Here is a 51,728-nt window from a genome sequence, read left to right as displayed (position 1 = left end):
GTGGCGCCTAAACGCCGAAAAGTCCCCGGCGCCTTTATGCCGAAAACGGTTTGGCTCCTTAGCGGCGAAAGTTCACAGGAGGGGCAATGATCTTATCGCTTGCGACCATGGCACACCACATGATTCTCCCGCGCAGAGGAGGCGGCAGCCCGCGGTCATACATTTGTTGGTATCGCAGTTCCCATCGGCTGAGGTGCGACCGCCTAGGAATCGGACGTCAACTTAGCGCCGCGGCGCTCCCGACTATGAGTCACAGTATGCTATTTCTTCAAATGCTTTGAAATCCTTGCCAACAGCGGGCGCGCCGGACGAGCCGTAGCTTAGCGCGGTGACCCTGCTACTGGCCTGAGACAGGGAAAAAGACCTCGGAAGCTCGCGGAAAAGGACACCATACGAAGCTGATCCAGCCGCGAACAAACACGGCAAGCGCGCACGCGGAGTTGACACCGCATTCCGATGCAACAGCCCATTGAGGACGTTTCCCGTCAGCGGACTATCAGGCTAGCCGCACTACGCCGGATCATCATGGACCGCCCACCGCATCGCCCGAAAGCGATAGCGACATTGGATCGTTGCTTGCTGAACCAAGAACCCAATCACCTCAAGGAGAGTTGTCATGCACGACTATACGGCTTGCATCGAGGCATGTAACGACTGTGCAGACGCGTGCGATCGATGCGCCGCCGCATGCCTTAGCGAAGGCAGCGCCAGTGAAATGGCCAGTTGCATTGCGCTAGACATTGACTGTGCGGCTATCTGCCGTCTTGGTGCCTCGATGATGTCGCGCTCGAGCGAGCTGAGTCATGAGTGTTGCGAGCTATGCGCCAAGGCTTGCGACGCATGCGCCGCCGAATGCGAAAGACACGAAGCGGCCCATTGCCAGCAGTGCGCACAGGCATGCCGAGCGTGCGCCGAGGAATGCCGCAGTATGACGCGCTGAGGGCGCCTGCTCCGAGGGCTTAACGACCGAGCGCTTTGCCCCTCAGACGCGAGCGCCCGCTTGTCCATGCGGGAGCGACTGGCCCGTTCAACGTCGAGCCCCGGAACGATCGGCCATTCATAGCTATCTGTCCGTGCTTGCGGCCGCGTTGAGCGCGAGATCAAATGCAATCACCGCCCAGCCTCTTTGTTTACTGCCGGGCGAGTCGCTTCAATGCCGTTGGCCCTCGACCCGACTACAAGATCTGAGTCCGGCGGTCTGTTACGAATCGGTCTATGTCGATAGCCCCTTCTTGCTATGAACAGACTGCTCCTGCCCCTCACGGCGTTCAGAAATCGTGGCGTCGCAGGGCGCGCGTCGAATCTGCGATGGCCGCGAAGCACGCCAGATGCCCTAGGCATCGGCGGGAACAATGACCTCGCGCTTTCTCCGCGTTCTGCCATCGTTGGCGTGGTCTCGCTTGCGATCCAACAGCGAGAGTTCGGATTAAGGGTCCCTTTCCGCTCCGAGTCAGCGATGTTGGCATGTGAAATGCGCGAGGTGCAAGGCCTAAGAAATTGCGCCGATATCTTACCGATTTGGCTAACCGATTGGGCTACGCCACTTGACGGGTGCGGCGGAGAAACGCCGTTGCTTGCCATTCGGTCCAGGAGTGCTGATTAGCGTAGCACGTACATGCAGAAAGAAGTCGTGCTTTCCATCTACACGCAGCACTGCTTTACCTCGAGGACGCTGAGATGCAGCGCGATGACCATGACGTACAGGCCGCTTTCCTGGAATCGATAATCGGGGAGCAGAGGACGGTTTGGGTGTATTTAATCAACGGCGTAAAGCTCTCCGGCTACATTGAGTCTTTCGACGAGTACGCTCTCTCGATGAGGTCGGCTTTCGGGATGCAGGTGATCTATAAAAGCGGCGTCTCGACGGTCCGCGAGGCCCAGGAAGTCGCGCTACCAATGGATGATAGCCCTTCCCTTCGGACCGTCGAGCGGGGAGAGCGGCGACGGCTCAAGCCCTGACGTATCGTCATGTTCGACCAGGCGTTCATTTCTGGCCGACAACTGTGTAGCCAGACCTCGCGCGCAGGGAGCTGCGTTTGTCGCTTTGCGGGCGCTCAGCCATCTTGCTGGCGTTGCATCGTGCTCAGAATTTCCGGGGGCCGGCGAGCAAGCGAGGCGTGAGAGACCCCTGACAGTTTGCCGGGCCAAGTTTGAGGGTGCCAATCATGCAGATCAGCCAGCGATCGCGACTTTCTGAAGCCACGCCTGATTCTCGAGCGGGTGCCCCGTGACGACCATCGGCTGCCCGGAATGCGGGACGCTCGGCGAGGTGCCGCCGCTAACGTCGCGCATGATCGCCCGTTGCCGCGTCTGCCGCTATCCGCTCGCGCGCCGCAGCGGCCGAAGCATCGTCGCCGCGCTCGGCTGTGCCTCGGCGACGTTCGTCCTGCTGTTTCCCGCCAATCTCTCTACGCTCATGTCTGTGGAGATCCTTGGCAGCACGCGCTCGTCGCTGCTCGTCTCGGGCATCGTCGCAATGTGGCGCGAGGGATGGCTCGTTCTCGCATTGCTGCTCGGCGCGTTCGGCATTGTGCTGCCGTTCATCCGCTTTGGTACGCTGGTTATCGTACTCGGCGCCCTGTGTCTCGGCCGCCCCTCGCCGCGCATCGGTGCCCTGTTTCGCTGGTCGCTTTGGCTTGATGTTTGGGCGATGCCGGATGTCTACCTGGTCGGCTGCTTCATCGGCTACGCGCGCGTGGCGCAAAACCTCGATGCGTCCATCGGCGCTGGCGGCTACTGCTTCGTCGCGGCCGCGATTATTTCTATGGTCACGCGCGCGACCCTCGACCGGCGCACAGTTTGGCGCGCCATCGCACCCGATGGCGAGATACCCGACGATCAGCCGGTGCTCGCGTGCACGTCCTGCGATCGCATCGCGCCGCTCGACAGCGAAGGACAACGGTGCGCGCGGTGCGCTGCGCGGTTGCACGCCCGAACGCCCAACGCCGTGCAAAGCGCCGCCGCACTTTCTCTCGCGGCGCTCGTACTTACCGCCCCCGCAAATCTATTTCCCATGACATTTTCCGTGCAGATCGGCACGAACGTGTCGCACCGCATCGTCGACGGCGTGTACGAGCTCTTTCATGCTGGGTTATGGCCGTTAGGGTGTCTGATCGTCGTCACGAGCATCGTCATTCCGCTCGCGAAGCTGGCCGGCATGGCTTGGTTCATTGCTTCCATCCATTCGCGTTCCCGCAGGCACCTGCGAATGAAGACGCATGTGTTCCGATGGATCGACGAACTCGGGCGCTGGTCGAACGTCGATGTGTTCACGATCGCCGCGTTTCTGCCGCTTATCCGCTTCGGCAGTGTAGCGTCGACGCATGCGGCGCCGGGTGCGACGGCGTTCGCACTTGTTGTTTTCCTGACGATGCTCGCGTCCCGCGCCTTCGACCCGCGGCTAATCTGGGACGCGCGAGACAGGAGCCAGCCATGAGCGGCACGCGGCTGCGGCGCACATATGCGGCCGTGCGCCGCAGTGTATGGCCGGGTTGGATCTGGGCTGTGCCAATCGCGGCCATCGGCGTGGCCGGATGGCTCGGCATCCGTGCGCTCGTGCACGGCGGTGAAACGATCACGATCGTCTTCGACGACGCCTACGGCATGAAGGCCGGGGAAACCGACGTGACCCTCCATGGCGTTGTCGTCGGAGCGGTGTCGGGTGTGGCGCTCACTTCTGACGGCAAGCATGTCGATGTCGAGGCCAGCATCGATCGCACGAGAAAGGACGATCTGCGCAGCGGCACGAAGTTCTATTTGCGTGGCGCGGTACCGCAGCTGAGCGATCCGTCGTCGCTCAAGGCGCTCGTATCGGGACCGGAGATCGTCATGGAACCTGGCGCGGGCGCGCCGACGCGGAGTTTCGCGGGCGTGGACCGGCGTCCCGCGCTTGCGCCGAAGCATTCGCCGACGGTCAGCTATGCCGTCGGCTTCCCAGGGGCGGTCGGCGGTCTCAAGAGCGGCGCGGAGGTCGAGCTGCGCGGCTTTCGCGTCGGCACGGTCACGAGCGTGCGTCTGCGCTACGACGTGGCAACGGGCGCGCTCACCAGCCCCGTTCAGATTGCCCTCGATCCCGCGCAACTGGGCATCGCCGGCGCGCAGCCCGCGAACGGCGACTGGCGACCGGTGGTCGACGCCATGTTGCGGCGACTCATCCGCGATGGACTGCGTGCGCGTCTCGCGCAAGATCCGCCGCTCATCGGGGCCGCCAAGGTCAAGCTCGATTTCGTGCGCGGCGCGCCTGCCGCGACGCTTACAAGCGGCGACGGTGCGCCCGAGATTCCCGGCGTCGAATCGGCCGATATCGACGACATGACCTCGAAAGCCGGCCAGATCATTACCAAGCTGGATGCGCTGCCGATCAAGGAAACGGGTGATGCGGTTCGCAGCACCGCCGAGCGAGTCAATGCGCTCGTGAAGTCGCCACGCATACAGGACAGTGTGAATCACATCGATCGAGCGGTGACACAGATCGACCGCACGATTGCGCAAGTGTCGCCGAAGATCGCGCCACTCATCGCGCAACTGCGCGAGACGGCCAGCGCCGCCGACGAGGCCGCCACCGCCGCGAGTCACATGCTCGACAGCAACTCGACGAACCAAAACGACGTCTCGGGCGCGCTGCGCGAACTGACGGATGCCGCGCGTTCCATCCGAACACTGGCCGACTATCTGGATCGTCATCCCGAAGCCTTGATTCGCGGCAAACAGGAGGCGCGGCAATGAGAACGCCATCTTTGGCCACTTTGCTGACGGCTACGGTACTCGCTCTTCCGTTTCTTACTGGATGCGCACATAGCCCGCCCACGCGCTATCTCGCGCTCAACAGCGTGCCCGCCGAGGCCTCGTCGAACGCGGTGGACGTCAGCATCGCGCCCATCCAGTTGACGGCGCTGCGCATTCCCGCTCAGTTAGACCGCCCGGAGCTCGTGACGCGGACCGCTCCGAATCGCTATGCGGTCTCGGAAACGGAACGCTGGGCTGCGCCGCTCGCGGAACTGATGTGGGACACGCTGGCGCGCGATCTGCAAACGAGGCTACCCGATGGCGCGATGATCTTTCCGGACACACCGGCACCCAAAGGAACGCGTGCGCTCGTCGTTACAGTGATTGATGTCGATGCTCCTGCGGAGGGTAAGGTGACGCTGCAGGCGGCATGGGCCGTGACGCAGCGCAGGTCGGATGCTGTTGAGACCTCCGGCCAGGCGACGCTGTACGCGCCAATAACGGGCAATGACGGCGCACGCAAAGCCGCCGCGCTGAGTCGCACGTTGGGCGCGCTGGCCGACCGGATTGTGTCCTCTCTGGTGCGACGCTAGGTTAGGACGACGCTGATTATGAGGCCCGAACGACCGGCACATATGACTGACGAATCGAAGCAATCACCTTTCCAATCACGACATACGCGCCCTGGCGGTAAGAATCTGCATCGGGCGTTTGCCGTTACCTTGTGGGCGAAAGCGGCTTTCGCGATTCCAGAACTGATCGCTGGCGCCGCAACCCTTTTCATGTCCCGGCATTCACTCGTCGCATTTGTCGTCCGGTTGACTCGTGACGAATTCGCCGACGATCCTCACGATCTCATTGCCGGCTTTCTTCTTCGCAGCGCCCACCATCTGTCAGTCGGAACACAGACTTTCGCGGCGGCATACCTTCTTGTACATGGCCTTATCAAGCTGTGGCTCGTAGCCGGGTTGTTGCGCAGAAAGCTCTGGTATTTCCCGGTCGCTCTGGCGATCTTCGTCTCGTTCATCGCTTTTCAGCTCTATCGATTCACGGTCAGTCACTCGGTGTGGCTGCTGGTCCTGTCGGCATTGGATATCGTCGTCATTACACTGACGTGGTTCGAATACCGGACGCTACGAACGGGTAACCAACGCAGCCGACTACACTGATCACGTTACGCAAGCGTGGTTTCACGTAGACGCGCTCTTTCTCGCGAACAATCGGTGCATTCACCAAGCGGCCGAGCCCTCGGCGAACCAAGGCGAGTAGTATGAAGCGCTGATGAACTAACGCGGGCGGACTCGCAACCGAACTCGGTTTATAGGGCCCTGCGTGAGTGCAGGGGACAGAGAAGCCGAAACGCACCAGGGCGCAGCGCACGCACAAACCGCCGCAATGGAGCCACGATAGCACGTAAGCCGTCAACCCGGCTCATTGCGGCGGCCATGCCTCGGGGCGCGCGCTAGCGCCATTTTCTAGGATCGGTTTTGAGTGGCTTGTCGGTGAGCGCGCGCCGAAACCCGGATACCGTGCTGGCGTTTAACGCTTGCAATGATCGGTTAAGATTTCGCCCGCTCGACCTTCTAGGAGTGGCTCCGCCGGAACGCGCGGCGGCAAGACGCAGGCCACCTGCGGAACCACCTAGGAGAGGACTTGACGTCCTCCCACGCATGTCGAGGGTCGAGCGCCACGACGAAGTGAGATCCTCGCCGCCGATCATCTTGCTGGAGCAGCGCACACGCAAGCTGCATAAGAGTGTCGAGCGCGGCACAGGGTTTGCGGCTCAGCATGCCCGTCTTCTGCCCAGATCGTCTATGATCACCGTGCCGAACATATACGTGCGGCTCACACGTTTTATGGCCCGCCGGCCGGGCGCAGGCGCCCGAAGCCGAGTATTGGACGACAGACAAGGCCCTGCGCGACACTTTGCGCCTTACCCCCTTCAGCCGCCTTTGTTCGGCTGCAGCCACCGACTTCTTGAATGCTCGATAATCAATCGACCAGCGCTGCGCTGGAGCAAACGCTTAGAAAAAGTGGCATTGATGCAATAGGCCATGCCGGCTGGGGGACACACTTCTGCCATTTCTACGAAACCAAGCAGGACCTCATCGACATGTTGGTCCCCTATTTCGAAGCGGGGCTACGCGATAACGAGAGCTGTCTGTGGGTCGCCTCCGATGCGATCGGGGTGGACGAGGCGGAGACGGCAATGATCGAGGCGCTGCCAGATTTCAAACAGCACCTGACGCGCGGACAGATCGCATTCAGGCCGGCATCTGACTGGTACTACCCAGACGGCTCTTTCCGCTCCGACTCGGTCCTCGCCGAGTGGGTCCGGCAGGAGCGCCAGTCGCGTGCGCGGGGCTTCGAAGGGCTGCGGGTGACGGGCGACACCTTTTGGTAGGAGCGTACCCGCTGGCACGACTTCGCCCAGTACGAGGCCCACCTCAACCGGACGTTGGGACAGTACCGCATCATTTGCGTCTGCTCCTACTGCATGGATCGGTGCACGGCTTCCGACGTGCTTGACGTATGCAACACGCACCAGTTCGCACTGACTCGGCGAAACGGCGTCTGGCAGCTGGTACAGAGTGATTCGCTCGCCGCGGCTCGCGCAGACCTAGCGCGTGCGAACGCAGAGCTTGAAGCTCGCGTCGATGCCCGCACGCACGACCTGGAGGTATTGCTTAGCGAACGCGACGAGTTCCTATCGATGCTTAGCCATGAGCTTCGCAATCCGCTCGCGCCGATCGAAAGTGCGATCGAGGTAATTCGCCGCTCGGTGCCCGAGCAAAGTCCGGCTGCGGCTGCAAGCCATATCGTCACGCGTCAGGTGCGTAACCTCTCGGTGATTCTCAGTGATCTGCTCGATGCAGATAGAACAGTGCGAGGCATGTTCGCGATCGACCCCGTGCCCGTCGAGCTCGCCGCAATCATCGAGGAAGCTGTCGATGCAATGCGCCCGGCGGTCGAGCATAACGGACAGACAGTGGTGACCGAGGGGCTGAACCGGTCGGCAACAATCCTTGGGGACCGCGTGCGCCTTAGTCAGGTGCTCATCAACCTGCTGAACAACGCGACAATCTATGCGCCGACGCACGGCCACGTCTATGTTTCGATGGCGGTGGCTGGAGAAGAAGTACGTGTCTGCGTCAGCGACGACGGCCCCGGCGTGCCCGAGGCCTTGCGTGATCGGGTGTTTGCGCTGTTTGTTCAGGGTCCGCGCGAACTCGACCGTTCGCAGGGAGGCTTCGGCATCGGGCTGGCTGTATCCCGCCAAATCGTCGAGAGGCACGGCGGGTCGCTCACGCTCGAAAGGGCCCGGAGCGGCTGCTGGTCGCGCTTCGTGGTGACGTTGCCGTGCGCGCCGCACGCCCTCGTGCGGCAGCCCGCGTCCGATCATGCACCTGCCTCGTCGCGAACCGAGAGCCAACGCATCCTGGTCGTTGATGACGAGCCAGACATCGTGTCAGCGTTGCTAACGCTGTTCGAAATGGAGGGGCACGAGGTGCGAGCTGCCTACGACGGCGAAGCGGCGCTGCAAGTCGCCGAAACGTTCCAGCCCCAAGTCGTTTTCGCTGACATAGGCATGCCGCGCATCGACGGCTACGAGTTGGCGCGTAGGTTGCGCGCTTTGCCCAAGACCGCCAACAGCATGTTAGTCGCCGTCACTGGCTATGGGACGAAGGCTGACCGGGAGCGTTCGCAGCAGGCCGGCTTCGACGTGCATCGTGTCAAACCGGTAGCCCCGAGTACGCTGCTGGGCCTGTTAGGTAGGACGTCCAGCAACAAAGGTGCACCCTAGCGTCTGGCCGCCCGACGCAAGTTCACACTCTGGACAAGCAGCGTGTCGCGGGCTGCAAAGGCCGCTTCCCACCTCGCATGAACTTATGCATTGCCAGTGCTGCGAAGTCCGGCACGCGCATACGTCAGAGTGCACTGTCGGCGAAGCAAACTGGGCTCGAACGACCGCAGCGCACAGCACGTTGAGGCGGCAATTCGCTCCGGTGCTCGCCAAAAGCAGCGAGCGTTCTACCGGGGGGCCGCTTGTTGCGTCGACTATCTACCCCGGTTGCGCGCGAGGGATGCAGCTGATGACGGCAAAAATGCCGCGGGTTTCAACGGGACGAATTGAGATCGTCACTACGCGACCATGATTAGGCTCAGGCGCTGCTTCGCGCCTAGCCAACGACCAGCTCCCGGACTTAATGGAGACGGATCGTCCCGGTGCCGCCTCTTACGCATGTTGTTTGTCCGGCATAGGCGGTTGCCGGTCATCGACGTCAGCCATGCCGTACTGGACCGCGTAACTTCGGGCCTCCAACACGCTTGCGAATTGACCGATCTCACCGCTCGCGCGCACGGCGCCCGTCGGATCCCGCACAATGACCATCGCCGTGAACAATCCCCCCGCTTCGTGGACCACGACCGGTGTCAACGCGAAACCCTTGTATAACACTTGAGGAGCGCTTTTCATTGCAACTCTTGCAGTTGCCGGTAGGCGATACCGCTATTCCGCCGGCCCGAGTAAGCTTTTATTAGCGACCTTTCTTTGCTACAGAACCGTTGTTGTATGAGGTCGGGGGTACGTGCCGCCGTGGTCGAAGTCATCCATCCGTGCCGCCCTTCGCCGACGGCAACGGTGCAGGGACGGCCACATAGCTACCGCTCAGCACAAGCCATTCGAGCGCCGTATGCCCGTCTTCTCCGGTGCAGGTTTTCGACCGTCGACCGCGTCGACCAATTTTCACCCAGAGTCGCACCGGTATCAAGAGTATCACAACGTGCTGTACCGCCCGCCTACCCGCTACGAGACTGTTCGGTCGGTCGCATGAAGCAACATGACGATGTCTACACGATTTGTTGAGGAGATGTAGGCTACGGCTCCGATGTCCGCACCAGGTTGGTAGCGCGGTATAGAACCGGTGCAGAATGCCACGTCGATTCCTCTCATGGCAGGCACACTAGGCTGAAAAGGTTCCAGTCGCCCCGCAGTACGAGGACGTCCGGCGCCTCGTCGGCGGACGTCGCGACTTTCTATGTAAGTGCATCGAGACTACTGCTGAGCTTTTGAGTCCGGTGGCTGCGACAACACGGTCGTCCATGAGGCGAAAGTTACAAGGAAAGCCCCGCGTTGTCTGGAAAGGTCGTCCGTTCAGGCGAATCACGGTCACAGAGCAAGCGCTTGTAAGCATGTGGCCAACTAGACGCGAGCAGCCGCTCCGGCGATTGCGGCGCGCTTTCAGCACGCACATGCCGCCTTGGGAAAGGTGTTGCGGAGCGACCGCACACATCGGCGGAATGAGCATTGCTGTGTCACGTTGTGACGTATCCAACGAGAGAGAGCCATGTCCAATACGAAAGCCCCTTCATACCCTTTTGCTTCCGGCGGATGGGGATCGCTCAAGGCCGTTGCAACCATCGTGACGCAAGAGAAAGTGCCGCTGAAAGATAGCGCGATTCTTCTCAAACAAAACAAGCCGGACGGTTTCATGTGCGTTAGTTGTTCGTGGGCAAAACCTGCGGATCCGCATGTCTTCGAGTTCTGTGAGAGTGGAGCGAAAGCGACCGCATGGGACACGACGGCCAAACGAATGACGCCGGCATTCTTCGAGCTTCACACAGTGAAGTCGCTTCTGAATTGGCACGACCACGACCTGGAAGAAGCCGGCCGCCTGACTGCGCCAATGCGCTACGACGCCGCAACCGACAAGTACGTCGAGGTCAGTTGGGAAGAGGCGTTCTCGGAAATCGCAAAAGAATTGAACGCGCTAGATCCAGAAAGCGTCGTGTTTTATACGTCAGGGCGAGCTTCGTTGGAGACCGCGTACATGTATCAGCTTTTCGCGCGCATGTATGGCTGTAACAACCTCCCGGATAGCTCCAACATGTGCCACGAGAGCACCAGCGTCGGCTTGAAAGAGGCCATCGGCGTCGGCGTTGGGACGATCACCTTGGAAGATTTCGGCAAAACCGATCTCATGTTCTTTTTCGGGCAGAACGTCGGGCAAAACAGCCCCCGGATGCTCCATCAGTTGCAACATGCGCGCAAGCGAGGTGTCCCTATCATCACGTTCAATCCGCTGCGTGAGCCCGGACTCGTGTCGTTCGCGAATCCTCAATCTCCTGTGGAGATGCTGACCCCGGCTCAAACGCAGATCAGCACTCAATATCACCAATTGAAGGCCGGCGGTGATACGGCGGCAATTCTCGGAATCTGCAAGGCCGTCATCGAAGCCGACGATCGCGCGAAAGCGGAAGGTATGCCAAGAGTACTGGACACTGCGTTTATCGAAGAACATACGACTGGCTTCGAGGAGTTCGCCGCGTGTGCGCGCGCCACCGAATGGACCGAGATTGAACGTTACTGTGGGCTGTCGCGCGCGTCACTGCTCGACGCAGCCAACGAGTACATGCGCGCGAAGGCTGTCATGGCGCACTATGGCATGGGGCTGACGCAGCATCGGCTTGGGGTACAGAACGTCCGAATGCTCGTCAACCTGCTCTTGCTGCGCGGGAACATCGGCAAGCCAGGGGCCGGCCCCTCGCCGATTCGTGGTCACTCGAACGTCCAAGGTCAGCGCACGGTGGGAATCACCGAAAAGCCTGAGCTTGCGCCGCTCGACCAACTTGCGAAGCAGTTCTCTTTTGAGCCGCCACGCAAGAAGGGGCTGAATACCGTTGAAGCGATGGAAGCCGCTGTAAAGGGCACTGTCAAAGCCGTTTTCAACCTTGGGGGCAATCTCGTGCGCTCCGTTCCCGACCGCATCCAGACGGAGCCCGCGTGGGCGCGGCTACGGTTGACCATCAATGTGGCGACGAAGCTTAATCGGAGCCATCTGGTTCATGGAGAGATTTCGTACATTCTTCCGTGCCTGAGTCGGATCGAATACCACCGCACGCCGCTTGGCGATCAAGCGGTGTCTATGGAAGACAGCACGGGTTGCATGCACGGTTCGCGCGGCGTCACTGAACCCGCCAGTGACAAGGCTCGCCCCGAGCAGTACATCGTTGCCCGAATTGCCAAGGCGACTCTCGGAGAGCGCGCGAAGGGCGACTGGGACGCATGGTGCAACGACTATTCGCTCGTTAGGGACGAGATTGCCAAAACGTATCCGGAGATTTTTTGGAACTTCAACGAGCGCATGTGGGAGCCCGGTGGCTTCCATAGACCCCTCCCGGCGTGCCACCGCGAATGGAAAACCAAGTCAGGGAAGGCAGAGTTTCTCACGCCGCAGTCGCTCGACGAGGATCCGGACATGCCCGAGAAGTTTCCCGACGCGCTGCGACTGATCACGCTGCGAAGTGATAGCCAATTTAACACGACTATCTATAACCTGGAGGATCGCTTTCGAGGAGTCAAAGGCAGTCGGATGGTCGTACTGATGAACAAAGCTGACATCGCCAAGCGAAACCTCCGTGAGGGGCAAAAAATCACGTTGCAGACGATCGCCGATGACGGAATCGATCGTCGTCTCGGGAGCCTCGAAGTCAAGGCGTACGAGATTCCGGAAGGCTGCATCGGGGGCTACTATCCCGAGTGCAACGTGCTCTTGCCACTGTGGCACTACGCTGACGATAGCAAAGTGCCGGCGGCTAAGTCGATCCCCGTGCGCGTCGTTTGACAAGCGGACGGCGCTGCGTCCAGCGCGCTGATGAGGGCCCGTCCGAACGGATGCAGTGCATCCTCACGGCGTCGCTAGCAAGAACGTCGTCGAGGGCTTCAGACAGAGTGCGAACGAACCGGGTGGACGTAATACAAGCGACCTTCTTGTTGGTGAGCGGGAAGATAGTCGCGGTGTACGAAACGCCAGCATCGACACGCGAGCTGTTCTCATATGCCCACCGACTGAGGTCGGGCCGCCCACCGGCTTCGACTCTGCGATGCGTGAGTCAAGCAGCGCCCCTGGCCCCGTAACAAAAGGCACGTGCTCCGGATAACAAAGGATGGCTGATGGAAGCAGCAACGGATCTAGCGCGCTCGCAGTTCGCATTCACGATCGGGCTTCACATTATTTTGGCCGCGTTCTCAATCGGCCTTGCCAATTACCTGATGGTCGTTGAAGCACTATGGCTCGCGACGGGCCGACAAGTGTACATCGACGTCTACAACTACTGGCTTAAGCCGTTCGCTTTGACGTTTGCCGTCGGCGCGGTGTCAGGCATCGTCATGGAGTATCAGTTCGGCACCAACTGGTCTCCTTTTGCCGCGCGCACGGGCTCTGTCATCGGGCCGATGATGATGTACGAAATCGTCGTCTCCTTCTTCCTCGAAAGCGGGTTCGTCGGCGTCATGCTGTTCGGCATGAAGAAAGTCGGCCCGAAACTGCACTTCGCGGCAACAACACTAGTCGCAATCGGCTCAATTCTGAGCGCGTTCTGGATTCTGTCCGCCAACTCGTGGATGCAGACCCCAGCGGGATACACGCTTGCGGCCGATGGCCGCTTCATGCCAGTCGATTGGTGGGCGATCGTCTTCAACCCCTCGTTCCCTTTCCGCCTTATCCATATGACTATCGCCGCGTTCCTCGCGACCGCGTTCTTTGTTGGCGGCGTCGGCGCCTGGCACCTTCTGAAGGATCACCGCAGCCACGGCGCACGCACGATGTTGTCTATGGCGCTGTGGATGGCATTGTTCGCCGGTCCTCTGCAACTATATGTTGGCGACAAGCACGGCGAAAACACACTGGAGCACCAGCCCCAAAAGCTGGCCGCAATCGAGGGGGACTGGGAAACGCGGCCACCCGGAAGCGGCGAACCGTTGAAGTTGTTCGCGATCCCCAATATGGATGAGCGCCGCAACCACTATGAAGTTTCGATACCGCGCGCCGCGTCGCTCTACTTACGGCACAATTTGACGGGCACCATACGTGGCCTGAAGGACTTTCCGCCGGACGACATTCCCCCGGTACCGATCGTGTTCTTCGCGTTCCGAGTGATGGTCGGCCTCGGTCTGCTGATGATTGGTGCGGGTATCGCGGGGCTCGTGGTCCGCTGGCGCGGGCGGTTGAACAGTGCAAGATGGTTACACCGCGCAATGGTCGCCATGACGCCTGCGGGTTTTATCGCCATGCTGGCCGGCTGGACTGTCACGGAGGTCGGCCGGCAGCCTTGGACTGTTTATGGCGTCATGCGTACCGCCCAGAGTTCCTCTCCGCAGATCGAATGGTCAGCCGTCGCCTGGTCTTTTGGGATCACGGCAGTAATCTATTTCGGGATGTTCGCAGCCGGACTTTACTTCCTGATCCGGCTGCTGCGCAGGCCGCCGCAAGAGGGCGAAAAGGGCCCCAATCCGTCTCTTGTGGACCGTTTCAGGCCGCGGGGAAAGTCGGCCGAGGCCGGTGGAGATAGCCAATGATCGACGCCGTCTTCATGACGAACTGGCTCTCGATCGCGGCCGCTGCGACGCTCGCCTTCGCCGTTCTGATGTACGTGTTGCTCGACGGTACCGACTTAGGCGTTGGCGTTTTACTAATAGCCGAGCGGGACCCCAAGCGCCGGGAGTTGATGGTGGACACGATCTTGCCCGTGTGGGACGGCAATGAAACGTGGATCGTCCTTGGCGGCGGCGGGCTCATCGCGATGTTCCCCATCGTTTATGGCGCGCTGCTCAGCGCCATGTATCCCGTGATTTTCTGCATGCTGTTTGCGCTTATTTTCCGTGGCGTCGCCATCGAGTTTCGGGGCGAAGCGGGACAAAACGCGAAGACGGGCTGGGAGTGGATCATGCTGGCCGGCTCGTTCGCCGCGGCGTTTTGTCAGGGCGTGCTGGTCGGCTCGCTCGTGCAAGGCATTCGCACGGAAGGCGGCACATATCATGGCGGCATTTGGGACTGGGTTTCGCCATTCACATTGTTTTGTGGCGTTGCGCTGGCGGGCGGCTATGCGTGGCTCGCGACATGCTGGCTCATGTGGCGCACGGAGGGCCGGCTGCAACAGCGCGCACGACGGGCAAGCATTGTCCTTGCAGCCACCACGGCACTGAGCACCGCGTGCGTGTCGATCTGGACGTTGCAGTTGAATGCAATGTATGCGAGCCACTGGGTGAACGAATTCGGTCGGGCGCCGCTGATCACTGCGATTGCTGTCTACGCCTTGCTGGGTGCTTGCTTCTTGCTTGTTGTCCTCGCAAAGCGCCCATTCTTGCCGCTGGTTATCGCGCTGGGCTGGTTCACGTTCTCGCTGTTATGCGTTTTCTTCACCATTTTTCCACTGGTGCTGCCTCCGTCCATCACGATCCAGGCAGGCAGCTCACCACCCCATACTCTAGCGTTTGTGCTAAGCGGGGCCTCCGTGCTGGTTCCGGCGATCTTGATATACAGCACCTTCGCGTTCTGGGTATTCCGCGGCAAGGTCTCATCCGCCAGCGGAGAGGGTCAGTAACCGAGCGTGCAGCGACCAGCGATTTAATCCGCCGGGGTAACCGCATCGTGTGCCGGCCGCGTCAACGCTTTGCTAAGGGACGACCTGCGTCTGATAAAACAATCCGCGATAGGAGAAAACGCCATGTTTGACGCGCTGCCACTTACTGCACTATTTGCCATCTTCGCAGGTGCGGCCGGAGCGGTGTGGGTCTCGGGGATAAAGCTGTCCAATACGACCGACATTCTGGCGACGAGGTTTGGCTTGGGCCAAGCCCTCGGCGGCGTCATCCTCCTGGCGATTGCGACGAACCTTCCCGAAATCGCCATTACTATAAGTGCGGCGGCTTCAAACAATATCGGCGTTGCCGTCGGTAATATTCTGGGCGGCATAGCAATACAGACGGTTGTACTCGTCATCCTGGACGCGTTTGGGATGCGGGAAAACGTTCCGCTTATGTACAAGGCCGCCAGCCTAACGCTCGTCATAGAAGGACTGTTGGTCGTCGCAGTCCTCATCGTCTCCATCATGGGCGCTCAGATGCCAGCATCATTGATTGCGGCGCGGCTAACTCCCGTTGCCGTCCTGATCGCCGTAATCTGGCTCGTAGGTGTCTGGCTCATTGGTGTCGCAAACCGCGGACTGCCCTGGCACGACACGACTGGAGACGCGCCGGATACGCAAGGCAAGCCGAAGGGGCATTCGCGATCCGAGACGAACGATGACGCGAGCCGACGCGGCGTGGGCACTGCCAAGACAGTCTTCGTTTTCGTCGCTGCGGCGGTCGTCACCCTTGTAGCCGGAGTGGTGCTCGAGCGCTGCGGCGACGCGATCGCAAAGCACATCGGGATGACGGGCGTTCTCTTCGGCGCGACCGTGCTCGCGGCAGCGACGTCGCTGCCGGAAGTATCTACCGGACTCGCGTCCGCGAAGGCAGGTGATTACCAGCTTGCGGTGAGCGACATCTTCGGTGGCAACGCGTTCTTGCCCGTCCTGTTCCTACTGGCGACCGTCGTATCGGGAAAGGCCGTCCTCCCCCAGGCGCAGAAAACGGACATATACCTTGCCGGGCTCGGCGTGCTGCTGACAAGCGTGTATCTGGCTGGGCTGATTTTTCGACCGAAGCGGAAAGTCCTGGGTATGGGCGTCGATTCCCTGACAGTGCTTGTCCTTTACCTCGTCGGTACCTGCGGCCTGATCGCCATTGCGTTATCTCATGAAGGCTAGGATGACCCGGTTCCTGGTCGCTTGTGGAGACCGACCGCTTTCTCGCGCTATTTCGCCGCCTCGCCGCTTGCTGCCATTGAGCAACAAACCCTAACGAAATGGCGTGACAACAGCCGACCCTCCCAACGGCTCGATTCTGTTATCCACATGACGAAGACCGACTATCTGGCTGTCACGCTGCTCATCATTGGGGGGCTCGTCCTGGGTTTGGACGGGCTATTGAAGGAAGACGTTCTTCAAACGGCGCTTTCCGCTGCGCCAGCAGTCAGCAACGGCCTAAAGATGATGATAGGGTTGGCTGCAGTCTACGCAGCAGTGTGCCTGGTCTTGCGGCACGCAGGAAAGCGAAATCAGTGAACCGGTCGCGTCGGAACAGGTGCCGGTTCGGTGTTGCGTCTGCGGGCTGGCTGGGGCCACGACGCGGTTGATCATATTCCCGGTGGCTCACGACGCCGTGATTTCTAGGCAAGCAATATTGGCTGCAACCGGGCCCCGTTGGCCCGGGATCAACAGGCGCGTCAACAATCCGAAGCGATAATGCGATCGGCCAAGGCGTCGAGGGTCTGCTCGATGACATCTGGTTGTTCTCCCAACGGTAGCGGTGCATTGCCCGGTCGCATGACTAACGCTGCAGCACATCCGGCAGCCTGCGCACCCATCGTGTCCCAGACGTGCGCCGCAATTAGCCGCAAGCGCGCGTTCTCGGTGCAGAGCCTTGCAGCGGCCTCGTGGTAGACCGACCGCGCCGGTTTGAATTGACCGATTTCATCGACAGAATAGGCGTCCTCGAAGTACTGACGGATGCCGGCTCGGCTTAGCGCTCTCTCGCTTGACTCCTTTGGGGAATTCGACAATGTCACCATTCTGAAGCCGGCGCGCGCGAGCTTTTCGAGCGCCGGAACTACGTCCGCATGCGGAGGCAATGCGTTGAGTGTCGTCGTGAATTCGTCGATGTCATCGCGCGACAATTCGACTTCTCGGGTCTGCGCGACCATCTTTAACACGGCGACGGCGAGGGTGCCGAAGTCGACATAGCGCCCGCTGAGCGTCAGCGCCTGCGAATAAAGGATTTGCTGATCAAACCATTGGCGCATGACGGCGCCAGCTCTGAGGGTACGAGCGAAGTAAGGCGTGAGCACCTCTATGTCCAAGAGCGTCTCGTTAACGTCGAATACGAGAATACGGTCACGCGTGTTACTTAGTGGCATAGCTATCTCCGAGGAAGTCTCGCATCATCGTTCAGCGCTGCACCGTGGGTAGTTACAGCCGGGGTCGCAACGTGAGGAAATGACAATCGCGACTCGGAGAAAGCAACCGCCGAACCAACTGCACAGTCGCTGGCCCATATATCCTGACTATCGGTGTTCGATCGAGCCCGTGCCCAGTGTCATTGCTCCGGACATAACTGGTACGGTCGGGCTATGTCGGAATAAAGCTGCGGCTGTTCACTGCGCAGGTTCCCGGGCACCCCTTAGCGCACGAGGCGTCAGAACAGTGGAGTAAAGAACCGACGCGTTAAATCGGGGCCAGCTTAAGCCGTGCTTAAGTCAGCACGACTAGCCTCTGGCTCTCCACGATTGCGCTGGCCGTGCAGCAATTAAGCGGTCGGCCGCAGGCTCTTTCGCACCGGCCGCGCAGCACCGCCCAACGTTCACCGGCTCGACCACTGCGCGGCAACCCCCCCCCGCCCATCGCTTCATGACGCCTCTACTTAAGTCGCTGGCCTTGCCCGGCAAGGCAGGTCAGATCTTCGCTCTATGCGCGATCAGTTCCGCACTAGCCGCCGCGCTGCTCTGCGCTCGGACGCCGAAATCGGCGGAAGATGTCCCCGTCTCGTACAAGGAAGACCGTGCGCCCTTAGCTGCATCGTCGCCTGTATCGCGCCAGCAACCTCAGCAGGACCAGACCGCAGCGACGCCAGAAAAGCCTTCGCACATCGTCGGTAGCGTCTCCGTCGAGAGTACCTTCGGTGACGCGGCACGACGTCTGGGCGTCGATCCGCAAACGACCGCGACGCTTGCGCGCGCGTTCGCGTATCAACTCGATCTTCGTCGAGATCTGCGCGCAGGCGACACGCTCAGCGTCGTGATGCCCCCGCCCGGCGATGCATCGGCGTCTGTGGAACCGTTGGCCGTCAGGCTGACGGCGAAGGGCGTCGCGCATGATCTCTTCCTGCACCGCTCGCTGGATGCCAAGCCCTTCTACCTGTCGCTCGATGGAAAGGATACCCGGCCCTCGTTCTCGCGATTTCCCTTGCAGTTCACGCGGGTGTCGTCCACATTCTCGGCTCACCGCCTTGACCCAGTCACCCATCGCTGGCAAAGCCACGATGGGGTGGATTTGGCCGCTCCCGTCGGCACGCCGGTACACGCCACGGCGCGCGGCGTGGTGAAGTTCATCGGATGGCAAAGAGGGTACGGAAAGGTCATCGTGCTGCAGAACCCGCGTTCATACTCGACCGTCTTTGCGCATCTCTCGCGCTTTGCAAAGGGCCTGCGACGGGGAAGCCGCATTAAACGCGGCGCGGTCATCGGGTACGTGGGCCGGACCGGATGGACGACGGGACCGCACCTTCACTATGAAGTCCATGTGCGCTCAGTGCCGAAAGATCCGCTCACGGTCGCACTGCCGACGCAAACGCGGCTGGCATCGCAGGACAAGTCGCGCTTCGAGACGAACGCCCGGGTTCTGCAACATGTCCTTGAAGGCGGCGACGATCGCGCTGGCGCCAGCTGACGCTCAGGTCGCACTGCCCTGCCCGGTGTTCTGATCGGGGGCGACATCGAGCAATCGCATGGTCTGCCCAGCGATGTCGACGAACGGCGGACCTGCTACGGCTCCGCCAAAGTGCGAGCCGCGACGCGGCCGGTCAATGGACACTGCAATTACCACGCGTGGATGCTTCGCAGGCACGATTCCCACGAACGAGGCCCGGTACTGGGCATGGTCGTAACCCTTCGCGGTCCACTTATAGGCCGTGCCGGTTTTGCCCGCGACGCTGTAACCGGGCACCGCTGCCTGCGGCGCCGTGCCGCCCTTGCTGACCACGCTTTGCATCATCGTGCGCATCTCGCGAGCTACTTGCTTTGAGAACACCCGTCGTCCCGTGTGGTCTCCAAGGTGCTTGTCCCGCACATAGATGGTAGCCGGCACGATACGGCCATCGTTCGCGAAGCTCGTGTAGGCCTGCGCAAGCTGCAGCAACGAAGCGGAGAGCCCGTAACCGTACGACATCGTTGCCTGCTCGATTCGTCGCCAGCTCTTATACGGCCGGACCCGCCCCGCAGCGGCGCCCGGCAGCCCCGAGCGAGGCCTCCTCCCGAGCCCGAGCGCCTGGAAATTGGCGTACATGTCGTGCGCCGGCATCAGCAGCGCGATCTTCGTCGTCCCCACGTTGCTCGACTTCTGGACGACGCCTGTCGTCGTCAACGTGCCGAAGTTCTTGTCGTCGTGAATCGTTCGACCATCGAGGCGCAGACGGCCGCCGTCGGTCGGCACGACCGTGTCCGGTGTAATGCGATGCTGTTGAAGCGCCAGTGCGATCGTCAGCGGCTTCACGACAGAACCCGGCTCGAAGATGTCGGTCACGGCGCGATTGCGCATCGCCATTCCGCTGCGCGCTGCGCGTTCGTTCGGATCGTAGCTGGGCCAGTTCGCCATCGCCAGGATTTCCCCGGTGTGAGCATCCATCACGATGGCTGAACCCGACCGCGCATCGGTGCGCTGAACCGCGGCCTTCAGTGCTTTAAACGCAGCGAACTGGACCGGGCGGCTGATGGACAGCCTCAGGTCCGCTCCGTTGTGCGGCGGTCTGGACGCGAGCGTCTCGATGATCTCGCCGTGCGCGTTACGTAAGACGCGACGCTGTCCATCCTCACCGCGCAATGTTTTGTCGGCGACGCGCTCCATACCCTCCTGACCGGTTCCGCCCGTTCCCGTGAAGCCGATTACCTGAGCGGCGATCTCGCCCTCAGGATAGGACCGCCGGAACTCGTCCTGGGCGAACAGACCGGGCACGCCGAGCCGAAGCACGCGCTCGGCGAGATCGACCGGCACTTCGCGCTTGAGATACGCGAAGCCTCGCTTTCCCGCATAGATACGCGTGACGTCGGCGGCGTCGAGATCGAGCAGGCGCGCAAGGGTGCTGGCTTGCTGCGGCGAGATGCGCGCGTTCTCATCGGATGCGTCGATGCAAAGGGAACGGACCGCGATGCTCGCCGCGAGTGGACGTCCGTTGCGATCGAGTATGCGGCCCCGCGAGGCCGGCAGCGGCAAATCGCGCACCTGCCGTATGTCGCCTTGCTTGCGGTAAAAGCCATCATCAACGCCCTGAACCCAGAAGGCACGAACCGTCAGTGCGGCGAACGCTATCGCGAAGGCGCCACCGACAGCGTGAGAGCGCCAGGTATGCTGCTGAGGAGCGTTGACGTTCGAGTGCGAGAAGCTGATGTATCTGCGTATTCGTCTCATGAGGACGATTATGCAGGAAGCGATTGACTTGCTGCAGTTGTAGCGCGTGCTTCGCACGAGCGTCGGTTCGCTATTCCCCCGTCGCCGCGCGGCCCGCAGCCTCTTGCGCTCTCGATAAACGCTTCGCCACGCGCTCGATCGACAAGCCCTGCGCGAAGACGGAAAAGAGCACGACCGCATAGGTGAGCATGACGATGGTTTCGCGAGCGTCACCCGAGGGCAGCGAGAGAGCCAGTGCAATCGAAATCGCACCTCGCAGACCGCCCCAGACCATGAGCGGCGCGGAGGCTGCTGGAAGGCGCAACAAGCGAGGCAATAGCGCCACCGGAACGCCGACCGTGAGCACGCGCGCAAGCAGCGTGAGGCCGACGGCGGCGAGGGCGGGCAGCAGACTCGATGGCGCCCGGATTGCCACGGCTTCCAGGCCGATAAGCGCGAAGAGCACTGCGTTGAGAATAGCGTCGATCAGTTCCCAGAAGGTATCGACGCTTTCGCGCGTTCGCTCGGACATGGCCTGCTGACGGCCCTGATTTCCCACGACGATCCCCGCGACGACCGTGGCGATCGGCCCCGAAACATGCAGCGAATCGGCCAGCGCATAGCCACCCGCGACTGCCGCCAGTGTCAGCATGACTTCGACCTTGTACCGGTCGATGCTGCGAAGCATCCAGAACAGGATAGCGCCTGTCGCGGCTCCCAGCACCAGACCGCCGCCCGCCTCGCGCAGAAAGAGCGTCGCCGCATCGGCAATGCTCGATGTGTCGCCGCTTGACGCCATCGACGAGAAAACGCTGAACAAGACAATGCCCACGCCGTCGTTGAACAAGGCTTCTCCCGCGACGGCGGTTTCCACAGACTCCGGCACTTTCGACCTTCTGAGCGCCCCGATAACGGCCACTGCGTCGGTCGGTGCGATGAGGGCCCCGAACGCCATGCAATAGGAAATTGACAGCGGCATGCCGCACCACTTGAGAATCCAGTACATCGCGGCGCCGACGACGCACGCCGACGCCACCGTGGACAAGATCGACAAAAATGCGACCTGCCACGCGTAGCGCCGCAAGACGTCGCCGTTGACGTCCAGCGCCCCGGCGAACAACAAGAAAGAGAGCATTCCCTGCAGAACGAGCTGACTGAAGGCGAACTGGTCCGCCCACGACAATGCGGCAGTGCGCAACTGCGGTGCGCCGAAGTTGGCCAATGAGATCAGCAGCAAAGACAAGCCTAAAGCGAGGCCTGCGATCCCGATTGTCATCGGTAATCGCACGAATCTGGTGTTCACATAGGCGAGCAACGCCGCGAGGACGACAACTCCGGTGACCGCGTTCAACATGGATGACGTATCTTCATTCTAGAATTCTCGTTCGCCCGCAGCATCCGGACCCGCTCCGGCTAATCAGCGACCGTGAGCCGGCTGTCTCAGCAGCCAACTACGCAACGTCCCCGCGTCCTGGAAATGAGCATGCGAGCCGGGTGCGCCGAGCAGCACGAACAGCGTCGGGCGTCCTCTTATCGCGGTGATGATAATGAGGCAATGCCCCGCCTCGTTCGTGAAGCCGGTCTTCTGGAGGAGAACTTTCCAGGAACGGCTATACACGAGCGGGTCTGTGTTGTGATAGATCAACGGTCCGTCGCCGCCGAGCACGAGCTTCTCGCGAGAAGTCGCGTATTCGCGGATTACTGGATAGCGATATGCGGCGCGCGCCAAACGAGCCAGGTCGCGCGCCGTCGACACATTGCGCGGCGACAGTCCCGTTGGGTCGACAAAATGACTATGCGTCATCCTCAGGCTCTGTGCCTTGCGGTTCATCGCCTTAACGAAGTGCGTTCGTCCGCCAGGAAAGTCGCGGCTCAGTGCGAAGGCCGCGCGATTCTCCGACGACATCAACGCAATGTGCAGCATGGTTCGGCGCAGCAGTAACGAACCGACCGGCAGGCGCGAGCTCGACCACTTGAGTCGATCGACGTCGGCATCCGTAATGCGGCTCGGCTTGATCAGTGAACGCTTCGAGTCGAGCACGATCATCGCCGTCATCAGCTTGGTCAGAGATGCGATAGGCATTCGCCTGTCAGCCTGCTTCGCATAGAGCGTGCGCTGGGTCTGTAAGTCCAGGACCACTCCGGCACGCGACATCACCTTGGGCTGGTGGAGACTCCGCCCCCTGATGAGTCGCTGATTGCGCTTTTTCTTGATGAAGTGGCTTTTGGCACCGCGATGTTTGGCGATGTGATGCGCTGCGTGTTTCGCCTGGACGACCGCCGGCATGAGGCTGACAAACAGTACCACGGCTAGCAGAATATGGAGCTTGATCATGAGGCGTTGTAACCGGACGAGCGCAGATCGGTCAAGTTTCATCTACCGCAAGGCGGTACGTTGAAAGTTGCACTTCCGCCCGCGCGTGCAGGCTCAGAGGAAGCGGTCGACGACAGACCCTTGTGACCATGAAAGAAGGCGAGCCTATGATCGCGCTGGCTGGCGTAGAGCGCATTGCTGCGTCTGCGACGCGAGCTCGCGTAGGGCCTGCTTGTCTTCTTCGAGGCTAAGCGCCAGTTCTGCCCGCTTGACGGCAAGATCAGAGTGCTTGACCACTGCCGCTGTGAAGGCAGGGTCGCTGCCGCGTCCAAGCAGACGGAGCGCCTTCTGCAAACGAACGCCGACCTCGATTATCCCCGCGCCGTCGCGTGCGATAGGCCCGAAGATGTCGTCGAACATATCATCGACGTCCAAATCAGGCGCGAACACCCGGCTGCATTCGGGAATCGGCGCTTCCCTCACTTTCGCTCGTCCCTTCCATAACGAAAGTACGCGCACAGCCCGGCCGATGACGTCGATCGCCGTCCCGGGATCGTTCACGGCCGGGGAAAGCGCACGCGAAGCGATCTCGGCAAGCACCGAGAGGCCGAACCTCGGGTCTTGCTCGAACGAACGTTGCGTCCCGATTGAAAACGCCGCTCTGAGCGACTCGGTAGCGGAGTCGTCAAGCCGTTCCGCGTATGCCAAAACAGAATGCTCGTCTACAAAACTGCCTGGCAAAACTTGCACATAGACAGCGCTTCCCGGTTTGTTGGAGAGCTTGCCGAGGGCGGGAACATCGATGTGCTGGATATAGCCGACCTCAGCGGAGCATAACGCGCGCGCGTGTACCGGCCGCCCCGCAGGAGGCAGCGCGTGCCCCCCGAGATACGGTTTTTTCATGCGCTCCTGCAGCGCGGCAATCGCCGCCGCCTCGACTCGATCAGTTGTCTCACTGAGTCGGCCCAGGTGCGCGAGATGATCGATCCAACGCAGCAGTGTATAGACGATCAACGCGATGACCAAGAGCGTCACTGCGAACATGACGACTCGCCCGTTCTTGCCGTAAAGACCGGTGCTAAGCGCAATGATGCCAACAAGGCTGAACAGGAATGAACCGATGAACGTTGCCAACGCATTCTGAGTGGTTCGATCTTCGAGGAGAAGCGGCGTCGCGCGAGGAGTAACGTTCGTCGTGGCGGACGCATAAGCTGACACCATGATGTTCAACGAGAACGTCGTGGCAGCGAGCATGCTCGATGCAAGGATTTCGAGGATGTTGTCGACCGCGTCGGCGCCGACTCGCGCGGACACTTCATCCGGTATGTACTGCTTGAGCACGAGACCTAGAAACGCTGTAGCGACGCCCAAGAGAGAGAAGAAGCTCGCGCGAAACCAAAGGCGTCTGGTGATGCGCCTCAGGACCCACTGCCACCGTTTGATTACCGCGAGATCCATCGAAACCCGTCCTCTGAGCGTGGTTGCGGGCTTGCGTACCGATGCCGTTCGACCTTAGACGCGGTGCCGGCGCGCAACGGAAAGGCTGTGCGCATGAACTCGCTTCCGTATTGACCGGCGCGGCGGACGCACTCGTCGCACTGAATTTTTGCTTTGGAGCGTCGATGCCACCGCGCTTGGCCGAATCGCTCTTGGCCGAACATTCTAACGTCCCTGTCTCGTCGCGGGACTGACGTTGCCGCGCAAGTACGGTCTGGTTCGCCGTCAGCGGCATCAAGGCTAGTACTTCTGCGATGTAGCCTGGCTACTAATGTCGATCGCAGTCTTGGCCATCGAGCGCGTGCGAAGTCCGGATCGTCCTGTTGGAACGACCTTCCTGGAGAAGATGCTGTTCGCAGAAAAATGCGCCTGCTCGCATTCCGTGCTCGATGACGCGTAACCCAGGGATAAACATTGCTCAGACCGCATACAGCCCAGTGCCGTAAAACCATACGAACTGCGGGAACTCCTGCTCTATCTAGCGGACTGACTGTAAGTGACAGTAACTGCACAGGAGAAAATTACCGATGCAATGGTTCAACCCTGTAAGATGGTTAGATTTCAAGGCCGTTTTTGGCATCCCGCCGATCGAATGGCTTTACGCCGCAGTCGCTTTCGTAGCAAGCTACTTCATTCTGTCTGGCGCGCTGCGCGTTTGCGTCGCTCGCCTCGGTGCGCTATCGGCGAGGACGTCAACTCATTTCGACGATATGATCGTAGACGTGCTCGACCGAACTCATCGATTAACGATCGTGATGGCCTCGCTCTTGATCGCGACGGAGTTCGTCGACCTGTCGTCCAAATGGGATAGTCGGATCAGCCACTTGTGGTTTCTCGTTGTCGGCTTTCAGCTCGCGCTCTGGGTTAATCACGGCGTCTCCGTCTGGACCGCTCGGCGGCTTGATAGCGCTGCCGTTACCGCTCATAACCCCGTCATTACGACGATGATGTCGTGGATGCTCCGGGCCCTTCTGTGGTCTGTTCTTCTCCTGGCTGTTCTGGCGAATATGGGTGTGAACATCACCGCATTCGTCGCCAGCCTGGGCGTCGGCGGTGTGGCCGTTGCACTGGCTGTTCAGAGCATCTTGAGCGATCTCTTTGCGTCCTTGGCGATCGGTCTCGACAAGCCGTTCGAGATCGGTGACTTCATCGTATTCAATGACGTCGCCGGAAGCATCGAGCATATCGGTCTCAAGACCACCCGCATTCGTAGTCTGAGCGGAGAGCAGATTGTCTGTAGCAACACGGAACTGCTCAAGAACACGATACACAACTACAAGCGAATGGCTGAGCGCCGCATCGTGTTTGGCTTCGGAGTGACCTACGACACCAAGCCCGAGCAGTTAAGACAAGTTCCGCAGATCGTGAAGACAGCCGTCGAGGCCGCCGGAACCACGCGGTTCGATCGGGCTCACTTCAAGCAGTTCGGCGAGAGTTCGCTGGACTTCGAAGTCGTCTATTACGTTACCGATGCCAGCTTCAACCTGTACATGGATATCCAGCAGCGAATTAACCTGGACCTTATGACGGCGTTGTCCGAGCGGGGCATGGAATTCGCGTTTCCCACACGAACTCTTTACGTCGTCGGGAACGGCGCAACTCAAGCTCAGCCGAGTACCCGAAACGAGACGACGCGGCCTCGCATCCGCGCTTTTGGAAGTCCTTCGGCGTCTCGCAATGGTTGACGCGGCTGAGTGAGCGTCGGTTGCCTCGGATTGCGCGTTCGTTTGCCAATGCGTCGGCCACAATCGCTCAGGTAGAAGACCGCCCGACCCGACCAGCCCGAGATCAAGGTCGCCGTCGCAAAATTCTGCACACGGCGTCCGCGGAAGTCCATTGTTCGACCGAAGCGGCCGTTCGAGTGACTCACGATAGGTTCACCGAACGGCGGAAACTGGCCGGGTTGAGGCGGAACTGCGCGCAATTCGCTCGCCGGACAGCCGTCATCGAACAACCGAAAGATGAGGCCTCGGGCATCCAAGTGGGACGATGACCTCGACCGGCGGCTCATCGCCCTGACTGAGACGTTGGGCGCTGCCTGCCAAACTTGACAAGTGACGTTCCCCCGTGACACAAGTATTTCGCGCCGAGAGTCCTTCCCTCGTTAGGCTGAGCGGACGCGGGCATGGGTTCCCACCGCGAGGTGACGAAATTATTGGCGCAAGAGTGACATCTTTAATGCGGCCTACGCCTGCGCGACCCGAAACCGCATCTGTATCCCGGACCATGCGTCGGCAGTCGTCCCAATCGTCGAACAGCGGCGGTCCGGCCACGATTGCCGCCTGACGACCCTCATAGGTCAGCGCCCCTGTTTGACTGCAGGATCACAGCTGGCCTACCTTGAAGGCCGAGACCGCCCGCCGAAGGCTGTTGGCTTGCTCCGCCATGGCTTGCGCCGCCGCGCTTGCTTGTTCGACCAGAGCGGCATTCTGCTGAGTCACTTCGTCCATCTGGCTGACAGCAACGTTAACCTGCTCGATACCGGTGCTTTGCTCATTGGATGCCGAGGCGATGTCACCCATGATATCGGTCACGCGTTTGACGGAAATCACGAGCTCATCCATTGTCTTGCCTGCGTCGAGCACGAGCGCCGACCCGACATTGACATGTTCCACCGAACTACCGATGAGTTCTTTGATTTCCTTCGCTGCAGTAGCGCTGCGCTGCGCGAGCGTGCGCACCTCGCCGGCGACGACTGCGAACCCTCGCCCTTGCTCGCCTGCGCGCGCTGCTTCTACGGCTGCATTTAACGCGAGAATGTTGGTTTGAAACGCAATCCCTTCAATCACGGCAATGATTTCCGCCACCTTCGTTGAACTGTCCGAGATATCGCGCATCGTCGAGACCACGCGCTGGACCACGGCGCCGCCTTCGGCCGCGGTAGCGGACGCGGAGGTTGCAAGAGATGACGCCTGAAGAGCGTTCTCGGTATTCAGTCGTACGGTCGACGTCAGTTCCTCCATGCTGGACGCGGTTTCTTCAAGTGACGCGGCCTGCTCTTCTGTCCGTTGAGACAGGTCAACGTTGCCTTGCGCAATCTCGCCCGCAGCTACCGAAATCGATTCGGCCGACGCCTTGATGTCGCCTACGACTGCGCTAAGTTGCTTGCGCATGGCCTCAAGAGATGCCATCAGACTACTGTCATCGCTTCCCGCGAGATCCATCGCGACCGTCAGGTTGCCTTCTGCGATTTGCCGCGCCATCTCCTGTGCTTGTGCCGGTTCTCCTCCCAACTGCCTCAAGATGCTGCGGGTGATGACGACCGCTAACAACAGCCCGGTCAGCAGAGCGAGGGCGACGATCGTGCACATCGCTATGCGAATCGACTCGTAGGACGCGGCCGCTTCGGTAGCAGCCTTGTCGTTGAGTTCATCTTCGAAAGAAGCAAGTTCTGTCAGGTGGCTAAGCCATACAGACTGTTTCGGTCTTGCCTCTTGGAGGAGGACTTTGGTCGCTGCCTCTGCATCGTTCGCGAGACCGAGGGCACTGGCCTTGTCTAGCAGCGGCATTGCTGCTGCTTCATCTTGCTTAATTGCCGCAAACAGCGCCTTTTCGCGCGCAGTTGTGCCTGGGTCATCGAAGGTTTTTCCAAGCGCCTGATATGCGCTGGCATAGATGGACTTTTGGCGCTTGATACGTTCCGCCTCTTTTGCCATCGCAGCCGAGTCCGTCAGAAGCGCCAAATTTCTTATCGCAATCGCCTGATCTTGTACTGACGACTTCAGCTCGTTGGCGAGCTTTGATTGCTCGGTGTTTACGTTCGCAATGTCGTTAAGGTTCCCGTAGACCGAGGATAGCCCGTAAAAAGCGAGGCCAGCAATCGCAAGCAGCAGTGCAAGCAAACTGACGAAACCGATAAGCAGGCGAGTGGAGACGCGAAGATGTTTCATGGGGGTGTTTCATTAAAGGATACATTTGGATTACGACAATACCTCGACGAAGTTGAGCATCACCGGCAATTACGGCTGATGACCACTTCATGTTGGTCGCGTTATCTGCAATTCTTACCTGATTGTTCTCCGGCCGAGCTCAGAACCGGCCCGCCCTTGGTACGGATGCACGGCGCTCTTCCGAGCATTAAATGTCCGGCAAATCACGGTACATCCACAACCTACTGTCCCTAGTCGGTACGGTCCGGCGGAACAGCCCCCGATGGCCGTCGTGCGAATGCGCGCGCGTAAAGATCGCTGCCGGCAATGCGCGGCAACCGAGCTCCGCATTCGCCGCGGCCGCACAGGGCTTGCGACGCGCGGAAATCTACGAAGCGCGTTTGACGAAACTCACTAAGCAACGCGCCTTTGGAATCGGAACACGTCGGGACGATCCTCATCACCGCAAAGTCAATGCGCTTCCGAACATGTGAAAGACGAAGGCGCCTCGTGGCGCCCTCGTTGTAAGAACGGACCAGCATTCAGAGCCAAGTCGCATGCCGACAAGACGCGAGCCTCCCTCTTTCCAGCTATTTGCAGCAACCGGCGACGTTCCCCCACCCACCAAGGGCCGGTGTCTGAGCGGAGCCGACGTCTGAATGTCCATGAGGGTGCACGGTCGGACGACCGCTGTTGGCCGGGAGCCGCCTCACGCCCTGCTCGGCATTTAATCATCGTCAATCGGACGGCTGTCGAATCACCGGCGTCGACCGGGGCCGTAGCGGCTGCGCCGAGCCCGTGCGGCTTTAAGCACGATATCCCCGCCATCCGACGTGGCGCGCGCTCGACGTGGCCCTCAGCAGGGACCCCGTGAGGGCGCTTTTGCATTCCGAGCAGGGGGCCCGATACACATCCAGTGCCTTTCAACGTGTTGCACGGCCGCTTCGCGGCGGCGTCGTCGATCGCGGTGCGCTTCGGCATGGAGTGCCTGGTCTACAGGGGCGCCGAGGACGTGAAGCGGCAGGCGGCAAACGTCTATCGCATGAAACTGCTCGGCGCGACTGTGCCGGTGGAATCGGGTTCGCGTACGCTGAAGGACGCGCTCAACGACGCCATGCGCGACTGGGTGACGAACGTCGAAAACACGTTTTATATCATTGGCACCGTGCCCGGGCCGCATCCACTTCGCTAAAGGTCGGTGTTTATGGGGCACTGCGCTTCTCCCGCGATCGTGCGCTGAGCTGATAGAAGCCGTCGCTCACTGCCCTTCTGCATTCGCGCCACGGCCAGTGTCCCCGAACGGCAATGCATGGCATCCGTATGGCGTTCCATGCCTGATAATCCGTATTTATCAGGCATGGATTTGATGCGTGAATTTCGGGGGTAGGGTACATACACGAAAGCTTGACCAGGTGCCCCCTCCCGCTCTTGGGGCCGTGCGCTGAGCAGCGAGACGACGAACGATTAGGCAGGGTTTGAAGCTACACGCAGTATGGGCATGCCCCGGCGGAAACGATGTGGCACCTTAATCGTTCGTCCACGGGTGCCTGTGCAGCCATGAAGTCGTCGAATTTGCTGGTCGCCGGCACTCGAGGCGTTTTTCGCTCCCTCAATCAATGACCGTTGTCCGGTAAGCGCATCGCCGCCGGCACTGCCGCAAGCCGGCCAAAAGCCGACAGTCGCCGGGCATCCGCCGTACGGCTGTAACTGTTCTCGGACAGGCGAGCGAGCCTGACATACCACTAACACCCACCGGCACGAACGTCGGCCTGTACACCGAGCATGTTGACTCGACCGACCACCTCGACGCCCACCGCCGCTCAACACGCTGCCGAAAGATCAGTCGTCGTGCGATTGAGCTTCGGGGAGACCCGGGGCCGCCCACCGAGTGCCTCGCCCCAAAGGTATGGAGACGCTAATGCATCTTGGCGTCGCGAATGCCTGGGCCAGATCGGCCTGCGGCAGCGCGTCCAGCGCCGCACTTAGTTTGTACTCCGAACGCCAATACTATTACGTAAGCAAAACAATCGACACTTATGGATTTTGCCGGTCAACACGGTTGACCGTGGCCCGCGCCAATATCAGGATGACGCCGCCGAAGCATTTCGCCCTGGAATGCGTCCAGAATGACCTGCCCACTTCATTACGCGGGCCCAGGCCGCGGTCGTCTTTCCGCGTACTTAGTATGGCATCGTTGCTTCATATGCGGAAAAACGGCGCGCGAAGTCTTCGAGCCATGTAACGAGCTTCGAATGATCCGCGCGCCAGCGGCCTTCGAATCGCAAGCTGAGATAGCCCAGCGCCGACGCCAGCGCGATTTCGCCGATCATGGGCTGGGTCGCGCCTTGTCCAGGCGGACGCTCAGAAAACGCTTTCAACGCGCGATCAATCTTGCGCTGCTGATACGCGATACAGTCATCGTGCCGTTTCGCTTCCCGAGGGGCGCGGACTTCGTACAACTGCAACAGTGCAGCATCCATGATGCCGTCCGCGAGCGCCTGCTGCGTGAGCACGACATACCTGTCCTGGCCCGCGGCGGGAATAAGCGTATGACGGCCATCGGCTACGTCCAAAAAATCCACAATGCTGCGCGAGTCGAATAGCGTCAGCGCGTCGCCGATCGTTTTGATGCGGCCAAGCCCGGAAATAAGTGAGGGTGACAAATCAACGTGCCGGATGTTTCTAGTTAATTTTCTCCTCCAATCCACAATATCAGACTCAATCTCAAAAGCGTAAGCGTTATCTCCGAAAAAATTTACTCTCAGATGCCTATTACCTTCGACCATCTCCTGATAAATCGCAGGGCAGGCAATTATTCCGGCGTCATCCTCTAGAATATCGTCACTAAGCGCAACCGTAACGTAGGTGTTGTAACGCGTGCCGGATATCGCCTTTGCGATTACTTTACCGTGGTGTCTGGCAAAAAATTCCCGAACACTTCGCGGAGCGTTGCTCACTATCGTATCTGGAATTTTAAATCCTTCTCGAGCGGCAGCATTGAGTTGGAGAATTTTTATGTCGGCCTTCTGCTGGAGCCAAATGTCATTAACTACATTCCTACTCTGGCAGGCGCTTAATGCGCCCATGAAGGCGTGATTAAATGCGTTGTGGACAAACGCATCCTCTTCCGCGCCACGCGGTATTTCGGACCGCGATTTTTGAAATGGACGAATGCGTCTAGCCCACACGACGTCGCCTGATTTACACTGGGGCAGCAACTGAGACTCTACATTTTCCGAGTCATAAAAGGTCAACCCATCCCGGAAGGTCAGGGTATTTGTCGAAACAAGATGGACTTCGATTCCAAGTTTCTCCTCAATCCGTTTCTTTGCTGCGGCAGTGTGCAGGTCCTCGTCCCAACTTACGAAAAAGTAGTGTTTTTGCATAGAAGAGCGACGACCTGTTGTTTTGGTTAGTCTTGGTCGCAATTATTTCCACTGTCACAACAAGTGCCACCTTTAGCGATGACCGATTTGGCGTCAACTTGCAATCCAGCCCACTCATGCATCTTCTTCTCCCGCTCATGAAGATGGCTTTGGGCTCCCGTTTCGATAACCTTCATTGTTCCAGGTTGTTGTACCAGAAGAATTGGCAGCATAAATACACCCTTAGATTGATTTGAGGTCTCACCACTTTATATAACCCGCGACATGCTCATTCATTCGGCGAATCATAATCGCATGTACCGGCGGCACCGCAACATAAAAATCGCTTATCGAGCGTCGGCAGTACTCAAACCAATATAGACTGTAGTCAACCGGCAGTTATCATCGTATGCCCCGATCAGTTTCTTACAGTGTCTGTTCCGTTCCCGCATACAGACTGAAACAAACAGGGTGGCTTCGAGTAGTTGCGATTGGAGAAGTGGTGACCGAGTCGCGTCTAGGCTGGATCAGTATGATCGCTGCTTCTTTCCACTCAGAAATGTCGCCGACGCACGAATGGATGCACCTTGTCCCGGGGCGAGGCGACAACGGCGTGTCTGCGAGTGAGAGGACACCAACGACCACAGTCCGTGCCGACAGCAGAAATCTAGCAGTTCATATTGAATGGCTCTTCCTGGCCGTTCGCCGTCAATATCGTTAGCGAGAAACGACTATCCTAGCGCGAACTGGCGTTATTGATCGCACTTCCATCGCCAGCAAGGAGGCGTTCATTGCGCTGCACTCCCGGAGCCGATGGCAAACCGCAAACCGCATGCAATACGCGTCAGTCGACCAAGGGCACCGTCTCGCGCTCGTCGGCCTCGAACCAAGCGGGATTGCGCGCCGCTATCGGTCCGAGCGTGACGAGGATCTCCCGCAGGTGCGCGCGCATCGCGTCTTCCGCCGCGTCCGGATCATGCGCGCGCAATGCGCCAAGAATCTTCGCATGCTGTTTGATGAGATGGTCCAGCGGCGAATCGTCCGGCAAGCTGAGATAGCGGACGCGGTCCATCTGCGCCTTGATGTCCTGAATGGCTTCCCACGCGGCCCCGCAATCGATCGTCTGGGCGATGGTGAGATGGAACGCTTCGTCCAGCGCGAGAAACGCCGCTGTATCGTTGGCCTTGGCCGCGATCCGCTGATCACGTAGGTTCTCGGTCAACTGCTTGATTTGTTCATTGTTGATGTGCTGCGCCGCCTTGCGTGCGACAGCCGTCTCTATCGCTTCGCGTATGAACCGCCCTTCCCGCACGCGCCGCGGCGAAATCCTTTTGACGAACGTTCCCCGTTGCGGCAGCACCTGAAGCACGCCGGCTTCCACGAGCTTGATGAACGCTTCGCGCACGGGCTGGCGAGATACGTGGAACATGTCGGACACTTCCTTCTCGGACAGCGGCGTGCCCGGCACCATTTCGCCCGCGAAGATCGCTTGCCGAAGCGCGCGGTAGATCTGCCGGGTGATTGGCTCCGGTGACTCCATCGATATCTGCGCGCTCAGGTTTGGCAGCGCAGAAGAAGGATGTGGCAAGTCGCCGCCGCGCCGGCGGCTGCGGCGCGGCGGCGCGCCAGGCGCCGTTTCGGCCCCGGCGATGATCGGTTCGGCGGCTTCTAGTCGGGAGGCTTTCATCGTTGTCGATACGGTGGAAACGACATCGCAAATCGCCATGTCTTGTCACCATACTACTATTTTTGGAAGCGCCCGCGAATTCGCGGGCGGGAATGATCGCTTACCTCCGGGCGGCCGGCGAACCGCCAGCGATAGTGGTGACGATGATGATAAGCGCACCGTACACGACGGCTCGCAGGCCAGCGCCTGCCCCGCTCGCGTTCAGCAGTGCGTTAATGAGAAAGAGGAAGCACGCGGCGCCCCATACGCCCGTCGGGCTGGCGCGCCCGCCGGACACCTGCGTGCCGCCGATCACCACCACGGCCACCGACAACAACATGTAGTCCGCGCCCATGTCGAGCGTCGCTCCGCCAGAGAAACAAGCGAGCAGCAAGGCGGCGATCGCGACGAGTACCGAGCAACTGACATAAGTCGCGCATCGCACGCGCTCGACGCGCACACCTGCGAGGTTGGCCGCACGTGCATTCTGGCCGACCGCAGAAAGGCTTCGTCCCGGCACCAGCCGAAACAGCGCCACCGCGACTAAGCCCGTCACCACGAGTGCCAGAAATGCGAGGCTCGACACGCCCGCCACCCGGCTCAGCGCGAAATTTTCGAGCAGCGGTGGCGGCGCTGCGCTCCCGCGTCCAAGGCTGATGGCGGTCGATTGCAAAACGAAGCTCGACGACAACGTCGCGATGATCGGGGGAATGCGCAGCAGGCGAATCAGCGCATAGTTGAGAAGGCCGATTCCGATGCCCGTGCCCACCGCTGCCGCGATACCCGCCGCGAGTGCGCCGTCGTGCGCGGCCATCACGCGCATGGCGACGCCGCCGGAAAGCGATATCGTCGCCGGAATCGACAAATCGATGTTGCCTGGGCCGCTCGTCACGACCAACATCTGACCGAGTCCGACAAGCACCGTGAACACCACGAATGCAGACGCCGCCGACAGCATGTTTCCCGCCGTGAATGCGCCGAATGAGACCATCGCCGCAATGCCGACGATGACGGCGCCCGCCACCGACCAAAGCCACGGCAGATCGCGCAGCGTGGCGAGAAACGCTGAGTTTCTGGTTGTGTTCATTGACGAGCCTCCCGGTTGCGAAACAGCAATCGCAGCGACAACACGACTATCAGGATGATGCCTTGGAGACCAACCTGCCACTCGGGCGCGATCTGCAGGAATGACAAGAACGATGAGGCGAGCGTGAGCGTAATCGCACCGAGCACCGCGCCGAGCGCCGACACGCGCCCGCCGACGAATTCCCCGCCGCCGAGGATCACCCCGGCCACCGAAAGCAGCGTATAGCGCAAAGCGATGTTCGCATCCGCCGATGTCGTGAGCCCCAGCAGCGAGAGGCCCGCGAATACCCCGAACAGTCCTGCACAGCCAAACAGCAGCGCCTTCGCGCGGACGATCGACCAGCCGAAGCGCCGCATCGCGCCGGAATTGCCGCCTACGCCCCGCAGCGCGACTCCGGCTGGCGAACGCATCAGGAGCAGATGGGCAACGAGCGCGATGCCTGCCGTCCAGACGAGCGGCGCGGGAATCACGGGCGACTTGAAGCCCATGAGCGATGAAAGCCAGTCGGGGCTCGTTCCGCCCGGCGACGGCAGCAGCAGCACCGAAAGTCCATTCCAGATGAACGACAGCCCGAGCGTCACGACCACCGACGATATCCGTCTTAACTCGATCAGCGCGCCGATCAGCGCATACGCCACCACGCACGCCGCGAGCGCGAGACAGCCGAGCCACGGTGTCTTCACGAGCAACGTCGCGCCGATGCACGCAACTAGGCTCACGAACGAGCCGATCGACAGGTCCAGCTCGTTTGCGGTGATTACTGCGAGTTGCGAGAGCGTCGCAAGCACGATCGGCACGCCGAGATTCAGCAACATGACAATGCCGAAGTAGCTGAGCGCGTTGGGCTGAATGATCGCCATCGGCACCAGCACGGCCAGCAGCGACACCACGGGCAGAAGGGCCTTCCGGTCGATGCGCCTTGCGGGGCGGGAAGAAGCCGCGTGGACGGCCGTCGTCGTGTTCATGCGGGCACCTCGTCAAAGCTTGCGGCCAGCAGCGCGTCTTCGGTGCACTCGCTGGCGCTGAGCACGCGGGTCACATGGCCCGCGCGAAAGACATACGTCCGGTCGCAATAGGCGAACTCGTCGTTCTCGGTCGTGTACCAGAGGAAGGTTCGACCCTTCGCGGCTTCCGCCTGCAAGAGCCCATAGATTTCGAGCTTCGTGCCGATATCGACGCCGCGCATCGGGTCGTCCATGAGCACGAGTTCGGCATCGGATGCCAGTGCGCGGGCGAACAGCACTTTCTGCTGGTTGCCGCCGGACAGCGCGAGAATCGGATCCGACGGTCCTGCGCCACGAATGTTGATGCGCTGCTTCCACGTATCGAAGAGCCCGGAGAGACGCTGACGATCCACCCACGTCGAACTCTTGCGGTCGTAAAGCGAGCGAATGTCGAAGTTCTCGGCGATGCTCCAGTCCGCGAACACGCCATCTGCGCGCCGGTCCCCCGCCACGAATGCGACTGTCTGACGCGAGCCCCGTTTTCGGGCCTGAGCATAAATGTCGAGAAGCGCATCGGTCTGCCCCTGCCCTGCGAGGCCCGCGAATCCAACGATGCTGCCGCGCGCCGCTTCGATGGTCGTGCGCGCGCGCGGACCGACCGCCCAGCGAAATCCCGTTTGCGCAGCGCCTCCCAGCGTTGCGCGTTTCGGCGCGGGCTCCGCCTGTTCCGTGAACTGGCCCATCGCGCGGATGATGTGTTCCTTCTCGAGGTTCTGCGCGGCCAGCGTCGAGACGATCTTGCCGTCGCGCATGACCATCACGCGGTCGGCGCTCTGAAGCATCTCTTCGAGCATGTGCGTGATCAGAATGCAGGTGGTGCCCTTGCCCGCGCATGCGCGGATATACGCAAGAAGCTGCTGCGCCGTGTAGCGATCGAGGCTTGACGTCGGTTCATCGAGAATCACGAGGCGCACCGGCGCATCGACCTGCGCGAAGCCGCGTGCAATCTCCACCATCTGCTGCTGGGTGAGCGATAGATCGCCGACGACGTCCGTCCCGCGCAGTCCGTGGCCGGGGAAAATCGCATCGAGTTGGGCCTCGATGATGCGTCGCGCATGCTTGCGCCAGCCATACCGGCGCAACTGCGGATGCACCGCGCGCATGTTCTCTTCGATGGTCAGGTTCGGACAAAGCGACAGCTCCTGGAACACGCAGCGGATGCCCAGCTGGCGTGCGATCGCGGCGTCGAATCCGTGCGCGTGACATTCACCGTCGATGCCTATCGAGCCGTCGCTCGCGCGACGCGCGCCGGACAGAACCGACATCAGCGTGGATTTGCCCGCGCCGTTATGTCCGGCGATCGCGACGCACTCGCCCGAGGCGAAATCGAAGTCCACGCCCTGCAACGCGCGCACCGGTCCGAACGAGACGGACAGTCCGCGAACCGACAACAGCGTGGGCAAGTCGGTTCGCGTGTGCGGCTCGCTGAGGACCGTGCTTTCTGAATGATTCATCCGCATGGCTCCGGATGGAGTGAGAGACTGTCGAAGCGGACCGCTGACAGCGGCCCGCGAGCGAAGACCGGCGCTTACTTCTTCGCGCCCTGCACCATGTCGACGACCTGCTCGCGCGAGAACACATTGCTCGCCACCGTCCCCGGCGCTGTTTTTGGCAAGACGGTCGAAAGCGAGTCCGGCGTGACGGTGAGGGTTGGCAATGACATTTCATGCGGCAGTTTATTGCCGGCGAGGATTTGTTGAGCTGCCCAAAATGCGAAGGTCGATGAGCCAGGATCGGCCGCGATCGACATCGTCTTGTAGTTGCTCACACCCTGCTGCTGCCACCACGCGAGCTCTTCCTGACGATTTCCGAGGATGATCGTCGGCACTTTGCGGCCCGCGGCCCGAAACGCTTGCGCAACACCGTAGCCGTCGCCGCCTTGCGTCACCACGCCGTCGATCTGAGGCAGCGAGGGAAGAATCCCCGCGACTTCCTTCTGCGCGACTGTCTGCGTCCACTGCCCGTACACTGAGCCGACGATCTTCATGCCCGGATACTTCTTGATCTCATCGACGATACCCTGGTGGATGTCATCGTCCACGGACACACCTGCCAGGCCACGCACTTCGAGCAGATTCCCCTTGCCGCCGAGCTGTTTGGCGAGAAAGTCCACCTGCGATGCACCCATCTTGTGGAAGTCCGCGGCGATGCGGTAAGCACACGGTTCCGTCACGATGCCGTCGAACGACACGACGACGACGCCCGCCGCGCACGCTTGCTTGATTGAGCCATTGAGCGCCGTCGGTGAGGCAGCATTTATGACAATGGCCTTGTAGCCCTGCAGCACGAGATTCTGGATCTGCTGCGCCTGCTCGGTCGCCTGGTTCTCAGCGGTCGTGAATGCCGGGGCATCCGCGACGAGGCCGGCCTTCTTAGCTTGCGCCGCGACATCGGCCCAACTCTTTAGTTGCTGCTGGCGGAAGGTGTTGCCCGCATAGCTGTTGGATAGCGCGATCTTGTCCTTCGAGGTGTCGCCGGTTGCAACCACAGCCGTCGCGACCGTGCTGATCGCGACAAGCGCACCGCCAACAAGTGTTGCAACACGAACGGAAGTCATCGTCACAGTCGTCTCCTTAATTGTCGAGTGAACGGTCGTCAACATCGCCACCACAGGTCAGCTTGTCCTTACCCACCGTTGATGCAATCATAGGGTGCAACCTACTACCATACAAGTAGGTAGTTTTCCGTAACCGCATGCCGCGCACACATACCCTACGATTGCGGGCAGAAAGGCGACGACACGCAGAAAGGAGATCTGAATGAGACAGCGCGACCGTGCTTTGGTATTCGTGGGCAGCCTCAATCGCGCGGTGCCGCACTTCGCAGCGGCGAACGGCTTCGGCCTCACGACGCTTGCACTTGATGAGCGAACGGGCAAGCTCGAACTTCGCCGAACTTGGCGGCATGGACAATCCGACTTACCTCGCGATATCGCCCGCCGGAAAGATCATCTATGCGACGAGCGAGGTGTTTGATGAACCGGAAGGGTCCATCGCCGGGTATGGTTTTGATGACGAGACCGGCGCGATGACGCCGCTCGGCGTGCGTCGAGTGACGCGCGGCAGTCTCACGGCCTACTGCTCGACCGATCGCGACGGCCGTCACGTGTTCGTCGCTAACTACGCGCACGAGACGCCGGCAGAACTGCCGGGACGACATGTCGCGAGCTTCCCGGTACGCGAGGACGGATCGCTGTCGGAGGCTGCCGGGGAGTTCACGCATCGAGGCGCAGGGCCGCGCGCGGATCGTCAGGGCGTCCCCCATGCGCACTGCATCGCGGTGTCGCCGGACAACCTTTTTGCGCTCGTCACCGACCTCGGCGCCGATACCGTCTCGACCTATCGCATCGATGCCAATGGAAGCGGCCTGCTTCCGCCGTCAATCGAGCCGTTGCGCGTTGCTCCGGGCAGCGGTCCGCGTCACCTGGTGTTTCATCCGCAGCTTGCTTGCGCTTACCTGATCAACGAATTGAACAACACGCTATGCCGGCTCGATTACGATGCGGCGAATGGCGCGCTGACGCTCAGCCAGGCGATCGACGCGCTCCCCGCCGATTGCGCACCGAGCCACGCGGCGGACATCGCGGTGTCGCACGACGGACGTTGGCTCTATGCGTCGTTTCGCGGTGCGGACTGCATCGGTGTGTACGCGCTCGGGCCAGACGGCAACATCACTGGACGTCGGCAGATTCATTCGAGCGGCGGAAAGACCCCGCGCAGCTTCGCGCTGTCGCCGGCAAATGGTTATGTGCTTGTCGCGAACCAGGACAGCGATCGGCTTGTCGTTTGGAAGCGGGACGGGGAGACTGGATGTATCGTCGAGCAAGCCGATGCATGCGACATTGGCACGCCGATGTGCGTCAAGACGCTTGCCTGAGCCAGCGTGGAATCACGCCGTCCGCGCTTGGGCCTCCCGGGCTCGCTGTCCCTTCGGCTCGCGAATCCTGACGAACGCGCACAACGCGCCAAGGACCGCGATGGCGCCCGCCAGCACGAACGCCGCGCCATAAGCGCCACGCGTCGCCTCGACGATGAAGCCCGTCCCGCCGGCCCGATCACGCCCGCGAGATTAGCGAGCAGATGCACGAAGCCGCCAACGCCGCCGACGTTTTCTCGACGCACCGTATCCTGAATCACGGCCCAATACACGGAGCCCGTGACATACAGGAAGAATATGGACACCGACATCAGCGCGACCGCGCCTTGCGTCGTCTGCACGCGGCCCGCGAATGCCACGCAGAGCGCCGCTATCGCGAGACAGACCGACAGCACGAGCCGACGCGACATCAACGGTTTGCCGGTCATGCGCAGGATGGCGTCGGTGACGAACCCGCCTGCGGCAAGGCCGATGCTGCCGAGCAGCCAGGGAATTACCGTGGCGATGCTCATGTCGCGCAAGGACATGTGATGCGCTTCGGTAAGGTAGGTCGGAAACCACGAGAGGAAAAAGAACAGCACGTAGTTGTACGCGAAGAACGCAAAGGCGGTGGCGAGAATGATCGGTTGACGCAGATAGAAGCCCAGTCCGGCCTTCTTCCCGTGAGCGCCCTCCTCCATCGACGCAGCCTGCTGTTGACCTGCGACGATCAGTTCCAGCTCCGCCTTTGAGACCCGTGCGTTCTCTTGCGGATGCTCGGTCGTGGTCAGCGTCCATAACACGAGCCACGCGAAGCCGATCAGCATGATGGCGACGAAGGCCCAGCGCCAGCCGAACTGAATCGCCATATAGCCGACGATTGGCCCCGCGAGCGCGCCGCCGAGGGGCGTGCCTGAACTAATGACGCCGATGGCGCTCGCCACTTCGCGGCGCGGAAACCAATTGTTAACCATCTTGCTATTGGACGAGCTGATCGGACCCTCGCCCATGCCAAACAGCACGCGCAGCACGATCAGCGACGCGAGGCTGCTCGCGAGCGCCGTTGCGCAGCAAAAGAGCGACCAGATGCCCATTGCTCCGCCGAACACCTTTTTCGCGCCGATGCGGTCCGACAGCACACCACCGACGAAGTTGAACAGCGCATAGCCGATGAAGAAGCTGCTAAACACCACGCCCATCTGTGCGTGCGAGAAGTGAAGGTCTTTTTGAATCAGCGGGGCAGCAATCGAAAGCGCCGCGCGGTCCAGATAGTTGACGACGCCGGCGAGAAACAGCAGGCCGACGACGAACCATCGCTGGCTCTTGATCATGGCGAGTCTCCGATGCGCCGCCTTTCTTGTCCTTGTTCTGGCGGCTCGATGTTGATGTCGTTCAGTCGAACTGCAGGTGGACCTTCATCGATTGATTGCGGTCTTGCGCCACTTGGAATGCGCGGTTGGCCTCCGCCAGCGGGAACGCGTGCGTCATCAGCGGCCGCAGGTCGATGCGTTGCGACGCAAGTTCGTCGGCGGCAATCGCGTATTCGTCGGTAAAGCGGAAGGAACCCTGATAGCGCAGTTCTTTCGCCATGACGAGATTCGCCGCAACCGGCGACTGCCCCGCCGGCAAGTTGCCGAGTTGGATCACCGAGCCGCCCGCACGCACGGCGCGCAACGCGGTGTCGAGGCCGGCCGGACTGCCCGACGCTTCGATGACGACATCGAAGGTGCCACGTTCGCGCGACCATTCTTCGATACGGGCCTGATCGGTGGCGAGCACGGCTTCGTCCGCGCCGAGCGAGGCGGCCATCTGCAGGGCCTTTTGTGCAAGATCGACCGCGACGATGCGATGCGCGCCCGCCCGGCGCGCCGCCGCCAGCACGATGCAGCCGATCGGCCCGCATCCTACCAGCAGCATGTTTGCGCCCACCAGCGACCCGGCTTGCTTCAGCGCATGCAACGCGACGGCGAGCGGCTCGGCCATCGACGCTTGCGCATAGTCGAGCGAATCCGGCACGGGCACGCATTGCCTCGCGGCCGCGGTGATGTATTGGCGAAACATGCCCTGCATGTGCGGGAACGTCGAAGCGCTGCCCATGAACCGCATGTTCAGGCAGTGATTCGGCATGCCTTTCACGCAGAATCGGCACGTGCCGCAATTGAGTCCGGGATTGACCGCGACGCGCTGGCCCACGCGCAGGCCGGTGACCCCTTCGCCGAGCGCGGCGATCTCCCCCGCGACTTCATGGCCGAGCACGAACGGCTCGCGCACCGCGAAATCGCCGCTTTTGCCCTTGAAGTAGTACGAGAGGTCTGAGCCGCAGATGCCGCCCGCACGCACTCGGATTTGCACCTGGCCCGCCTGCGGCTGCGGTGTGTCGAGTTCGTCGATGAGGAGCTTCTTTGCTTCGTGAAGAACCGCTGCAAGCATGATGAGTTCCGAATTCGTTGATCAGATGAGGTTGGCGTTGAGCTGGCGTTACCAGTTCCAGAGCGTGCCGTCTTCGAGCCGCGCGACGGGGAGATACGCCGGGTCATACGGATATTCCGCGGCGAGCTTTTCGTCGATATCGACGCCATGCCCGGGCGCGTCGCCCGGATGCATCATGCCGCGATCGAAGGACCAGGCATGCGGAAACACGTCGAGCGCTTCCTTCGGAAAGCCCATGTATTCCTGCACGCCGAAGTTCGGCACCCACAGATCGAAGTGCAGCGCCGCGCCCATGCATACCGGCGACAGGTCGGACGGTCCGTGGCAGCCGGTGCGCACCTGATAAAGTGATGCGAAGTCGGCGATGCGCCGCAGATGGGTGATGCCGCCCGCGTGCGTCAGCGTCGCGCGGACGTAGTCGATCAGTTGTTCCTCGATCAACTGCTTGCAATCCCAGATACTGTTGAATACCTCGCCGACCGCAACCGGCGTGACCGTGTGCTCGCGGATCAGCCGAAAGCCGGCCTGATTCTCAGCGGGCGTCGGGTCTTCCATCCAGAAAAGCCGGTACGGCTCTACCGACTTGCCGAGCCGCGCCGCCTCGATCGGCGTCAGGCGGTGATGCACGTCGTGCAGCAGATGGGTATCGAACCCAAACTTGGCGCGAACCGCTTCGAACAGTTTCGGCACGAAGTCGAGATACTTCTCCGACGACCAGCTTTGCTCTTCCACCGCGCCTTTTGTCGCCGGCTCATACATGCCGTCGCCCTTCGAGACGCCGTAGACCGAACGCATGTTCGGCACGCCGCACTGAATGCGAATGGCCTTGTAACCCTGCTCCATGTGCTCTTCGTAGCGATCCAGCGCCTCCGGAATGTCGCGGCCGGTTGCATGCCCGTAGACCATGACGCCATCGCGCGACGCCCCGCCCAGCAGTTTGTAGAGCGGCGTGTCGGTGACTTTTCCGAGAATGTCCCACAGCGCCATGTCGACGGCGGCGATGGCCGTCATGGTGACGGGGCCGCGCCGCCAGTAAGCGCCCTTGTACAAAAACTGCCACGTGTCTTCGATGCGGCCCGGATCGCGCCCTATCAGAAGCGGGCAAACGTGATCCTTCAGATACGACGCGACGGCCAGTTCGCGTCCATTCAACGTGGCATCACCGATGCCGTGAACCCCTTCGTCCGTGACAACCTTGAGCGTGACGAAGTTGCGGCCCGGACACGTCACGATGACATCGGCTCGAATGATCTTCATAAGGGATTTCCTCGGATGGCGACTCAACGCGTAGCAGACTACCATACCAGTATGTCACATCGTCAACTGCGGGTTTTCCCGCGAACCGCTTACCCCAACGAACCATGACCGACACCCTTCAGCTTTCCCGCGCGCGTCTCGACGATCTGCGCGGCCATCTTCTCTCGCCGGACTGGCGCGAACCGGAGATCGGCATCGTGCATCTGGGCATCGGCAATTTCCACCGTGCCCACCACGCGCTGTACACAGAGGAGGCCATGCTCGCACAGCCGGGCGACTGGGGCATCTGCGGCGTGACGCTGCAAGGTGACGTCAGCAAACGCGACGCGCTGATGGCGCAAGACGGCCTCTACAGCGTGGTCGAACGCGGGCCGGCCGGTGTCCGTGTAACCGTCGCGCGCGCGTTGCGCGAAGTGCTGGCCATGCCGTTCGATCGTGCGCGCCTTTTTGAACTGCTTGCCGATGAACGCGTCAAGATCGTCTCGTTGACCGTCACGGAGAAAGGATATTGCCGCGAGGCTCAGACAGGCGACGCTGACTTTTCGCATCCCGGCGTCGCTCGCGATCTTGCACATCCGAACGAGCCGTCGACCGTGCCGGGCATTCTGACTGCCGCCCTTCGCGCTCGTCGCGACGCCGGCACGCCGCCTTTCACGGTTCTCTCATGCGACAACCTCTCAAACAACGGCGCAGCGCTTCGACAAGTCGTTTGCTCATACGCGTCGCGGCTGGATGAAGGTCTGTCGGCCTGGATCGCCGAGCAGGTCGCGTTTCCATCGACGATGGTGGATCGCATCGTCCCGGCCACGACCGAGGCCGACCGGGAAGCCGCGCGCGCGGCGCTTGGTCTCGTGGATGGTGTGCCGGTGCCTTGCGAGCCTTTCCGTCAGTGGGTAATCGAAGACCGGTTTCCGGCGGGTCGCCCCGCGTGGGAGACGGCGGGCGCACAGTTGGTCGATGACGTCGAGCCGTTCGAGATCGCGAAGCTGCGCATGCTCAACGCGACGCATTCAACGCTTGCGTATCTGTCAATGCTGGCCGGCTTCGAGACTATCAGCGACGCAATCGCCTATGCACCACTGAGAGCGATGATCCACGGGATGATGACGCATGAGATTGCGCCGACGCTCAATGTTCCGGCGTCTTTCGATCTCCTTGCGTACCGCGACGCGTTACTGGAGCGCTATTCGAACACGGCACTGAAACACCGTTGCGCGCAGATCGCAATGGATGGTAGTCAAAAGATGCCGCCTAGGATTTTCTCGACCATGGAGGCGCGTCTGGCTGCTGGCCAGTCTATCGAGAGGCTCGCGCTGGCGGTGGCGGCCTGGTTTGTCTTCCTGCGCGGACGCTCAGACAGCGGCGAAAGGTACGGGATAAACGACCCGCTTGTGGACCGGCTGACGCAGATTGCGGGTACGGCCGATACCGCAGAGCGACTCACTGCAGAGATGCTTGCACAGAGGGATTTGTTTCCCGAGTCACTAGCTGGATCGGACGCGCTGCGAGACGCGGTTTTGCGCGCTCTTGAAGCGCTGCAGGGCGGCACGCGCCAGGCTATCGATCTGTATGGGCGGCTTGTGTAAAGAGGCCAATGTTCGGGCCCGCCGTCGAGTTAGCGTAATACGGGCCAGCTTCTAGGGTCGGCGGCTCCTCCTTAGCCGGTGATCGCGGTCCAGCGCCGACCAGGCGCGGCACTTCGACTAGCCCTAATTGGCCGGGCTGTGCGGCTTAACGTGGCTTGCGCGAAGTCGACAATGATCCTCGCCACCCCTCCTGACGCTCGCTCAAATAGCGCTCGAAGTCCGGGTATTCAAACGGTCCGGTCACTGGAAGCAGCGAACGATCCTTCGCATCATCGCTCGGACTCTCGCGCTGGCAACGTTAGCAGAGTGCGTCCGCCCTTTAGCACAGCCATGCGATAGTAGTAGCTGGGCGTCGATAGGACGAAACTTGAGGCTTCGCAACAAGTTCGCGCCCGGCGGCCCCGGTGTTTAGTCTGCAACCCCGCGGCGCCGTCCATCCCGAAAAGACTCACTTAGGGCGAACGACGCACTCATCCCTACAGGGGAAGGCTAAATCGATGCCGCTTCTCCACCGGCGTTCATGCACGATACTCCTTTGTATTTGCTGGCGCCGGCTTGTTCGGCAACCTCGCACAAAGAAAACTAAGCGGTTCATTGGAAGGCCGACGTTCACGGGGCGCTGCGCTCGGTCTGTTACGGTGCGCGGTTCCGACGAACGTCGCTCATCGCGCGCCCGTCCAACCGCCTGTTCGATAGGCTAATTCTGATAACTCGTATTATCAAGAAAAGCTACGGCCGTAGAACGGCTAAGCCCCTTGCTGCACAACTGATTGGCCATTTTCGAACGAGCGTTCGATAACGCTTATTATGTCAAATCATGGTCGCTTGTTTTCGTTATTTGCACGCTCACCAGCGTGCTTCGCTCGGCGTCGTTTCTGAGCCAAATGCCGTCTGCGGTCTTGCCGTAGAACCCTACGACTGAGGCGATCACCTCGCGCCACAAGGGCAAGCCTGGTCATAGTATTGGCCGTGAAAGACTAGTGACTGCGACGACCACCGGCTCCAGCACATGCACGATAACGGCGGAATTGGAAAATGCGCGAACCGAAGTCGTGAGCGCAATTCGTCATGTTGACTACTCAAGCGCTCGGAAGGCAGCGATCTTCGCTGCACCGTTGCCTCGAGAAGCCCGGGCCGTAGAAAGCGTGGCCTGATCGTGTGTGCTATTATTGTGCATATTCGGTGCATGAAGGTGGTCTATGAACTCGAGCGCGGATGCAAGTGTTCCTTACGTAGGTGTCAGTTTTGATCGGTTCATCGCGTCCCTGCGAGATCCCGACGATCCAGCACCGATCGTGTCAGCACGTCGATTCGGCGAAGCGTTGCACATTGACCTGCAAACGCTCGCGCAGCAAGCTCACGTCCATCGGAATACGATTAGCAGGCAACCTGCGTCGGAAAGCGTGCAACGGTTTCTTCGTGATGCGCTAAGGGTGATTCGCGCAGCAAGCGATCTGGCGGGAGACGTCTCGAAGGCCCTTTTTTGGTATCGGAACGAACCGCTGCCAGTGTTCGACTACAAAACCGCCGAACAGTTGGTGTCCGACGGTCGGGCAGACGACGTTCTTCGTTTCGTTGCCTCCCTGGAAGCGGGCGCGGCCGGATGATCCTCGTTGATCTGTCCGGAGCGACCGCATACCGGATGCTCGTTCCGAGGTGGGCGGTCGCGCCGACGAGCGGAGCAGGAGCAGGAACGCATGGCGGTCGCGCGAATCGCGTGGGACTCAATGCGCTCTATCTGGCCTTGGATCACGACACCGCCGTCAGAGAGTATCAGCAGCTTTCATCCTTGATGCCACCGGGCACGCTGGTTAGCTACACAGTCACGGCCGCCCCTATCGTTGACTTCACCGGCGGATATGACAGCGGAAAGTGGTCTCCCTTGTGGGAGGACTTCTACTGTGACTGGCGCCACTGCTGGTTCAATGAGCGGATCGAGCCGCCCAGCTGGATCATCGGGGATGAAGTTGTCGCGAGCGGGGCCAAGGGTATTCTCTTCAAGTCGGGACTAGCACCTACCGGCACGAACGTCGTTCTGTACACGGAACACTTCGATTCCACCGATCACGTCGACGTCTACGACCCGCACAACGCTCTGCCGAAGGATCAGTCTTCGTGGGATTGAGCCTTGGTAGGGCTCAGATCCGGCCATCGAGTATGCATCTTAGCGTCGAGAACGCCAGAAAGGCCTGCTGCCGAGTGCCCCAGCGCCGCATTAATATGGACTCCGAACGGCAATACCATTTATGTCAGATCTTGGCATTAATTCTCTTTGTGCAGCTTCTATGTCCCGCCTATCGGCGTGGTTGCTCGTCATCGTCCCGAAAGGCGAGCCTCGTCTCATAGTTTTGGCCGCCGTGGAGGCTAGACCTCGACCCGCGTCCCTAGGCGACCGTCCGACGGCGATCGCCCGGTTCCCAAGGGTTTGCATAGTTTTTGCGGGGTTCGCCCCCTTTGCACGGAGGTACTGGTTCTCATTGAGCCACTGCTCGCGTGTGCGCTCATCGGACGTGGTTTACCAGTGGGCTTTTCCTGGTCGGGACGGGTCATTTTCTGTGGCGCCCTCGTGGGCGAGGCGCCAGAGCGTCAATACCGCCCGCATGATACCGGTGTTCCCTCTTCGCAATAGCGTCTTGAGCCCGAATGTCGAACACTGCAGTGGCCTGCTGGCACGACACCTTCTCGCGCCACATGTGGCTCAGAACCGACATCCTGAACTGCGCATCATAGTGGCTGTACTTCTTGCCCAAACCTTCACGGCCATGTTGCTCTAGTCTGCTGTCCAGCGGCGCAACACCGTACAGCCTACGCCATACGCCGCGCGATCGTCCGCAAACCACCAGCTCCGGCTCGATATTAACCAACTTCAGCTTGAACTGCTCACCGTACTTCGCCATGAAAAACACCCCAAGGGTGATTCGGTGTCCAACTTTTGGGTGCAGTTCACCGACTGCGCCGCTTTTAAACGGCGTCACGCCTGCCCTCCAATGACGTTCACCGGCGAACATCGACGAATCCAGCAGTTCTGCTGAAACGAAAAGCGGGTCCATGTCGGCCAAGATAATGCAGAGTTTTTATGCGGCATGGTGACTAGCAGCCCATCAACGTTTCCCGTCTGTGTCAGCGCATGCATGACCGTATCCAGACCTGCATTTGCCACCTGCATGCGAATGCATATACGTTATGCTTGCGCGCCTAGAAGCCACGGCTCAACCAATGAGGCAACCTTACGAATCCAATCGGGTCCCCGATGATTGGGAAGCCGTGGTGCCATCCGGTTTTTATGACATCCGGTTTCTCTCTTGTTGAGTCAACGGGGCTTTTTCTTCGGATAGTCAGGAGCGCGGCAAGACTTTAACGGTAGCGGCGCGGGCGCGCACACTGACCATTGAACCGAGATAAGAACTTGTCCCGTATTTCGTCCTATACGCGTCATCGATACGGTCATTGACTGGCCCATCGATAGCCTCGAAGCCCACCTCATGGATTGTTCCCGCCACGCGTACCCTTCCGCCCTTCTGACGCATCGCGGCGTTGTACCACCCCGATGCGCGGCCGTTATACGCTCGCACGTACAGATCGCCATCGACCACAACCGACCAGATCCAGGTTGGTGTTCCGTAAGTGACGCCGTCGTCACGCAATGGCGAAACATGCAGGTCATCGCTTTCGGCGATCGCGCTAATTTCATCTTCAGACCATGATGCCATCCGAGAACCTCTCCAACATATCGCTCAATGCAGTACGGAAATTGCGCCCACGGCGGTGGCGATTAGCCGGGTCGCTTTTCCAGTACATCCTTTACAACAGGCAGTGCCGTGAAAACATTTGGCCAACCCGCGTAAAACGCCAGTTGCGTCATCACCTCGGAGGCCTGCGCCTTGGTCAGTCCATTATCCATCGCCCGATTCAGGTGATACGTCAGTTGCGCGACCTGCCCTGTTGCGACCAGCGCGCTGACCGTCACGAGACTTCGATCTCGCGGCGCGAGCCCTGGTCGCAGCCAGAGGTCGTTAAATAGCGCGTCGCGTGTGAATTGAACCACTCCGGGCGAGACCGTTCCGAAATTTTGTTGAACAGCTGTTTCGCGCTGGGCTTCCGCTGCCTTGTCCAGTGCGAGAAACTCAACCACTGCTGGCGGAATCTGCGCGGCGGTAATTCCGCGGCGTTCGAACACCGTGTTTGTCACCCTCACAGCCGCTGTCGCATTAGCCCATCCGGAATAAAACGCGAGATGTGTAATAATCTCGGAAATCTCGCTCGGTTTGAGTCCGCTCCCGAGCGCAAGGTTGATGTAAAACGGCAACTCCTGGCTCTGATTGCGCGCAATCAGCACAGAGAGAGTTACCACACTACGATCTCGCGGCGACAATTGCGGGCGCTTCCACAAGTCACCCAGCAATACTTCGTGCGTGTAACCCTCGAGTGCCGGCGAAACGTTGTGTAGTCCTGCGAATGCGATAGCGCGAGAAGATCGGTCTGAGCTTTCCATATCATTTTTCCTTTCGAATTGCGTGCAGCCCACGGCTCCAACGGACAGCAGCACCAGTGTCGCAACACTAGTCATTTTTTTCATCGGTCACTTTGCTCCGCAGATGCACGAACTACAAATGCGCCGTTCCGAGCGAGTCGTTGACCTGACGCTGGCGCCTAATGGCAGTTGCAGTTTCAGCGGCGGTGATAAATGGCGCGCTATTTCCGCAATTTAGCTTATCCACTGAAGCACGACTAGGCGCGAGGATTCGCATACGCCTATGAAGCGCGTTCATGAATGGCGCTTGTCGACTGCGGCGACGCTGTGGTGAAGTTTCACGCATGTAGCAGCACCGCTTGTGTAACGTGATAGGAGCTAGTCTTCGCCATGCTCGCACTGAGAACGCCAACCGGGACTGAATGTCCTTGCCCCAAGGGTCGTACTATCCGGCAATGTGATGAGCGGTCCTTGTTCCAATCGATCCGCGACGCTATCGTCCCATTGGCTGCTCGCCGCGAAGTTCGATTGATGAATCTAATTAATATGGCTTAGCCATTTTATGAGCTTTGTCGAGATAGGCCATCCGCCGTATGATCTTGCATGCGGGCAAGCACCGGCGGGCTGTCCATGACGCCAGAGCACGGCTCATTCACGCGATAGGATCGGGCGAACGTCTTACACAAGGGAAACGGTGCATTCGTCCCTTCTAGGTCGTAAAGCCGTGAATTGCGCCGCTGCACCCCGTCTAGTTGATGGGGGCGGTCTTTTCGTAATCGCAGGTGCAGCCTGCATGGAGACAAACATGGATTATGGGTACCTGGGTCGAAGCGCCCTCAAGGTTTCGCCCCTTTGCTTGGGCGCAATGATGTTCGGCGGCGAAACGGATGAAGCCACGTCCGGCCGGATTATCGATAGAGCGTTCGAACAAGGCGTCAATTTCATCGATACCGCTGACGTATATCACGGGGGTCGCAGCGAAGAGATTGTCGGCCGGGCGATTGCCGCACGGCGTGATGAATGGGTAATTGCTACCAAGTTTGGCTATCCGGCAACGGCTAACGCCGGTCCAAACGAACAGGGCCAGTCCCGCAAATGGATTTTCCAGACGGTCGAAGCCAGTCTGAAACGTTTGGGCACCGACTACCTTGATGTGCTTTACTTCCATCGCTCGTTGAACGATGCGCCATTGGAAGAAGGTCTGCGTGCTATCGGCGATCTTATTCGCCAGGGTAAAGTGCGCTACTACGGTCTTTCCAACTTCCGCGCGTGGCGGATTGCGGAGATCGTGCGGCTAGCCGGTCAACTTGGCATTGATCGCCCTGTCGCGATCGAACCTGTGTACAACATGGTTGATCGCACGGCCGAAGTCGAGTTGCTGCCTGCTGCCGGCAACTACGGCATCGGCGTTGTGCCGTACAGCCCGCTCGCACGCGGGGTGTTGACGGGCAAATATCCGCTCGACGGTACACCGCCTGCGGATTCACGCGCAGGTCGCGGTGACAAACGTATTCAACAAACCGAGTGGCGTCCCGAATCACTTGCCATCGCCAAGAAGGTCGCGGCGCATGCTGCTGAACGCGGTACGACTTCGATCGCCTTTGCGATTGCGTGGGTACTAAGGAATCAGTTGGTAAGTTCTGCTATCGCAGGCCCGCGCACGGAAGCACACTGGGATAGCTATATCGAAGCCCTGACCGTGAAACTCGGACCCGACGACGAAAAGTTCGTCGACAGTCTGGTTCCCCCGGGCCACGCATCGACGCCGGGGTATACGGATCCAAACTATCCGGTCGAAGGGCGACGCGTGAAAGGTTAATAGTCGGCCGACAGGGAATCTGCGCCGTCGCAATCGTGACGAGGGAGCACCTGTTCTTCGTACTAAAGGATGCCGATCGACGGTAAGCGTGTCCATAAGCCACGCCTGCACGCGCGCGACTGATCCACACGGGATGACTTCTTCCGCAAGGAACTCTGGAAGGCATCCGTTAGCGCGCCTGTGCCAACTTAGCCGTCAGAAATCACCTTGACGGTATCCGCGCCGAGCGAAGCGTCATCTCGCGACGCTTCGCGACCGCGACGGACATTTCGCTCGCCAGGCGTACACCGTTCTTCGCGGCAAGAATCTCCGCCATCGCTGCACAGCTCCTGAAGGATCGAGGCATTCGCCCCGGCGGTTGTGTCCGTCCGGTTAAGAACGACATTCGGTTCGATGCCCTGCGAGTCTCAGATAACGCGGGGCGAGATGGACTTCGATTCTGCCGCGACAGCGGCATGCTCACAAAGCTGGAGGCCGCAGCTCGTACTCGGCCTCCACGAAGCGATACTCACCGGGTGGGTCGAATACGGCGTCGTCAAACGACACGCCCGAAACGACTTTGCTTTGTCCAGCTCGCGAGCCCAACTGCAAAGGACCGGCTTCCCGAACATGAAGTAGCAACAACAGTTGTCAAGAACGGCGACACTCTGTATGCGCAACCTTACCGCCTAGTCGACTGCGTCATTGATTTGGCACCTGGCGGATTCGACGTGAAGGATCGTCATACTTCCACTTGATCGGCTTT

37 protein-coding genes and 3 pseudogenes are annotated in these 51,728 nt (G+C 60.4%); 21 read left to right on the top strand and 19 right to left on the bottom strand.

What is annotated here, in order from left to right:
* The first annotated feature begins 616 nt into the window (after positions 1-616).
* The 8 genes and pseudogenes from NCR35_RS19595 (at position 617) to NCR35_RS19560 (ending at position 8,530) form a co-directional block, all read left to right on the top strand.
* Positions 617-940 carry a four-helix bundle copper-binding protein gene (locus NCR35_RS19595; protein WP_250535746.1) on the top strand — a complete coding sequence of 108 codons (324 nt, stop codon included), beginning with the start codon at positions 617-619 and terminating at the stop codon, positions 938-940.
* Between the two features lie 737 nt (positions 941-1,677).
* Positions 1,678-1,959 (top strand): RNA chaperone Hfq, encoded by a 282-nt coding sequence (locus NCR35_RS19590; protein WP_250535745.1) that lies wholly within the window; start codon positions 1,678-1,680, stop codon positions 1,957-1,959.
* Between the two features lie 331 nt (positions 1,960-2,290).
* Positions 2,291-3,436, top strand: coding sequence for a paraquat-inducible protein A (locus tag NCR35_RS19585; RefSeq protein ID WP_284503155.1), 1,146 nt, complete (start codon positions 2,291-2,293; stop codon positions 3,434-3,436).
* The gene (locus tag NCR35_RS19580; RefSeq protein WP_250535744.1) at positions 3,433-4,725 is read left to right on the top strand and encodes an MlaD family protein; all 1,293 of its coding nucleotides are present in this window, start codon (positions 3,433-3,435) and stop codon (positions 4,723-4,725) included. The genes NCR35_RS19585 and NCR35_RS19580 overlap by 4 nt, the downstream gene beginning before the upstream one ends.
* A gap of 11 nt (positions 4,726-4,736) precedes the next feature.
* A complete protein-coding gene (locus tag NCR35_RS19575; protein ID WP_250535743.1) occupies positions 4,737-5,318 on the top strand; it encodes a PqiC family protein in 582 nt (193 codons plus the stop codon).
* Between the two features lie 42 nt (positions 5,319-5,360).
* The gene (locus tag NCR35_RS19570; protein WP_250535742.1) at positions 5,361-5,894 is read left to right on the top strand and encodes a DUF2127 domain-containing protein; all 534 of its coding nucleotides are present in this window, start codon (positions 5,361-5,363) and stop codon (positions 5,892-5,894) included.
* Between the two features lie 812 nt (positions 5,895-6,706).
* Positions 6,707-7,591, top strand: a pseudogene (locus NCR35_RS29895) (MEDS domain-containing protein); the annotation flags it as partial.
* A 27-nt stretch (positions 7,592-7,618) separates the two neighbouring features.
* Positions 7,619-8,530 (top strand): hybrid sensor histidine kinase/response regulator, encoded by a 912-nt coding sequence (locus NCR35_RS19560; RefSeq protein ID WP_350029219.1) that lies wholly within the window; start codon positions 7,619-7,621, stop codon positions 8,528-8,530.
* A 432-nt stretch (positions 8,531-8,962) separates the two neighbouring features.
* Here the strand turns inward: NCR35_RS19560 and NCR35_RS19555 are convergent, their stop codons facing one another.
* Complete coding sequence (locus NCR35_RS19555) at positions 8,963-9,202, bottom strand: hypothetical protein (protein WP_250535741.1); 240 nt, start codon at positions 9,200-9,202, stop codon at positions 8,963-8,965.
* 871 nt (positions 9,203-10,073) lie between these two features.
* Here NCR35_RS19555 and NCR35_RS19550 point away from each other — a divergent pair.
* The 5 genes from NCR35_RS19550 (at position 10,074) to NCR35_RS19530 (ending at position 16,671) form a co-directional block, all read left to right on the top strand.
* Positions 10,074-12,350, top strand: coding sequence for an FdhF/YdeP family oxidoreductase (locus NCR35_RS19550; RefSeq protein ID WP_250535740.1), 2,277 nt, complete (start codon positions 10,074-10,076; stop codon positions 12,348-12,350).
* A 329-nt stretch (positions 12,351-12,679) separates the two neighbouring features.
* Positions 12,680-14,083, top strand: a complete 1,404-nt coding sequence (locus tag NCR35_RS19545) for a cytochrome ubiquinol oxidase subunit I (protein WP_250535739.1) — start codon at positions 12,680-12,682, stop codon at positions 14,081-14,083.
* Positions 14,080-15,108: a cytochrome d ubiquinol oxidase subunit II gene (cydB, locus tag NCR35_RS19540; protein ID WP_250535738.1), complete on the top strand. Its 1,029-nt coding sequence runs from the start codon at positions 14,080-14,082 to the stop codon at positions 15,106-15,108. Before NCR35_RS19545 ends, cydB begins: the two co-directional genes overlap by 4 nt.
* A 123-nt stretch (positions 15,109-15,231) precedes the next feature.
* Complete coding sequence (locus tag NCR35_RS19535) at positions 15,232-16,314, top strand: sodium:calcium antiporter (protein WP_250535737.1); 1,083 nt, start codon at positions 15,232-15,234, stop codon at positions 16,312-16,314.
* Positions 16,315-16,461: 147 nt separating this feature from the next.
* Complete coding sequence (locus NCR35_RS19530; RefSeq protein WP_250535736.1) at positions 16,462-16,671, top strand: DUF378 domain-containing protein; 210 nt, start codon at positions 16,462-16,464, stop codon at positions 16,669-16,671.
* A gap of 161 nt (positions 16,672-16,832) precedes the next feature.
* Here the strand turns inward: NCR35_RS19530 and NCR35_RS19525 are convergent, their stop codons facing one another.
* Positions 16,833-17,522, bottom strand: coding sequence for a haloacid dehalogenase type II (locus NCR35_RS19525; RefSeq protein ID WP_250535735.1), 690 nt, complete (start codon positions 17,520-17,522; stop codon positions 16,833-16,835).
* Positions 17,523-18,012: 490 nt separating this feature from the next.
* Between NCR35_RS19525 and NCR35_RS19520 the strand changes: the two genes are divergently transcribed.
* Positions 18,013-19,050: a M23 family metallopeptidase gene (locus NCR35_RS19520; RefSeq protein WP_250535734.1), complete on the top strand. Its 1,038-nt coding sequence runs from the start codon at positions 18,013-18,015 to the stop codon at positions 19,048-19,050.
* Positions 19,051-19,053: 3 nt separating this feature from the next.
* Here NCR35_RS19520 and NCR35_RS19515 read toward each other — a convergent pair whose 3' ends face one another.
* The 4 genes from NCR35_RS19515 to NCR35_RS19500 all read right to left on the bottom strand — a co-directional run bounded on the left by NCR35_RS19515 (position 19,054) and on the right by NCR35_RS19500 (position 24,535).
* Positions 19,054-20,784 (bottom strand): peptidoglycan D,D-transpeptidase FtsI family protein, encoded by a 1,731-nt coding sequence (locus NCR35_RS19515; protein WP_250535733.1) that lies wholly within the window; start codon positions 20,782-20,784, stop codon positions 19,054-19,056.
* A 70-nt stretch (positions 20,785-20,854) separates the two neighbouring features.
* Positions 20,855-22,117, bottom strand: a complete 1,263-nt coding sequence (locus NCR35_RS19510; RefSeq protein WP_284503148.1) for a cation:proton antiporter — start codon at positions 22,115-22,117, stop codon at positions 20,855-20,857.
* Positions 22,118-22,180: 63 nt separating this feature from the next.
* Positions 22,181-23,098: a serine hydrolase gene (locus NCR35_RS19505; RefSeq protein WP_250535731.1), complete on the bottom strand. Its 918-nt coding sequence runs from the start codon at positions 23,096-23,098 to the stop codon at positions 22,181-22,183.
* A gap of 144 nt (positions 23,099-23,242) precedes the next feature.
* Positions 23,243-24,535, bottom strand: coding sequence for a DUF2254 domain-containing protein (locus tag NCR35_RS19500; protein WP_250535730.1), 1,293 nt, complete (start codon positions 24,533-24,535; stop codon positions 23,243-23,245).
* 566 nt (positions 24,536-25,101) lie between these two features.
* Here NCR35_RS19500 and NCR35_RS19495 point away from each other — a divergent pair.
* On the top strand, positions 25,102-26,259 hold the full coding sequence (locus NCR35_RS19495) for a mechanosensitive ion channel family protein (RefSeq protein WP_250535729.1): 1,158 nt from the start codon (positions 25,102-25,104) through the stop codon (positions 26,257-26,259).
* Positions 26,260-26,898: 639 nt separating this feature from the next.
* Here the strand turns inward: NCR35_RS19495 and NCR35_RS19490 are convergent.
* Positions 26,899-28,464 carry a methyl-accepting chemotaxis protein gene (locus tag NCR35_RS19490; protein WP_284503147.1) on the bottom strand — a complete coding sequence of 522 codons (1,566 nt, stop codon included), beginning with the start codon at positions 28,462-28,464 and terminating at the stop codon, positions 26,899-26,901.
* A gap of 940 nt (positions 28,465-29,404) precedes the next feature.
* Between NCR35_RS19490 and NCR35_RS19485 the strand changes: the two are divergent.
* Positions 29,405-29,626 (top strand): annotated as a pseudogene (locus NCR35_RS19485) (tryptophan synthase subunit beta); the annotation flags it as partial.
* 997 nt (positions 29,627-30,623) lie between these two features.
* Here the strand turns inward: NCR35_RS19485 and NCR35_RS19480 are convergent.
* The 6 genes from NCR35_RS19480 to NCR35_RS19455 all read right to left on the bottom strand — a co-directional run bounded on the left by NCR35_RS19480 (position 30,624) and on the right by NCR35_RS19455 (position 38,122).
* Positions 30,624-31,829 (bottom strand): glutathione S-transferase C-terminal domain-containing protein, encoded by a 1,206-nt coding sequence (locus NCR35_RS19480; protein WP_250535728.1) that lies wholly within the window; start codon positions 31,827-31,829, stop codon positions 30,624-30,626.
* An 823-nt stretch (positions 31,830-32,652) separates the two neighbouring features.
* Positions 32,653-33,495 carry a GntR family transcriptional regulator gene (locus tag NCR35_RS19475; RefSeq protein WP_284503146.1) on the bottom strand — a complete coding sequence of 281 codons (843 nt, stop codon included), beginning with the start codon at positions 33,493-33,495 and terminating at the stop codon, positions 32,653-32,655.
* Positions 33,496-33,595: 100 nt separating this feature from the next.
* A complete protein-coding gene (locus NCR35_RS19470) occupies positions 33,596-34,561 on the bottom strand; it encodes an ABC transporter permease (protein WP_250535726.1) in 966 nt (321 codons plus the stop codon).
* A complete protein-coding gene (locus tag NCR35_RS19465) occupies positions 34,558-35,526 on the bottom strand; it encodes an ABC transporter permease (protein ID WP_250535725.1) in 969 nt (322 codons plus the stop codon). The genes NCR35_RS19470 and NCR35_RS19465 overlap by 4 nt, the downstream gene beginning before the upstream one ends.
* Positions 35,523-37,019 carry an ATP-binding cassette domain-containing protein gene (locus NCR35_RS19460; protein ID WP_250535724.1) on the bottom strand — a complete coding sequence of 499 codons (1,497 nt, stop codon included), beginning with the start codon at positions 37,017-37,019 and terminating at the stop codon, positions 35,523-35,525. The genes NCR35_RS19465 and NCR35_RS19460 overlap by 4 nt, the downstream gene beginning before the upstream one ends.
* A gap of 74 nt (positions 37,020-37,093) precedes the next feature.
* On the bottom strand, positions 37,094-38,122 hold the full coding sequence (locus tag NCR35_RS19455; protein WP_250535749.1) for an ABC transporter substrate-binding protein: 1,029 nt from the start codon (positions 38,120-38,122) through the stop codon (positions 37,094-37,096).
* A gap of 305 nt (positions 38,123-38,427) precedes the next feature.
* On the opposite strand from NCR35_RS19455, the gene NCR35_RS19450 reads away from it, so the two are divergent.
* On the top strand, positions 38,428-39,441 hold the full coding sequence (locus NCR35_RS19450) for a lactonase family protein (RefSeq protein WP_250535723.1): 1,014 nt from the start codon (positions 38,428-38,430) through the stop codon (positions 39,439-39,441).
* 12 nt (positions 39,442-39,453) lie between these two features.
* Here NCR35_RS19450 and NCR35_RS19445 read toward each other — a convergent pair.
* From NCR35_RS19445 to manD, 3 genes and pseudogenes are all read right to left on the bottom strand, one after another.
* Positions 39,454-40,751: pseudogene (locus tag NCR35_RS19445) on the bottom strand (MFS transporter).
* 61 nt (positions 40,752-40,812) lie between these two features.
* Positions 40,813-41,850 (bottom strand): L-idonate 5-dehydrogenase, encoded by a 1,038-nt coding sequence (locus NCR35_RS19440; RefSeq protein WP_250535722.1) that lies wholly within the window; start codon positions 41,848-41,850, stop codon positions 40,813-40,815.
* Positions 41,851-41,898: 48 nt separating this feature from the next.
* Complete coding sequence (gene manD / locus NCR35_RS19435; RefSeq protein WP_250535721.1) at positions 41,899-43,107, bottom strand: D-mannonate dehydratase ManD; 1,209 nt, start codon at positions 43,105-43,107, stop codon at positions 41,899-41,901.
* 104 nt (positions 43,108-43,211) lie between these two features.
* On the opposite strand from manD, the gene NCR35_RS19430 reads away from it, so the two are divergent.
* From NCR35_RS19430 to NCR35_RS19420, 3 genes are all read left to right on the top strand, one after another.
* Positions 43,212-44,693, top strand: a complete 1,482-nt coding sequence (locus NCR35_RS19430) for a mannitol dehydrogenase family protein (protein ID WP_250535720.1) — start codon at positions 43,212-43,214, stop codon at positions 44,691-44,693.
* Positions 44,694-45,892: 1,199 nt separating this feature from the next.
* Positions 45,893-46,300, top strand: a complete 408-nt coding sequence (locus NCR35_RS19425) for an MbcA/ParS/Xre antitoxin family protein (protein WP_250535719.1) — start codon at positions 45,893-45,895, stop codon at positions 46,298-46,300.
* A complete protein-coding gene (locus NCR35_RS19420) occupies positions 46,297-46,818 on the top strand; it encodes an RES family NAD+ phosphorylase (protein ID WP_250535718.1) in 522 nt (173 codons plus the stop codon). Before NCR35_RS19425 ends, NCR35_RS19420 begins: the two co-directional genes overlap by 4 nt.
* Before the next feature lie 421 nt (positions 46,819-47,239).
* Here the strand turns inward: NCR35_RS19420 and NCR35_RS19415 are convergent, their stop codons facing one another.
* The 3 genes from NCR35_RS19415 to NCR35_RS19405 form a co-directional block, all read right to left on the bottom strand.
* Positions 47,240-47,743 carry a helix-turn-helix domain-containing protein gene (locus NCR35_RS19415; protein WP_250535748.1) on the bottom strand — a complete coding sequence of 168 codons (504 nt, stop codon included), beginning with the start codon at positions 47,741-47,743 and terminating at the stop codon, positions 47,240-47,242.
* A gap of 285 nt (positions 47,744-48,028) precedes the next feature.
* A complete protein-coding gene (locus tag NCR35_RS19410) occupies positions 48,029-48,403 on the bottom strand; it encodes a DUF2255 family protein (RefSeq protein ID WP_250535717.1) in 375 nt (124 codons plus the stop codon).
* A gap of 62 nt (positions 48,404-48,465) precedes the next feature.
* Positions 48,466-49,269 (bottom strand): carboxymuconolactone decarboxylase family protein, encoded by an 804-nt coding sequence (locus NCR35_RS19405; protein WP_502801704.1) that lies wholly within the window; start codon positions 49,267-49,269, stop codon positions 48,466-48,468.
* Between the two features lie 700 nt (positions 49,270-49,969).
* Here NCR35_RS19405 and NCR35_RS19400 point away from each other — a divergent pair.
* The gene (locus NCR35_RS19400; RefSeq protein ID WP_250535716.1) at positions 49,970-50,983 is read left to right on the top strand and encodes an aldo/keto reductase; all 1,014 of its coding nucleotides are present in this window, start codon (positions 49,970-49,972) and stop codon (positions 50,981-50,983) included.
* Positions 50,984-51,728 lie beyond the last annotated feature (745 nt).

Origin of the sequence: Caballeronia sp. AZ10_KS36 (assembly GCF_023631105.1) — a bacterium.
In the GTDB taxonomy this organism is placed as follows: Bacteria; Pseudomonadota; Gammaproteobacteria; order Burkholderiales; family Burkholderiaceae; genus Caballeronia.
The sequence above is the reverse complement of the archived record's forward strand: the minus strand, read 5'-3'. Positions and strand labels throughout refer to the sequence as shown.

What these genes read in the sequence shown, in the direction of transcription:
- manD (WP_250535721.1), bottom strand. Translation starts at nt 43,107, where the DNA reads ATGAAGATCATTCGAGCCGATGTCATCGTGACGTGTCCGGGCCGCAAC.
- NCR35_RS19410 (WP_250535717.1), bottom strand. Translation starts at nt 48,403, where the DNA reads ATGGCATCATGGTCTGAAGATGAAATTAGCGCGATCGCCGAAAGCGAT.
- NCR35_RS19480 (WP_250535728.1), bottom strand. Translation starts at nt 31,829, where the DNA reads ATGCAAAAACACTACTTTTTCGTAAGTTGGGACGAGGACCTGCACACT.
- NCR35_RS19440 (WP_250535722.1), bottom strand. Translation starts at nt 41,850, where the DNA reads ATGCTTGCAGCGGTTCTTCACGAAGCAAAGAAGCTCCTCATCGACGAA.
- NCR35_RS19590 (WP_250535745.1), top strand. Translation starts at nt 1,678, where the DNA reads ATGCAGCGCGATGACCATGACGTACAGGCCGCTTTCCTGGAATCGATA.
- NCR35_RS19595 (WP_250535746.1), top strand. Translation starts at nt 617, where the DNA reads ATGCACGACTATACGGCTTGCATCGAGGCATGTAACGACTGTGCAGAC.
- NCR35_RS19430 (WP_250535720.1), top strand. Translation starts at nt 43,212, where the DNA reads ATGACCGACACCCTTCAGCTTTCCCGCGCGCGTCTCGACGATCTGCGC.
- NCR35_RS19585 (WP_284503155.1), top strand. Translation starts at nt 2,291, where the DNA reads ATGATCGCCCGTTGCCGCGTCTGCCGCTATCCGCTCGCGCGCCGCAGC.
- NCR35_RS19475 (WP_284503146.1), bottom strand. Translation starts at nt 33,495, where the DNA reads ATGAAAGCCTCCCGACTAGAAGCCGCCGAACCGATCATCGCCGGGGCC.
- NCR35_RS19470 (WP_250535726.1), bottom strand. Translation starts at nt 34,561, where the DNA reads ATGAACACAACCAGAAACTCAGCGTTTCTCGCCACGCTGCGCGATCTG.
- NCR35_RS19405 (WP_502801704.1), bottom strand. Translation starts at nt 49,269, where the DNA reads ATGAAAAAAATGACTAGTGTTGCGACACTGGTGCTGCTGTCCGTTGGA.
- NCR35_RS19580 (WP_250535744.1), top strand. Translation starts at nt 3,433, where the DNA reads ATGAGCGGCACGCGGCTGCGGCGCACATATGCGGCCGTGCGCCGCAGT.
- NCR35_RS19460 (WP_250535724.1), bottom strand. Translation starts at nt 37,019, where the DNA reads ATGAATCATTCAGAAAGCACGGTCCTCAGCGAGCCGCACACGCGAACC.
- NCR35_RS19515 (WP_250535733.1), bottom strand. Translation starts at nt 20,784, where the DNA reads ATGAGACGAATACGCAGATACATCAGCTTCTCGCACTCGAACGTCAAC.
- NCR35_RS19535 (WP_250535737.1), top strand. Translation starts at nt 15,232, where the DNA reads ATGTTTGACGCGCTGCCACTTACTGCACTATTTGCCATCTTCGCAGGT.
- NCR35_RS19455 (WP_250535749.1), bottom strand. Translation starts at nt 38,122, where the DNA reads ATGACTTCCGTTCGTGTTGCAACACTTGTTGGCGGTGCGCTTGTCGCG.
- NCR35_RS19465 (WP_250535725.1), bottom strand. Translation starts at nt 35,526, where the DNA reads ATGAACACGACGACGGCCGTCCACGCGGCTTCTTCCCGCCCCGCAAGG.
- NCR35_RS19420 (WP_250535718.1), top strand. Translation starts at nt 46,297, where the DNA reads ATGATCCTCGTTGATCTGTCCGGAGCGACCGCATACCGGATGCTCGTT.
- NCR35_RS19510 (WP_284503148.1), bottom strand. Translation starts at nt 22,117, where the DNA reads ATGTTGAACGCGGTCACCGGAGTTGTCGTCCTCGCGGCGTTGCTCGCC.
- NCR35_RS19555 (WP_250535741.1), bottom strand. Translation starts at nt 9,202, where the DNA reads ATGAAAAGCGCTCCTCAAGTGTTATACAAGGGTTTCGCGTTGACACCG.
- NCR35_RS19505 (WP_250535731.1), bottom strand. Translation starts at nt 23,098, where the DNA reads ATGATCAAGCTCCATATTCTGCTAGCCGTGGTACTGTTTGTCAGCCTC.
- NCR35_RS19500 (WP_250535730.1), bottom strand. Translation starts at nt 24,535, where the DNA reads ATGGATCTCGCGGTAATCAAACGGTGGCAGTGGGTCCTGAGGCGCATC.
- NCR35_RS19525 (WP_250535735.1), bottom strand. Translation starts at nt 17,522, where the DNA reads ATGCCACTAAGTAACACGCGTGACCGTATTCTCGTATTCGACGTTAAC.
- NCR35_RS19545 (WP_250535739.1), top strand. Translation starts at nt 12,680, where the DNA reads ATGGAAGCAGCAACGGATCTAGCGCGCTCGCAGTTCGCATTCACGATC.
- NCR35_RS19415 (WP_250535748.1), bottom strand. Translation starts at nt 47,743, where the DNA reads ATGGACCCGCTTTTCGTTTCAGCAGAACTGCTGGATTCGTCGATGTTC.
- NCR35_RS19425 (WP_250535719.1), top strand. Translation starts at nt 45,893, where the DNA reads ATGAACTCGAGCGCGGATGCAAGTGTTCCTTACGTAGGTGTCAGTTTT.
- NCR35_RS19520 (WP_250535734.1), top strand. Translation starts at nt 18,013, where the DNA reads ATGACGCCTCTACTTAAGTCGCTGGCCTTGCCCGGCAAGGCAGGTCAG.
- NCR35_RS19560 (WP_350029219.1), top strand. Translation starts at nt 7,619, where the DNA reads ATGTTCGCGATCGACCCCGTGCCCGTCGAGCTCGCCGCAATCATCGAG.
- NCR35_RS19495 (WP_250535729.1), top strand. Translation starts at nt 25,102, where the DNA reads ATGCAATGGTTCAACCCTGTAAGATGGTTAGATTTCAAGGCCGTTTTT.
- NCR35_RS19450 (WP_250535723.1), top strand. Translation starts at nt 38,428, where the DNA reads ATGAGCGAACGGGCAAGCTCGAACTTCGCCGAACTTGGCGGCATGGAC.
- NCR35_RS19550 (WP_250535740.1), top strand. Translation starts at nt 10,074, where the DNA reads ATGTCCAATACGAAAGCCCCTTCATACCCTTTTGCTTCCGGCGGATGG.
- cydB (WP_250535738.1), top strand. Translation starts at nt 14,080, where the DNA reads ATGATCGACGCCGTCTTCATGACGAACTGGCTCTCGATCGCGGCCGCT.
- NCR35_RS19400 (WP_250535716.1), top strand. Translation starts at nt 49,970, where the DNA reads ATGGATTATGGGTACCTGGGTCGAAGCGCCCTCAAGGTTTCGCCCCTT.
- NCR35_RS19530 (WP_250535736.1), top strand. Translation starts at nt 16,462, where the DNA reads ATGACGAAGACCGACTATCTGGCTGTCACGCTGCTCATCATTGGGGGG.
- NCR35_RS19490 (WP_284503147.1), bottom strand. Translation starts at nt 28,464, where the DNA reads ATGAAACATCTTCGCGTCTCCACTCGCCTGCTTATCGGTTTCGTCAGT.
- NCR35_RS19570 (WP_250535742.1), top strand. Translation starts at nt 5,361, where the DNA reads ATGACTGACGAATCGAAGCAATCACCTTTCCAATCACGACATACGCGC.